Below are 45,107 nucleotides of genomic sequence, written 5' to 3' on the forward strand. Positions count from 1 at the left end.
TTCGCCCGCCGGCTCAAGACCCTGCGCGGCCTCACCCCCTACGAGTACATCTGCAAGATCTTTACAAGCGAGCCGCAACGCTTCAGGCTCGACCCGCTCCACCAAATGCCGGGACTAAACATCCCCCCTAGTACCGCATCTGGCCGGTGACTTCGCGAATGGCGTTCAATCCGGCTGCGGCTTCCTCGGAATATCCTGTCCGTTGAACGGCGCGGAAAACCTTCTCCGCATCGTCATAGCGACCGAGCTTGAGATAGGACCAGCCGCGGATGAGCAGCAGATCGTTCTGTTCCGGCACCAGCCGGGCCCGCTCGCTCAAGGCGAGGAGTGTTTCCACATAGCGCCCGTCGCGGTAGGCCGCCAGCGCCCGCTGAGTCAGGATCGAGGCCCCGAGCTCCACCCGGCGCTCGCGGGTCTGCGGCGCTTCGGCGGCAGCGATGGCTGCCTCGGAGGTCAGATTCTTGCGCAGATAGGCGAGGGACTTGCCGTAGGCCGCCTCCTCGCGGGTGCGGCTGCTGCCGGTGGCGATGGCCTGATCGAAGGCCGCCACGGCTTCCATGGGACGGTTGATCTCCATGAGGCACCAGCCGCGGGTGAGAGCGCCATCGCCTGATAGGCCGGCCGGGTTGCGCGTCATGGCGCAACGACGCCCGAGGGTGGACCGGGCTTGGGTCTGCCTGCGTCGGACGTTGTCCTCGGTCCGGACGAAGGTCTGCTCGGTTTCGACGCGTTCCACAATGGCCTGACGGGGAGCCGAGCGGGGTTGGACAGGCAATGGAGCGCTCTCGATGGGTTGCGCCGAGGGAGCCTGCGCAACAGCCGGCGGTGCGACAACCGATTGCCGTCTGGAGGCTCGATAGACCCCGTCCGCCAGGTCGGCGACGCGCTGCGAGCGGCTGCGCCATTGGGCAACGACGGCGCTGAAGCCGGCCCGGTCGTTCAGGCGCTGCGCCGACAGGGCGAGACCGTAAGCGGACGGCTCGTCATCGGCCTTCCAGCTCAGCGCCGTGCGGAACCAGTCGCGCGCCGTGCGGATCTGCTCCGTGTTGTAGGAGTACCAGCCGAGCGCCTGGGCCGCATCGGAGAAGCGTTGTGCGGTGACGACCGGGACGATCCGCGAAACCACCTGCGGCTCGAGGCGCGGCGGCGGGTCCTGGCTCAGGAGCGCGGTTGCCACGTCGAGATAGATCTTCATGTTCTCGGGCGCGCGCTCGCGCCATTCATAGGCGAAGGCCTCCGCATCCGAGAGCCGTTCGAGCGCCCGCAGCGACATGGCATAGCCTTCCGCCGCCTTCATGCCGGCGTTGCGGTCGAGGGCCGTCTTGAACAATTCGAGCGCCCGCGCGGGATTGCCGTGATGGAAATTGTACCATCCGAGGATCAACACGGGGCCAGTGTCGCTCGTGTTCTGGATCATTCGTTCGACGACGGCGAGATCCTCGGCGGTTGCGGTCAGCTTGCTGTCGAGGGAGGCCCGTTCGACCCGGCGGCGGGCCAGCTCGTCGCGGATGGCGCTGAAATCGTCCGGCGTCTCGCCGGTCTTGCGCTCGAACTGGAGCAGGGCTGTCACCTGCTGCTCGGGAAGCAGGGTCAGGGCTTTCTGCAAGGTCGCGAGGCGCTCGCCCGGGTTGGCGCAGTTCTGCAGGAGATAGGTGTAGACATCCCGTGTCCGGTTCGGCTGGTCCGTCCGGGCAAAGGCCTCGGCCACCCGCCACATCACGTCCACATTCATGCAGGTCAGAAGGCCCGGCGTTTCCGTCGCCACCTGCAGAACCGTTCGCCACTGGCCTGTATCCGACGCATTGGTCAGGCGACGGCGCGCCTCGACCATATCGAGAGCCGTGATCAGTTCCTCCGGCGGCTTCCAGTTCGGGTCGGACGTCTGACGCTCGGCAATGGCGGCGCGGACCTCGGCGATTCGATCCTCGCGATAGAGATTCCATAGGCGCTCGATAAGCGGGTCGGGCGCCGCAGCGCCGGCACCGCCGGAGAGCTGCGACAGATCGCTGGGCGGTGTCCAGTTGGGATAGAGCGCGCGCAACCGCGCAATTTCCGCGTTCACCCGGCGCGTATCGCCCTGGGACGCGAAATAGCGCAGGGCGGATTCATCGACCTGAGGCTGGGATCCGTTTGCAGGCGGTGACGGTGCAGGAGGCGATGCGGCAGGCGGCTGATTGCTGGCAGGGCCTGTTTGCTGCGCGATCGCCGCGAAGCCCAGGATTGCAACCGCAATCGTTATGGCACTGCCGACTAGACGCATTGCGGATATTTTTCACCGAGCAGGGATTTCGCCAAAAGATACAGGGTCGACGGATAGTAGAGGCTCGGCTCGAAGGTCTTCAGCGATTCGGGAACAGGCGTCCCGTCAAGCGCGCAGGCTAGAGCCGCGGGCAGAATGGCGTAGCCCTGGTCGGTCAATCGCTCCCGGATCTGTCCGGTCACTACGTTGACCACGGCAATCCCTTCGTTCTCCGCAGACCAGCGTTGCTTGAGAGCCCTCAGCCACTCCATGTCAGTCATCCCTGCTCGCAACAGGTAAAGCGGTATCCTTAACGAGTTGTAACCGAACTCTGGCGGAAAGCCATCCGCCGGTTGAGGCTGGAGCTCGTTGTGAAGCGAGATCCAGTCGGCAGGAAGCCTGATCCGGCCCGAAGTCGCCTGTAGCAGCAGCATCACGCCGTCCCGCCAGACGTGGTTCCATTCGTATTCGGGTGCCAAAACCGCCAGCACCGGAAACGCTTCGAAAACCCAGTAGGAGAGATTGATGACCGGCCCGTCGGGACGGTCACTGGCGCCGAAGCCCTGTGCGCCGGGCAGGAGAATCATGGATCGTCCGCTGCGGCCGAACGTGCTCTTGCCGATGGCCTTGGCGAGCTTCTGCGCGGCTGTCGTGTAGCGGGGTTCCTGCCAGGCCGTTCCGGCCTTGGCCAGGGCATAGGCGATGAGAAGATCGCCATCGGTCGCATTGTTGCGATCGGTGACCTTCGGCTTGCCGTTGGGATCCCACTTCCATACGGCAAGGCCGTCGTCCCGGATGAGGAGCTCGGTGAAGGTGAAGTTCCAGATCCGCTCGAAGGAGCGCCTGTCGGCGGCGGTCAGGGCAAGGAGCAGTCCATATCCCTGTCCCTCACTGTGGCTGATATTGCCGTTGGCCGTGTCGACCACCCGCCCGTTGTCTTCCACGAATCGCGAGCGATAGGCCTCCCAGTCTGCCGAGGAGATCGTGCCGACGAGGTTCAAGGGCTGGACGGAAAGGCTCTGAGAGGATGCCATCGAGGCCGTGAGAAGGAAGAAGGCGGCAGAGAGCCACGACATGAGCTGAATGGGCCGGCGCGTCCGGACCGTCATGAGCGGCGTCCCAGGCGGTTCAGGAGCAGGGAGGTTGCAATGCCCAGGAACGTGCAGCAGGCCAGCATGAGAAGCGCATAGGGAAGAATGTTGGCGGACATCCAGTTCGCCGCCACGAGGCGCAGATTCGCCAGGGACGGGGGCTGCGTCTGCACGAAACGATAATCCTTGATGGGCTCGACCTGGAGCTTCATCTCCCGCGGCTCGAGAGCAATCGCTCGGCCCGCGACCTGGGACCAGATCGTCGGGGTGGCCAGCCGGGCCATTTCATCCGCCAGGGCCTTGTCGGTTCGGGCCGTCACAAGGGTCCAGACTCCGGATGCTTCGGTGCGGTTTTGCGCGACGAGCAGGGTCGAGCGCTGCGGCGGTTCGTAGGGCGCATCGGCGCGCTCCTCCAGCGACAGTGAACTGAGGGAAAGGCTGAAGGTCTTCTCCAGCCAGTCCTGTACCGTGCCGATTGTCTGCTGAAGAACGCCGCGCCTCTGGAATGTCTCCGACCAGCGCTTGCGGACCTCGTCCGTCGAGGCACTGGACGTGCGATCCGGCGAGGCCTGGGCGACGGGAAGGCTGAAATCCGTGCTGGCCATCTGCTGCCCGGGCCTGTCGCCCGCCGTCGGCGTCGAAGGCCAGATCATGCGGAGATGCTCCGAGACCTTCACCCGGTTGAGCAGGCCTGCGGGAATCTGATCGACGGCGCCGATGAAGAGTACGGATTCGTCGTCCGCCGAGGCGGCGTTGGAGAATTGCGCGCGCACTGGCGTGCCGGCGCTGCGCGCCATGCGGGCGAGCAGGGTGCCAGCTGCGGAATAGTTCAGCGGATCGGGTCGGGCCAGAACCACGGTGGTCGGAAGATCCTCATCCGGGAAGCGGCCCGCGCTCAGAACGGCAAGATCCGGCAGACGTCCGATGCGCCCATAGGTCGGGAATTCGAGCGTAGTGGTGTCGAACAGGACGAAACGGTTCGTCTCGGAAAGGGTTTCGCCCGGCGCGCAGCGCTCATCGGCATCCGTCAGCAGGATGGCCTCGACGGTAACATGGTTGAGACCGGATTTGAAGTGCTTGAGCGGCACTCTGATGTTGTGCCGCCGGACGATGTCCCCCTGCGAGGTGATTGTCATCTGCGTGCTGATCATGCCGTTGACAAAGACGTTGACATGGCTGCCCGGTCGCACCGCCGACGTGTAGGCCGCATCGAGATGCAGGATGGTCTCGCCGTATTCCGTGGCGTAGAAATCCGGGGGCAGGTTGATGGAAAAGCCGGTCTTCAGCCGCCGTCCGGAAAATTCCTGCGTCGGTACGCCGAGATCGGCAAAGCGGAAGTTCTGGGCGCCGAAGGCGGTTGGAACCTCGGGCCATTGCCATGAGGCGGTGTCGATCATGCCTCGTTCGACCTGCGTGGCATTGATGCCCCGCGTTCCGACGATTCCGATGGCAGTGTCGAGGTCCTGCCAGGTCGGACCGGATACGACGAGGGTTGAGCCCAGGGAGCCCGGCTCCTGCATCATCATGGTCAGCGGTTGGATCGCAGCGGCATCAGGCACACCCGCAACCAGACCGCGCAACTCGCTTGCCAAGCCCATGGCCACCTTGAGCGTGCCGACGGGGGACGGGCCTGGATCGGATTCCACGACCTGGATCACCGGATGGGCGTAGCGTCCGCGCAGAGCGACAAGCTGCACGAGACGCAGCAGCCGATCGCGAATTTCCGGGCGGTATATCTTGGGCGCCACTACTCTGATCGTCGTCACACCCGCATTGTCGACGCCAATGGCGGGCAGATCGTCCAGGCTGCGCAATGTCTTGGTGGCGCCCTCGGCGAAGACGAGCTTCGTGGAGGCCGAGTCGACATCCGTCCAAAGCTCGTAGGTGGCTTCGATGGTGCAGTCCGTCCGGTGGCGCTGGAAGGCCTCCATGCGGATGATGTTCTGCCCCGCCCGCAGGAGACCGGGACGGATCGATGCTGTCACGCGCTTGATGTCGTTCGGCGAGGAGATCGGCGTGTCGACGACGGATTCGCCATTGATCGCAATCCTCAGGCGCGAGCCCTCGGGCATGACGACGACGGCATTCTTATAGCCGAGTGCGATGCTGGCACCGCTCGATGCTTCGTCCTGGGTGAGGTGGAAGGTCCACGACCTTGCATCCGTCTCGCCCTCAAGGCGGATTATCTCGAAGGGAAGAACGGGGCGCTCGATGCGCGCTGTACCACGAGCCGCCGAGGCTCCCTTTGCAGGCGGCGCAGCGCTTCTGGCAGGGGGCGCAGACAGAGCTGGAGATGCGGGCTGTGCTGCGGGAGGCGTCGAAGGAGCTGCACCCGGCTGGCGCATCTCGAAAGGCGCGGCAGAGGGGACCTGTTGCGCCGGTTCCTGCTGTGGTGCCGGCCGGGCTACGGGAGGCGTGCTCGGTGTGCCGGGCGACATGCTGAAGGGGGCCTGCGCGACAGCGTTCTGCGCACCCAGCGCCTGAATGGCCAGCAGAGAGAAGATCAGAACCCGACGCACGATATACCTCTACTTGACGGCCGGAGCGACGGACGGTGCCGGAGGGCTGGAACTGCCGATCCTTTGCAGGCCGAAGAAATAGGAGAGGCCTCGTCCCGTCTGATAGAACGCGACCATGAAGAACCAGAGAGTCCCGCGGAGAACGCCGATGTCATGATGTCGGTTCTTCTGGAATTCGCTCCATTGGTCCGCATTGGCGAAGACGAGGTCGGCAATCATCTTCCGATGTTCGGGCTTCTCGATCAGGAAGCGGCAGCCGAGCAGAAGGCCCTTGTCATCCATGCCGACCTTGCGGATCTCCATCGGCAGATGCTGGACGGGGAGGCTGGAGAAGGGCTGGAACTCAAGCGTGCCCGAGGTTCCCTTCTTCAGCTTCGGCTCGGCGGATGGTGGAACGTGAACCCTTGCGCCGCCCACCGAGACGTCCTTTAGGACCGCATCGATGATCTCGTCGCCCATGATGAAGTGGCAGGGCCGGTCGACGCGGACACGATGGCTCTGGCGCCGCGTGGCCCGTTCCGACACCACGCCCAGGGCGCAGCCCGCGATGATGAGGTTGAGCACGTTCCAGGCGCCGGTCACGAGGGTGAGGTCGGCCTTGTAGGGCTCCGCCCAGACCCGGACGCCGGTGGCGACGACGCCCAGGATCAGGATGCCGAAGATGATGAAATACGGTGTTCCCAGCTCCGAGACCCGGCTTTCCTCCATCGACTCGTTCTTCGCCGTGACCTTGAAGGTGGGCTTGCTCGGATTGGCGATCACCGACAGCACGGCAGGAAGCAGATAGATGGTCTGGATGTACTCGTAGAGATCCGAAATCCACGGCCAGCGGTAGCGGCCATAGAGATAGTTCTGCATCATGAAGTTCACCATCATGTAGGTGAACGTATAGGCGAAGAACTCGCCTCCCGATGCGGTGAAGATCTCAAGCGAGAAGAAGAGATAGCAGAGAGGGGAAACGAGGAAACAGAACCGCGAGAACGGGAACAGCCAGAACATGCTGCTCGACATGTAGCACAGGCGCTGCGAGATCTTCAGCCCACGCTTGAAGGGTGGAAACTTGTAGCGCAGGATCTGCATCATCCCTTGCGCCCAGCGTGAGCGCTGACCAATGAAGCTGGCAAAGCTGTCCGGCTGCAGGCCGGCGATCAGCGGCTTGTCCACATAGACACTCGTCCAGCCGCGGGAGTGGAGCTCGAGGGCGGTCTCGCAATCCTCGGTGATGCTGACGCCGCTGAAGCCGTTGGTTTCCTGGAGAGCTTCGCGCCGAAGCACGGCGGCCGAGCCGCAGAAGAAGGCCGCATCCCACTTGTCGAGGCCGCGCTGGATGACGCCGTAGAACATCTCGTTCTCCGACGGCATGGTCTGGAACGTGCCGAGATTGCGCTCCAGCGGATCGGGATTGATGAAGAAGTGCGGCGTCTGAACCAGAAACAGGTTCTTGTCCGTGGTGAAATAGCCGACCGTCTCGGTAAGAAAGCTGCGCGCGGGAGCGTGATCGGCATCGAAGACGGCGACCAGGTCGCCGGTCGAGTGCTCAAGACCGTTATTGAGGTTGCCGGCCTTGGCATGCAGGTTGCGCGCCCGGGTCAGGTATTTCACCTCCATGGCGGCACAGAGAGCCTGCAATTCCGCGCGGCGTTCGCGGGCCTGATGCGCGGCGTTGGCATTGCTCGAATTGCACTTCTCGTCGGTGCCGCCATCGTCCAGAAGCCAGACCGTGATCTTTTCCGCCGGATAGGTCATGGCCTTCGCGGCCGCCAAGGTCGTCGCCAGGAGATCCGCGCTTTCGTTGTAACTCGGGACGAAAACGTCGACCGTCGGAAGGTTCTGCGGGTCGATCTGAGGCGCTTTGCGCGACTTCAGGGGGCTCGACACCACGAACAGGCTGAGGAACAGCATCATGACGCTGTACATCTCGGCCAGATAGAGCAGGAAGCCCGGGATGAAGCTCGCGACCTCAGTGATCGGCGGAATCGTGCTGGTGGTGCGCCAGAAGACGTAACGCAGGACAATGGCGGTGCCGAGCGCGAGCGCGATCAGGCGCCAGATGCCCTGGGCGCGGAAGAACTTGATAATGATCATGCAGGCCACGACGGTGAGGCCTGCGACCAGATGCGCCTGAAGACTGATTGGAAGAGCAACGATCGAGATGATCAATACCGCCGCCACAGCCCAAAAGGCTACGATAAGACCTGCCCGCATCGTTTGGATTCTCGGCTCGAAGGTTTTGCGTGGGAGATCGCACGCTTAATTCAAGACTAAAGTTGGGTCCATTAATATATCGATAGTGTAACTTAGGCCTAATGTCACAGCAGTAAACAGATCGTTATTTCGTATTATAACGATATAACGTAAGAATTTCGCGATTACTGGCCCGGAGGTGGCGGTACGACTGGGTAGCCGGTCGGCGGTGCTGTTTCCACCGGAGCGACAGCAGGCGGTGCAATCGTATCCTTGTCGATGATGCGCCTCGGTGTTTCAACGGGAATGGTGCGCCGGGTTTCTTCGGACAGGTTCCGTCGGCGGATGACCGTAGCGCTTCCTCCGCTGTCGCCGAGGCCCAGTGGATACATGGGGGCATCTCTCTCCCCAAGCTGTTTCGGCGGCGAGGGCGGGTCTCCGTAGGGATTCCAGGATTCCTGGCGATAATAGGCCGCGATCGTGTAGCCGTAGAAGACACGCAGCAGTTGATCTACGCTGGCATCGGCATCGCACAGGCGCAGGCGGACCGAGATGGTTCCCCCCGGCACGAAGATCGCCGGCTCGCCGGGCTCGATCTGCTGCCAGGCATAGAGGCACAGATCGCCCGTGGACGAGCGTCCCGTGGCGAATCCGAAGGGGCCGAACTTGTTCTGCACGTAGACCAGTGAGGTCTCCATCTCGACGCCCGGCATTCGCTCTTCCATTTCGCTCTGGAGCCGGTCTGGGGTCATGGAGGGCAGTGACAGGGTGTTCGGAATCTCCATGTTGCCTGCCGTGTTGTTGAGCAGACTCACGTAAAAGGCGTTCTGGCCCGTAGTCAGGGAGGCCGTCGAAAGGGCGATCTCCTGCGAGAGGCCATCCTGGTATTGCTGCTGGAGGACCGCGACCACGGAAGGGCCGCCGGGCGGTGGAACGACGATCGCCCGCGTCGTCGGGACCTCGGACATGAGGCTGGCATAGCCAAGATCCGAGCGGCCGGCGCAGGCGGACGCGGCCATCAGAACCGCGGTGGCGACAAGAAGATTCGGGAGTTTGCGAAGACCGGCTGGATGTCGGAGCTGAGACTCAGTGCGCGCTCGAGGCTCTGGAATGCCGAAGCTCATCTGATTCTGGGGCATCGAACAGGTCATGAAATACTGTGAAAACTCTGGTGGTCAGCCCGGGCAGGCTGCATGAGAGACGAGACATTCTTGCGCGGATTGACCCATTCGACGGGATTCTTAATCAGCTATGACCATTCATGGTTAACGAAGAGTAAGTGTTGTTCCTAGTGCGGATTATAATCCGGCAAGGGGCGAAGACCAGCCTTGACCCATACGCCAAAGGGCATACAAGCAGTGGCACCCATCGGCGCGCCCGGCTCGACGGGCCCAAGGCCTTTCCACTGACATGCCCTGACCTGTGACGCACCGCGTTCAGGCCGTTTTCTCAATCCCGGCTCATTGGCCGGGGCTACGAAAGCCGTCCCCATGAAGTCCGCTTTCCTGCGTAACGCGCTCGTCCTCGGCATGCTGTCCGCCGTGGGACCCTTCGCCATCGATATGTACCTGCCATCCTTTCCGGCGATTGCCCGCGAGTTCCAGGTCGATGTCAGCGCCGTACAGATGAGCCTGATGAGTTTCTTCCTGGCGGTGGCGGTCTGCCAGGTCGCCTACGGGCCGCTCTCGGATCGTTTCGGCCGCAAGCCGCCGCTCTATTTCGGGCTCGGCCTTTTCGTTCTGGCAGGTATCGGCTGCAGCTTCGCGCCCAATGTGGAAACCCTCATCGCTTTCCGCTTCCTGCAGGGCGTCGGTTCCTGCGCGGCCATGGTCATTCCCCGCGCCATCATCCGCGACCTGCACACCGGGCACGAGGCGGCCCGGCTTATGGCGACGACGATGCTGGTGTTCAGCGTTTCGCCCATTCTGGCGCCGCTCGCAGGTAGCACGTTAACCGCATTTTTCACCTGGCGAGCGATCTTCTGGGCCATCGCCGCAATCGGTCTTGCGGGCCTCGCCGTGGTCCTCTTCCTCTTGCCGGAAACCCACAAGCCGAATGCGGACAGAAAAGGCATTGCGCATGCCTTTGCCACCTATAGAGGCCTTTTGAAGGATCGGCGCTTCCTGGGGCTCACATTCATCGGTGGTTTCAGCCAAGCGAGCTTCTTTGCTTATCTTGCCGGCTCATCCGTCATCTTCATCGAGCATTTCGGTCTGACGCCCACGGCCTATAGCGTGGTCTTCGCATCGAACGCCATCGCCTTTATCGGCAGCGCACAGTTCAACAGCTTCTTCATGCGTCGCTTCGGTGCCGAGCGGGTGGTGAGAACCGCGATCTCCTGCTTTGCCGCTTTGGTGGTCCTGCTCTTCGTGCTGACGATCCTCGGCGTCGATAACGCCTATGTGCTTTGGGGTCTGCTCTTCGTATCGTTCGGCTGTCTCGGCTATGTCATTCCCTCGACGGTCGTGCTCGCACTCGAGGAACATGGTCCTGTGGCCGGAACCGCTTCGGCACTCATGGGCACTTTGCAGCTCAGCACGGGTGCCCTGATCATCGTGCTGGTCAGCGCCTTCTACAACGGCACGCCGCTTTCGATGGTGAGTGCCATCTTGGTCTGCGGGCTCGTGGCATTCTCTTTAAGCTTCCGCATCATGAAGCCGAAGCGGATCTATCCCTGACGGATCTCGTCTAGAATCCAGTCGCGGAAGGAGCGCAACAGCGGTGCTTCCGCCTTGTGCTCGGGATAGACGAGATAATAGGCGCCGCCGCTGACGAGGCTCTTGGGAAATAGAATCTCCAGACGCCCCGAGGTCAGTTCGTCGGCGATCAGGAAGTGCGGAATGAGTGCGGCACCAAGGCCCGCTGCCGCTGCCTGGGCCACCATGGCGAACTGCTCGAAGCGCGGACCGCGCAAGGGATTACCGGCCTCGACCCCGACACTGGCGAACCATTCCGCCCAGGCTGTCGGGCGGGTGCTCTGCTGGAGCAGGGTAGCGCGCCTGAGATCTTGCGGCGAGCGCAGGTTCTCCCGTTCCCGATAGGTCGGGCTGCAGACCGGTACGACCTCTTCCGTTCGCAGCAATTCGCAGACCGCGCCCGGCCAATGCGGCTCGCCGAAATGGATGGCCGCGTCGAACGGGTCCGTGGCGAAATCGAAGGGCACGAGGCGCACACCGAAATTCACCGTCGCGCCCGGATGCCGCGCGAAGAAATCGGGAATGCGCGGAATGAGCCAGCGGGTGCCGAAGGTCGGCAGGGTTGCGAGGTTCAAAACGCCACTGGTGCCGGACAGCGCGATCGCCTGATGGGTAGCATCAGAGAGTTCGGACAGAGTGCCGCGGACCTGGGAGGCATACATGCGCCCCACATCGGTGAGTACTACCCTTTGCCGCGAACGGCTGAACAGGGAGACCCCAAGGGATTCCTCCAGCTGCTGGATCTGGCGCGAGACGGCGCTCTGGGTGAGGTTCAGTTCCTCGGCGGCTCTAGACACGCTGCCATGACGGGCTGTGGCCTCGAAGGCGAGGAGATTGCCCACGTTGGGCAGGAAGCCGCGACGAAACACACGTTCATTCCAATTGAGAATAACCTGCTGCGAAGATGTCGATTTACATTTCCCCTGTCCAGCGCGATTTTGCCGCTCAATTTCAATGGCTTTGGTTGGCCTGAGCGGCTGACCGCACACTCTCTCGGAAGGACGATCGTCATGGCAGGTGCTCAGGACTACGCGAAGTTCAAGTGGGATGATCCGCTTCTCCTCGACGAGCTTCTCACCGACGACGAGCGCATGATCCGCGACACGGCCCGCGCCTACGCCCAGGACAAGCTCCTGCCGCGCGTGATCGAGGCTTATCGCGAAGAGAAGACCGACCGCGCCATCTTCAACGAGATGGGCGAGCTCGGCCTGCTCGGCGTGACTCTGCCGGAGGAATACGGCTGCGCCGGCGCCTCCTACGTCGCCTACGGCCTTGTGGCGCGCGAGGTGGAGCGGGTCGATTCCGGCTACCGCTCCATGATGAGCGTGCAATCCTCCCTCGTCATGTACCCGATTTATGCCTATGGCTCCGAGGAGCAGCGCCGGAAGTACCTGCCCAAGCTTGCCTCCGGCGAGTTCGTGGGCTGCTTCGGCCTGACCGAGCCGGATGCCGGCTCCGATCCGGCCGGCATGAAAACCCGCGCCGTGAAGATTGACGGCGGCTATCGCCTCACCGGCTCCAAGATGTGGATCTCGAACTCTCCCATCGCGGATGTTTTCGTGGTCTGGGCCAAGTCCGAAGCCCACGACAACCAAATCCGCGGCTTTGTGCTGGACAAGGGGATGAAGGGCCTCTCGGCACCGAAGATCGGCGGTAAGCTCAGCTTACGCGCCTCGATCACCGGCGAGATCGTCATGGATGGCGTCGAGGTGGGCGAGGATGCGCTGCTGCCCAACGTGTCTGGCCTGAAAGGCCCCTTCGGCTGCCTCAACCGGGCCCGCTATGGCATCTCCTGGGGCTCGATGGGTGCCGCAGAGGATTGCTGGCACCGGGCACGCCAGTACACGCTCGACCGCAAGCAGTTCGACCGGCCGCTCGCCGCGACCCAGCTCGTGCAGAAGAAGCTCGCCGACATGATGACCGAGATCACGCTCGGCCTTCACGCCTCGCTTCGCGTCGGCCGCCTCTTCGACGAGGGCCGCGTGGCGCCGGAGATGATCTCCCTGGTCAAGCGCAATAATTGCGGCAAGGCGCTCGATATCGCTCGTCAGGCCCGCGACATGCACGGCGGAAATGGTATCCAAGAGGAATATCACGTCATGCGTCATGCGCAGAACCTGGAAACCGTGAACACCTATGAGGGCACGCATGACGTGCACGCTCTCATCCTAGGCCGCGCGCAGACGGGCCTGCAGGCGTTCTTCTGAGGGAAGGCTGGTAGCTCATGTCAATTCGGATCACCCTGGCGGGCGCGACCGGTTGGGTCGGCAAGGCCCTCGTGGCGGCGATCGCCGCCTCCGACGATCTCGTCCTCGCAGGCGCGGTCAGCCGCAGCGCTGCGGGTCAGGATGCGGGCGAGGCGGTCGGTCTTCCGCGCCTCGGTGTTCCGATCAGTGCCACCCTCGAGGAAGCGCTCACGGCGCCTTCCGACGTGGTGATCGACTATACCAAGCCAGGCGCGGTCAAAGCCCATACGCTGACGGCCTTGGCGCAGAGTCGGCATGTAGTCATCGGCACGTCGGGTCTGAGTGCCGAGGATTATGCCGAGATTGATCATGTTGCGCAGAAGGCCGGTCGCGGTGTTCTGGCCGCCGGCAACTTCTCGATCACGGCGACCCTGTTGCGCCGGTTCGCGTTGGAAGCAGCCCGTTATGTTCCGGACGTGGAAGTCATCGATTACGCATCGGCCAAGAAGCCGGACACGCCCTCCGGGACGGCTCGCGAACTGGCGGAACTTCTGAGCGAGGTGCGGCATGCTGCGACCTCCAAGCCCGTGAACGAACTCACGGGCGTCCGTGAGACTCGAGGCGGTGCGCTTGGTGCGAAGGAGCCGATTCAGGTTCATTCGCTGCGCATGCCGTCCTTCGTCCTGTCCTGCGAGGCCGTGTTCGGTGCCGACAACGAAAGGCTTGTGATCCGTCACGATGCCGGCTCGTCGGCCGCTCCCTATGTGGCGGGAACGCTGCTGGCCGCCCGCCGTGTCGGCTCGTTTACCGGCCTGCGGCGCGGTCTCGACAGCGTGATGGATTGATTTTCATGAAACCGCTCGAAGGCCTCAAAGTCCTCGAACTCGCACGCATTCTCGCCGGTCCCTGGGTCGGCCAGTTGCTGGCCGATCTCGGCGCCGATGTGGTGAAGGTGGAGCGGCCGGGCGCCGGCGACGACACTCGCGGCTGGGGCCCGCCCTTCATCGAGGGTGCGGAGGATGACCATCTCTCGGCGGCTTACTTTCATTCCTGCAACCGCGGCAAGCGCTCCATCGCGGTCGATTTCGAATCGCCCGAGGGGCGGGAACTTGTGCGCAAGCTTGCCTCCCACGCGCATGTGGTGATCGAGAACTTCAAAGTCGGCGGCCTGAAGAAATACGGGCTCGATTACGAGAGCCTCAAAAGCGTCAATCCGCGTCTCGTCTATTGCTCGATCACGGGCTTCGGGCAGAACGGCCCCTATGCCGCCCGTGCCGGCTACGATTTCATGATCCAGGGTCTTGGGGGCATCATGGATTTGACGGGCGATCTGCAAGGCGAGCCGCAGAAGATCGGCGTGGCCTATGTGGACATCTTCACCGGCGTCTATTCCGTCGTCGGCATCCTTGCCGCCCTTCGTAAGCGCGACGTCACAGGGAAGGGGGCCCATCTCGACATGGCACTCCTCGATGTGCAGACGAGCGTGCTGGCCAATCAGGCGATGAACTATCTGGCGTCTGGCAAGTCGCCCCGGCGCATGGGCAATGCCCATCCTAACATCGTGCCCTATCAGGTTTTTCCCGTTGCGGATGGCCATGTGATCGTGGCGGTGGGCAATGACGGGCAGTTCTCCCGCTTCGTCTCCGTGCTGGGCAAGCCCGAGCTCGCCAACGATGAACGCTTCAGGACCAATGCGGGCCGCGTCGGTCATCGTGCCGAGCTCGTGCCCCTGCTGACCGAACTGACCCTGAGATTCACCCGCGAGGATCTTCTCTCGGCCCTGGAAGGACAGGGCGTTCCCGCCGGTCCCATCAATACAGTGGCCGACGTCTTTGCCGATCCGCAGGTCATCGCCCGGGGCATGAAGATCGATCTGCCCTCGTCAGCAGCCAAAGGCGGTGCCATCCCGTCCGTCCGCTCGCCCATCGTCATGGATGGGGAGGCGATGGCGGCCAGCCGTCCTTCGCCGCGTCTCGGCGAGCATACGGATGAGGTTCTGAGCGATCCGTCCTGGATCGCCTGAGGCCGCGAGGGGGCTACTCGGCAATGCCCTTGCTGACGAGGCGCTCGATTGCCCTCACGATCCGCTCACGATCCTCGTCCGAGAATGGGCTGAGTTTGTGCATCTCGAGGCTGCTCAGCCCTTCCGTGGCAAGCCATCCCAGAAGGGCGGCATCCAAATCATCCGAGGTTGCCTTCAGCTGCTCCAGAGTGGTGTTGATCACCTGGCGGACAGGATCGAGAAGGCCAGGATTCTCGGCGGTGGCCACCATCATCCCAGTGGCCATGTCCTGCATTTTCCCGCCACAACAGAAATTGAGGAGGGTCTTGGTCACGACCCGAGCCTCAAGGTTGGGGCCTGGACCGGCCTTGTCCCGTAAGGCTTCCTTTTCGGAGGCAACTTGGTCGATCATGCGCTGGATCATGGCCTGAAGCAGCGCGTCCTTCGTCGGGAAATTATAGAGAAGTCCACCCTTGCTGAGCCCGGCCTTATCGGCCACGGCTTCTAGAGTCAGTCGTCCGGCGCCGATCTCGCCGACGAGTTCTGCCGCCGCATCAAGAATTTTTTCTCGGGAACTCTTGCGGCCTCTGGTACAGGGGAACAGCATTGACCTCTCTTGCAACTAAACCGTCCAGACGGTATATAAATTCTCTCTCATGGCCTTGGCGTCAAGGTAAAGTTACGCTATTGCCGCACCCACCATAGTCGTACAGCGCTCACGGAATGAGCGCTAACTCTCGGAAATAGCCTATGAAACGGCGCATCGTAGTCGCTCTTGTCTTCATTCTTGCAATCGGACTTTGCGCCGGATTGGTCTGGTTCAACTTTTTCCGCGACAAGATGATCACCCAGTTCTTCGCCAACATGCAGCCGCCGCCGCAGGTGATTTCGGCTGCCAAGGTTGAGGCGAAGACCTGGACGCCAAGCATCAGCGCTATCGGTACGGCCAAAGCCGCCAACGGCGTCGAGCTGGCCTTCGAGACGGCGGGCATCGTCAGCGAGATCAAGTTCAAGGCGAACCAGAACGTTCGCCAGGGTGAGGTTCTCGTCCAGCTCGACGATACCGTCGAGCGCTCGGACATTCAGGACGTTCAGGCGAATGTAAAGACGGCTGAGAGCAGCTTCGAGCGTGCCAAGGCGTTGTCCTCCCGTGGTTATGGCACAGAGGCCAACCTCGATCAGGCCAGCGCTCTGCTCGCCGCGGCGCGCTCCCGCCTCGCCCGTCTGCAAGCGACGATCGAGCAGAAGGCTCTGAAAGCGCCTTTCTCGGGCGTGATCGGTATTCCCCGGGTCGATGTCGGGCAGTACCTGCAGCCAGGAACCGTCATCGCGAGCTTCCAGGACCTCTCGTCCATGAAGGTCGATTTCACGGTTCCCGAGCAACGGGCGGCCGAGATCAAACTCGGCCAGGAGGTTAGGATCGGCACGACCGAGGGCAATCTTCCGTTCAAGGGCCGCGTCACTGGCAAGGACCCGCGCGTCGATCCCAAGACCCGACTCGTCGCAGTTCAAGCCCTCGTCGAGGACAACAAGGACAGCGCCATTCTCCCAGGCCAGTTCCTCCATGTGGAAGCGATCCTTCCGGAGCAGCCCAATGTCATGACGGTGCCGCAGACGGCGGTCATCGCCAGCCTCTACGGCGATTACGTCTATACGATCGACGAGGAGCAGCGGGACGGTAACACGGTCCAGATTGCCAAGCAGGTCTTCGTGAAGACCGGCCGTCGTCGCGGCGGGGCACTCGAGATCGTCTCCGGCATCAACCCGGGTCAGCAGGTGGTCGCCTCCGGACAGAACAAGCTGCAATCCGGCGCGACGGTCAAGATCGACAACAGCATTGATGTGACGAAGCTCGACGCGTCGAAGCTGGCGAGCGGGCAATAGGCATAAGCCATGAGTTTTACTGAACTTTTCATCCGCCGCCCCGTCCTGTCGATGGTGGTGAGCCTCCTGATCCTGCTGCTCGGTGCGCAGGGTCTGATGAACATGCAGGTGCGTCAGTATCCCGAGATCGAGGAAACCACGATCACGATCACGACGACCTACACGGGCGCCAGCGCCGACCTGATCCAGGGCTTCATCAGCACGCCCATCGCCAAGTCCGTCTCAAGCGCGGAAGGCGTGGACTACGTGACGACGCAGAGCCGCCTCGGCATCAGCACGGTGTCCGTGCGCATGCGTCTGAACACCGATCCGAACGCGGCGCTCACCGAAGTCACCGCGAAGGTGCAGCAGGTCCGCGCGCAGCTTCCCTCCGAGGCCGAAGATCCGGTGATCATGAAGGGCACGGGCCAGAGCTTCGCCCTCATGTACATCACCTTCGGCAGCACGGAGATGAATCCGGAGCAGGTCTCCGAATTCCTGACCCGCGTCGTGCAGCCGCGCTTCGCGACGCTCGAAGGCGTCGGCAATGCCGAAATCCTCGGCGGGCGCGACTTCTCCATGCGCGTGTGGCTCGACCCCGTGCGTCTTGCTGCTCGCGGCGTCACGGCGGGCGACGTTGTCCAGGCGATCAACGCCAACAACTTCCTTGCGGCGCCCGGCAAAACGCAGAGCGAATACGTGGCCTACAGGCTCGACATGCAGACCACGCTGCAGACGCCTGAAACGTTCAGCATGCTGCCGATCCGCTCGGAGGGCGATCAGGTGGTGCGCCTGCGCGACGTGGCGGATGTGGAGCTTGGCCCCGAGAGCACCGACACCATCGTCAGCTTCAACGGCAGCCAGGGCACCTTCATCGGCATCACGCCGACGCCGTCGGCCAACCCGCTGACAGTGGCGGCCGAAGTCACGAAGGCGATCGACTCGATCGGCCCGACCCTGCCAAAGGGCATGAACGTCGAGATCGTCTACGACGCGTCGAACTTCATCTCGGCCTCCATCGAGGAAGTGTTCAAGACCATCGGTGAAGCGGCGCTCATCGTCGTGGTGGTGATCCTGCTGTTCCTGGGATCGTTCCGCTCGGTGCTGATTCCCATCGTGACGATTCCGCTCTCGCTCATCGGCGTGTGCTTCTTCCTTTATGCGCTCGGCTATTCGATCAACCTTCTGACCCTGCTGGCGATGGTGCTCGCCATCGGTCTCGTGGTCGACGACGCCATCGTGGTGTTGGAGAACATTCATCGTCACATCGAGGAGGGCCTGAAGCCCGTCGATGCGGCCATCGTCGGCATGAAGGAGATCTTCGTCCCGATCGTGTCCATGACGATCACGCTGGCGGCCGTGTATGCGCCGATCGGCTTCACGCAAGGCTTGACGGGTTCGCTGTTCCGCGAATTCGCCTTCACGCTTGCAGGTGCGGTGATCATCTCGGGTATCGTCGCGGTGACGCTCTCGCCGATGATGTCCTCGAAGCTGCTCAAGGCACACGGCGCACAAGGGCGGTTCGCCGCCTTCGTGGACCGCACCTTCACGGGACTCGAGAACTGGTATGGAAGGCGCCTGAAAGGCTCGCTGGATTACCGTGGTGTGACGCTCGTGATCGTCGCGGTCCTGCTCGGCACCACGGCCTTCCTGTTCACCAAGACCTCCTCCGAGCTTGCGCCGGAAGAGGATCAGGGTGCCTATCTCGGCATCCTCAACGTGCCGAAATACGCGACTGCTGATTACACCCAGGCCTTCTCCAAGCAGTTCACGAATGCAGGCGAGAAGATCCCGGAGATCGACGACAGCTTCCTGATCGTCGGCATCGACGGCGGCGGCGGTGGCTTCTTCGGCTTCAAGCTGAAGGAGTGGAGCGAGCGTGAAAAGAAGGGTGAGCAGACCAAGCAGGAAATCCAAAATCTCCTGAACGAGAATGCCGGTGTACAGGCTTTCGCGTTTGCGCCTCCGTCTCTGCCCGGCGGCGGCGACGGCCTGCCGATCCAGTACGTGCTGCGTACCATCGGCGACTCGTCCCAGGCCTATGAAGTGGCCGAGCAGATCCGCCAGCGCGCGATGAAGTCCGGCAAGTTCATCGTGGTTCAGAACTCGATCTCTTACGAGACGCCCCGTGCCCGCATCACGGTGGATCGCGACCGGGCCGCCGCGCTCGGCGTGCCGGTCTCGGAGATCGGCACCACGCTCGGCGCTCTCGTCGGCGGTGCGCCGATCTCTAAGTTCGACCGTGACAGCCGGAGCTATGACGTGGTCAGCCAGGTCCGGCAGGAGGATCGTCTGAATCCAGAGCGTCTGGCCGAGTACTACGTGCGGGCATCCGATGGGTCCATGGTTCCGCTCTCCGCCCTTGTGAGCATCAAGACGGATGCGGCGCCTGCCGCCATCGAGCAGTTCAATCAGCTCAACTCGGCGACCGTCTCGGCGCTGCCGCTGCCCGGCGTGACCACTTCGGAGGGCTTGGCGACCCTGCGTTCCATTGCACAGGAGGTCATGCCGCAGGGCTTCTACGAGGATTATGCCGGTCAGTCGCGCCTGGAGATCCAGGAGGGAAGTTCGATCTTCCTCGCCTTCGGCCTTGCAGTCATCGTGATCTATCTGGTCCTGGCGGCGCAGTTCGAGAGCTTCCGCGATCCGTTCATCATCATGATGTCGGTGCCGCTCTCCATGTTCGGCGCCATGATCTTCCTGAATCTTGGGCTCGCGACGCTGAACATCTACACGCAGGTCGGCTTGATCACCCTCGTGGGACTGATCACCAAGCACGGCATCCTGATGGTGGAGTTCGCCAACGAGCAGAAGGAAAAGCATGGCGTCAGCAAGCGTGAAGCCATCGAGGAGGCGGCTCGCGTGCGCCTTCGTCCGATCCTTATGACCACGGCCGCCATGGTGCTCGGCGTCGCGCCGCTGCTCTATGCCAGCGGTGCAGGTGCGGCAGCGCGCTTCTCCATGGGCCTCGTGATCGCGGCGGGCATGTCGATCGGCACGATCTTCACCCTCTTCGTGGTTCCGATGTTCTACACCTTCATCTCGAAGGAGACGGTACGGGCCGGCCGGATGGAAGAAAAACATCCCCATCGCCAGGCCCTGGCGGCGGAATAAAGCATCGGACGTGAAAAGTGGCTCCCACTTCTGGGATCCATCCGATGCGCCAAGAAAAAGAAAAGGCCGGGCAATGCCCGGCCTTTTAAGTTTCAGGTCTCGAAAAGGCAGAGTCGGTTTCGGATCCTGCCTTTTGCTCTTGGAAATTACTGGGCAATCTCGCCTTCGACTTCCATGAAGGGAGAGACGGACTTGAAGCCGGCCTGTTCGGCGGCCTTCTTCACAGCCTCTGCAACCTCGGTCGAATGAACCTCGATGGTCTCGCCCGTCTTGGAATCGACGAACATGATCTTCATCGCGTTCACGTCCGGCTGGCCGTGGGAGATGACGTAGGAGTTCTGGGTTGCCAGACGATGGACGAGACCGGCGTCGCGCAGGAAGTCGAGAGCGCGATAGATCGTGACCGGGGCAAGGCGCTTCTTTTCGCTGCTGAGACGGTCGACCAGATCGTAAGCCCCAACCGGGCCGCCGCTCTGGACCAGCTCGCGATAAACGCGCTCGCGAATCGGCGTGAGCCTGAGATTGTTCTGGCGGCACAGATCGTCTGCACGACGAAGGAGGTTGTCCTCTTCTTCTTTCCTGAGGGCCTTGGTGCTCATGAGCCACACTCCTGTTATTACGGAACCTATATATTCATATAGGTAAAATGCGAAGCTGACAATGTGCTATCGTTGCGAAAAGCGCTTGCAGCCGTGCATATTCCGCAAAGGAAGTTGGCGTTCAGACACAGAAAAGACGGCGTTTGCGACGCATTGGTATGTAGTAACGTATAAAATAAGCCGATGTTCCTACGCTTAAGCTTATTTTGCGCAAGATTCGCACAAGCCCCGAATCTCGACCGTTACCTTCTTGGTGCAGAAGGCATGGTCGTCGCCCCAATGGGCGAGGCGATCGCTGATATGCGGGTCCGTGAACTCCTTGACCAGTCCGCAGCTCTCGCAGATGGCGAAGGCCGCCATGTCGTGCTCGTGATGGGGATGCTTGCAGGCCACATAGGCATTGAGGCTCTCGAGCCGATGAGCGAGGCCCTTCTCGATCAGCTTGTCCAGGGATCGGTAGACAGTGGGCGGCGTGACGGCGCCCTTGGCCCGCATCTTGTCGAGAACCTCATAGGCCGAGAGCGGGTTCTGGGCGGAGCACAGAATCCGGTGCACTCGCTTCTGGGTGTCGTTCAGGTCCTCGAGGCCGTGGTGGTGATGCGTGGCAGCCATCTTGAAATCGTTTAGTCCGCTTAGGGCGTGATCACCCTATACGTCATGATTGCGGAGGCGATTTCAAGGGAGTTGCACTCGGGACCGGCTGGGCCGGCCCCGAGTGCCAAACGGATTAGAGATCGACCCAGGCCGCCTTGCGCTGCGAAGACCGCACGGCGGCCTCGATGAAGCGCACGCCGCGCACGCCGTGCTCGACGGTCGGCACCTGGAGCGAGAGAGGATTGGGCTTGCGGTTCTCGATCCGCGCCGTGATCTGCTCGGCGACATCGGTATAGAGCTGGGCGAAGCCTTCGAGATAGCCTTCCGGATGGCCGCCTGGGATGCGTGAGGCGGCGCGGGAGACCTCATCGGCACCATAGCCGTTGCGGCGGATGGTGCGGGGCGGCTCACCCAACGCTGAGAAGGTGAGATAGTTCGGGTTCTCCTGATGCCATTCGAGGCCCGCCTTCTCGCCATAGACACGGATGCGAAGTCCGTTCTCGAGGCCGGCCGCCACTTGGCTGCACCAGAGCATGCCTTTGGCGCCTGACGCAAAGCGCAGCATCATGTGGGCGTTGTCGTCGAGCCTGCGACCCTCCACGAAGGTGTGCAGTTCCGCCGATAGGGACGCGACCTCGTCGCCCGCGATGAACTCGGCGAGGTTGAAGGCATGGGTGCCGATATCGCCGACGGCGCCGGCAGGGCCCGAGCGGGCCGGATCCGTGCGCCATTCGGCCTGCTTGCTGCCGGTCTCCTCCATGCGGGTGGCGAGCCAGTCCTGCGCGTATTCCACCTGCACGACACGGATGGCCCCGAGCTCACCCGCCTGCACCATGGCGCGGGCTTGCCGCACGAGCGGATATCCTGTGTAGTTGTGTGTGACGGCGAAGATCAGACCGGATTCACGGGCGAGCTTTGCAAGCTGATCCGCCTCGCGGCAGGTGGTCGTCAGCGGCTTGTCGCAGATCACGTGGATACCGGCCTTCAGGAAAGCGCGCGCCGCTGCGGCATGAGCGTGGTTCGGCGTGACGATGGCGACCGCATCGATGCCGTCCTTCAGCCGCCGTTCGCGACGGGCCATTTCGTTGAAATCGCCATAGATGCGATCCGGCTTGAGGAGCAGATCCTCGCCGGAGGCCTTGGCCCGCTCCGGATCGGACGAGAGGGCGCCCGCCACCAGTTCCCAACGGTCGTCGAGACGGGCGGCGATGCGGTGCACGGCGCCGATGAAGGCGCCGCGTCCGCCGCCGACCATGCCGAGACGTAGGCGGCGGTTCAGCTTCTGATCCGGTGATCCTGCAATCGTCATATGTTGCCCCCTCAAGGCTTATGCGGCGTCGATGCCGAGCATCCGGCGGTTCGCTGCTTCGTCCGTTCCACCAGATGCGAAATCGTCGAAGGCCTTTTCCGTGACGCGGATGATATGCGCATTGATGAACTCGGCGCCTTCCCGCGCCCCGTCTTCCGGGTGCTTCAGGGCGCATTCCCATTCCAGCACCGCCCAGGAATCGTAGTCGTATTGCGCGAGCTTGGAGAAGATGGCGTTGAAATCCACCTGCCCGTCGCCGAGCGAGCGGAAGCGTCCGGCGCGATTGATCCAGTTCTCGTAGCCGCCATAGACGCCGATGCGGCCAGACGGATTGAACTCCGCATCCTTGGCGTGGAAGGCCTTGATGCGCTCGTGATAGAGATCGATGAAGGCGACGTAGTCGAGCTGTTGCAGCAGGAAATGGCTCGGATCGTAGTTGATGCAGGCGCGTCGATGTCCACCGACCGCATCGACGAAGCGCTCGAAAGTGGCGCCGTCGTGGATGTCCTCGCCGGGATGGATCTCGTAACAGACATCGCAGCCTGCTTCCTCGTACGCGTCGAGGATCGGCTTCCACCGGCGACCCAATTCCTCGAAGGCGGTCTCGATGAGGCCGGCGGGACGCTGCGGCCAGGGATACATGAAGGGCCAGGCGAGCGCGCCGGAGAAGGTGACGCTGGCGTTTAGCCCCAGACGCTTCGAGGCTTTGGCCGCCATCAGCATCTGGTTCACCGCCCATTGCTGCCGGGCCTTCGGATTATTGCGCACCTCAGGGGCCGCAAACCCGTCGAAGGCCTCGTCATAGGCCGGATGCACGGCGACGAGCTGGCCCTGAAGATGCGTCGAGAGCTCGGTGATCTCCATGCCGTGCGAGCGCACGATGCCGGCGATCTCGTCGCAATACGTGTCCGACTCCGCAGCCTTCTTCAGATCGATCAGACGCGCATCCCAGGTCGGGATCTGAACACCCTTATAGCCGAGGGAGGCCGCCCAGCGGCAGATCGCGTCGAGCGAGTTGAACGGAGCCTCGTCGCCTGCGAACTGCGCAAGGAAAAGGCCGGGACCCTTCATGGTCTTCATGGGTGAACTCCCGAGATGGCGTGAGTGAACGTGAGTATCGGCAAGGGGAAGCCGCAAGGATGTCGAGCGGCTTGCCGTTGCCTCGCCTCTCCCATGAGGAAGAGGCGAGAGCCACGTCGCCCAATTAGAACGGCGAGTTCGGGAAGTAATGCTCCTTGGCGTTGTCCTTCGTGATCAGCTGAGCGTTGAGCACGTAGGTGCCGCGCATGGGAGCGCTGGTGTAGAAATGCGCCGCGGTGACGCCCATGGCGGTTCCGATCATCGATGGCGGATAGGACACGTCGGCCGGGATCATCTTGTCGCCGTCCATGACCTTCTTGACCATGTCTTTCATGCCGGCGCCGCCGAGGACGAACTTGATGTCCTCGCGCTTAGCCTGACGGATCGCTTCCATGACACCGAGCGCCATGTCGTCATCCGAGGCCCAGACGGCATCGATCTTCGGGTGCTTGGCGAGATAGTCCTGCATCACCTTGAAGGCATCGTCCCGGTTCCAGTTGGCATATTGCTTGTCGATCACCTTCACACCCGACCCTTCGAGAGCCTTCTCGAAGTTCGTCACGCGCTCCTCGTCGATCACGGTTGGGATGCCGCGGAAGACGACGACGTTGCCCTGCTTCAGGTTGTCGACGAAGTACTTGCCGGCGACGCGGCCGAATTCCGGATTGTTGCCGGCAACATAGATGTCCTGGATCGACGAATCCTTGAGGCCGCGGTCGACGACGGTGATGAAGGTACCGCGCTTCTTGATCTCGCGGACCGGATTCGTCAGCTCGTCGGAGTTGAAGGGCAGGACCACCAACGCATCCACCTTCTGCGAGGTGAGATCGTCCAGCGCATTCGCCTGCGAAGCGCCGTCCGGTGAGGTCTTCACCACGACCTTGAGGCCCGGATAGGCCTTCTCGAGCAGCTTTGCGGTCTCCTGCGCGTGATAGACCACGCCGCCGGTCCAGCCATGGGTCGCGGCCGGGATCGAGACGCCGATCGTCACGTTCTTCTGCTGAGCAGTCGCACCGGTGGCGACACCGGCCATCAGGCCTGCTGCCACCGCGATCTTCAGTACCGTTGCTTTCATCTCATTCCTCCCTGGAGGGTTTGGTTTGGGGCCTTTGTCCCTTGTCCGGTAGGCCCCCACCGGTTTCATCGCCCGCGGTGAACGGACCGCTGCACGAGCATGGCGATAATGATGATGGCACCCTGCACCGCGCCCACGAGAAACTCGGAGACGAAGTTCGATAGCACCATGATGTTGGCGACGAGTTCGAGGATCACGGCACCGACCACCGTGCCCCAGATCCGGCCGATACCGCCTTTCAGGGCGGTGCCGCCGATGACCACGGCGGTGATGGCCTGCAATTCCCATAAGAGGCCTGTGGTCGGTGTGGCCGAGCCCAGGCGCGGCACATAAATGAGCACGGCGATGCCGACGCAGATGCCCTGGATGACATAGGTAAGCGTGCGCACACGCCAGATCGGCACGCCCGAATAGCGGGCTACATCCTCGTTGGAGCCGAGTGCGACCACATGGCGGCCGAAAGAGGTGCGGTAGAGGATCAGCGCGCCGATGGCGGCCACCACCAGGAAGGCGATGATCGGAATCGGGATGCCGAGGATGCTGTCGAAATAGACCGGGCGGTAGAGCTCACGCAGCTCGAAATTGCGCATGGTGATGGTGCCGCCCGCGGCCAGCCAGATCACGAGTGAGCGATAGATGCCCATGGTGCCGAGCGTCACGATGAAGGGCTCGATGCGCCCGAAAGTGACGATGAGACCATTCGCCAGGCCGCAGGCCGCACTCAAGGCAATAGCGGCGAGCATGCCGAGCGCCAGGGTACTCACGTCTCCGCCGCCGAGATTGTTCAGGGTCAGGATCATGACACCGGCCGTCAGTGCCGCCATGGAACCGACGGAGAGATCGAGCCCGCCGCCGGCGATGACGAAGGTGGCACCGACCGCGATGATGGCGATGAAGGCCGAGCGTGTCACCACGTTGAGCAGGTTCGACGCGGTCAGGAAGTCCGGGTTGATCAGCGCGCCCGCAATGATGAGTACGATGAGCGCGATGAAGGGCGAGAGAGCCCGCATGTCGATGGTGAACCGGCGTTTTTCAGCGCTGGAGCGAAGCACGGTTTCGGTCATGCGTGGCCTGCGGCGATTTCCGCCGCCCTCTCTTCGTGAACGCCAGTGGCGAGGTAAACGATGGAATCTTCCGACAGGTCGGCTTGAGCGACTTCACCTGCGACCCGTCCGTTGCGCATCACGACGACCCGGTGGCAGAGGCCGATCAGCTCCTGCATCTCGGAGGAGATGACCACGACCGCGCGGCCTTCGGCGGCGAGCGACGCAATGAAGCGATAGATCTGCTCCTTGGTGCCGATATCGACGCCACGCGTCGGCTCATCGATGATGACGATGCGCGGCTCCACCAGCATCATCTTGGCGAGCAGCAGCTTCTGCTGGTTGCCGCCGGAGAGCTGCCCGGCGAGAAGATCGCGGCGCCGGGTGCGGATGTCGAAATCCTTGATCGCCTTGTCGAGCGCCTTCTCCTCGCCGCCCCCATCGATGAAGGAGCCGCGGCTGAACTTCTCGAGGGCCGCCAGGGTCAGGTTGACCCGAAGGTTCTGCTGCAGCAGCAGGCCTTTCCCCTTCCGGTCCTCGGAGAGATAGACGATGCCCGCCGCCATGGCTTCGCGGGCGTCGCGGAAATGAACCCGTTTACCGTCGAGAGTCATCGTGCCATGTCCCGCACGAAGGCCCACCAACGCCTCGAATAGCTCAGTGCGGCCCGCGCCGATCAGCCCACCGAAGCCGAGGATTTCGCCTCTATGCAGAGTGAAGGATGCGTTCTCCACATAGCCTGGAACGGCCATGTCGCGCGCGCTCAGAAGGGGCTGGTCGGAGGCTGTCGCGGGCTTTTCCGGATAGAGTTTGGACATGTCGCGGCCCACCATGAGGCGCGCCATCTCCAGTGGCTCCAGTCCTTCGATGTCGCGGGTGGCGATGTGGCGTCCATCGCGCAGCACTGTGACGCGATCGGCAATGGCCTTCACCTCGTTCAGGCGGTGCGAGATATAGAGCACCGCCACGCCCTGGGAGCGTAGCTTGCGGATGATCTCAAACAGGCTCTCGGCCTCGATGGGCGTGAGCACGGCTGTCGGCTCGTCGAAGGCAACCACTTTGTGTGGCACGAGAAGCGCGCGGGCGATCTGCACGAGCTGCCGGTCGGCGATGGACAGGCGGCTGACCTCACGGTCGGGATCGATGCCCGTGCCGAGTTCACGCAGGATGGCCCGCGTCCGCTCGCGCATGGCCGCGTCGTCGACGAAGCCGAAGCGCCGGATCTCGCGCCCGAGGAAGAGATTTTGCGCGACCGTCAGGTCGGGTGCGAGCAGGATCTCCTGATGGACTAGAACGATGCCCTGGCTTTCCGCATCCACAGGTCCCGAGAAGGTAATTGGTTGGCCGTGCAGGTGCAGGCTGCCTTTCGTGGCTGCAAGATGGCCCGACAGGATGCGCATCAGGGTCGACTTGCCAGCCCCGTTCTCGCCGATCACGGCATGAACTTCGCCGGGCTTCAGATCCAGCGAAATGCCGCTCAGGACCTCGATGGGTCCGAAGGATTTCGAGATGCTCTCTGCGCGAAGAACGGATTCCATAAACGGCTCCGGATGAGCTACATCGCCCGCTTCCGTCGAGACGGAGGCGGTCGTCGAGGAACTGTGCGGTAAGGATCAGCTGGACGGGGCGTGCGCTGGCATTCGGTTCCTCCTGGCTGTCAGTCTGTCCTCTGGCGGGACATTCGACGATCTAGGGCTATCGAAAGGCTCGACAACTGCCCTATGTAATCGATTACATGCAACTTTACCGAAACGATGGCTTCTGTCAAACAGAACCATGGTAGGGGGAGGTCCATGGACGATTTCGGGCAAAAGGACGGGCCGGAGCAGGACGGCATTTCCAGCCGCGCAGCGCGGATCCAGGATGTCGCCAAGCTCGCCGATGTCTCGACCGCGACGGTCAGCCGGGCCCTTGCGACGCCGGAGCGTGTCTCACCCGAGGCTCGGGCGCGGGTGCTGGAGGCCATCGCCAAGACTGGGTACGTTCCGAACCCTGCGGCGCGCACCCTCCGTTCGCAGAAGACCTATATGGTACTGGTCGTTCTGCCGGACCTTGCAAACACTTTCTTCTCCAAGATCCTGCGCGGCATCGAGGAAACGCTTTTCGAAGCCGGCTACGGCATGATCATCAGCGACCTCGACGGTTCGCCCGAGAAGGAAGCGCATTTCGCCGCCTTCACGGCAGCAGGCAGGGTGGACGGCGCCATTCTTCTCAACGGTCACCTGTTCGGGCAGAGCCGTGAAGGGGAGGGAAAACCGGCCCGGATCACGATCCCGCTCGTGGCAGCCTGCGAAGCGATTCCGGGAGTGGACATTCCGCAGATCGAGATCGACAACCGCGCTGCGGCCTCACGCATGACGCAGCATCTGGCCTCCCATGGTCATCGTAGCATCGCTTATGTGAGCGGCCCCGCCGGCAACATCCTGGAGCGCGAGCGCTTCCAGGGGTTCAAGGACGGATTGGAGGCAGCCGGCCTGCCGTTTGATCCCGCCCTCGTCATCCCGGGCGACTATACGATCGAGTCAGGGGTGATGGCGGGGCGGAACCTGGTGGCCCGATCCAGCCGTCCGACAGCCGTATTCTGCACCAGCGACGAGATGGCCATCGGCCTGATGCGCACCCTCTTCTCCGCTGGACTTAGAGTGCCCGAGGACATCTCTGTAGCTGGATTCGACGATATCGAGTTTGCCGCCGTGGCCGAGCCGTCGCTGACCACGATCCATCAGCCGCGACGGGAATTGGGACAGGCTGCGGCATCGGCCCTGATCGATCTGCTGCAGGGGCGGCCATCGCCCAAGCGGATCCGACTGGAGACGGAGCTGGTGATCCGGGACAGCGTCGGGCGGTTTTAGTCGCAATCAGAAGATCGAAGAAGCGCCGACGAACACGACGAGCACTAGGCCGATAAAGCCGACGAAAGCGTAAAGGGCCTTGCGGGAATCCTGATGCGCATAGCTGTCCTTCTCGGCGCCGTCCTGCCAGCGCGCGGCGCTTTCCTGGTGCCGCGCAAGATCGATCTGTTCCGGGTTCGGCGAAAAGCCTCCAGCCTCGTCATCGGTGCCGAGCGGGGAGAGAGCAGGATCGAACACGGCATTCTTGTCGCCAGTGCGGCCGCTGTCGATATCGCCCTTCAACTGCGCGGTGGTCGAGCCTCTGGCCAAAGGCGGCGCATCCATCGGCTTGATCGTGTGCGTAGGCGGAATGTCAGTGTAGGTGGGTTTTTCCGAATGGCTGGACATGGACCTCTCCCGGGCTCCCATGGGGAAAACAGCCGGGATTACGGGAGGTTCCTGAGCCGCCCCGATCGCATCGTCCTGTGGGCTTCGGGCAAGAAAAAAGGCCGTTGTTGCCAACGGCCCGAAGTTTAGGGAGGAAACGCCCAAGAAGGGCAGCAACGCTGCGACGCCAATCGCCGTGTTGCAATGCAATAGATAAGGGGGCGGCAGACCCGTTTCAAGACCAAAAGGTCAGCATCATTGCCCAATTTTTCGCCGCCCGGAAAGGCCGGGATTTCAAGGGTAACTGGACATGGAAAAGGTACCGGAGGACAAAATGCAGGCAATCAGGATCACGAGGTAGCCATGCCCAAGCTGAACGCCGTTCTCGAGACCGCGCTCTATGTCGACGACCTAGCGCGCGCACAAGCCTTCTATGAGGGCGATCTCGGCCTGAGACTGCTTTTCAGCAACCAGCGCATGCGCGCCTTCGACGTGGGCGGGAAAAGCGTGCTGCTGCTCTTCCTGCGCGGTGGGTCGAGCGAGGATATGCCCACACCCGGCGGGACGATCCCCGGCCATGACGGGCAGGGGCCGCTGCATATCGGCTTTGCCGTTTCAGGGGATGAACTGGCCGCATGGGAGGGACGGCTTCAGGAGCGCGGCATCCCCATCGAGAGCAGGACGACCTGGTCCCGAGGCGGGACCAGTCTCTATTTCCGGGATCCCGACGGTCACCTTCTGGAGCTGGCGACGCCAGGACTCTGGGAAACCTATTAAACGTGCGTCAGGTCACGACGCTCGGCTTGTCGCGTCCCGTGCGGGCCGCGATTTCGGCGATCTCGTTTGCGGCCTGGGCAAGAGGAGCCAGAACTTCGGCGGTCGGCAGGTTGTGCCGGTCGGCATTCGGCTCGAATCGTTCGAGATAGACGCGCAGCGTCGCGCCCGACGTCCCGGTGCCCGACAGGCGGAACACGGCGCGGGCATCCTCGGCGAAAAGGATGCGGATACCCTGCTTCGGCGTCACCGATTGGTCGACCGGGTCCGTATAGGTGAAGTCGTCGCAGGATTGGACCGTAAGCCCGCCGAAGCGCTGGCCGGAGAGGGTGGGGAGCTTGGCCCGCAGAGCGTCCATCAGCTCGCTGGCCGGTGCGGTCTCGAGTTCCTCGTAATCGTGGCGGGTGTAGTAGTCGCGCCCGAACGTGGCCCAATGCTCGCGCACGATCTGATCGGCAGACTTTCTGGTGACGGCCAGAATGTTGAGCCAGAGCAGCACGGCCCAGAGGCCGTCCTTCTCGCGAATGTGGTTCGATCCGGTGCCCGCGCTCTCCTCGCCGCAGAGGGTGATGAGGCCGGCATCGAGAAGATTGGCGAAGAACTTCCAGCCGGTTGGCGTCTCGAAGCAGTTGATGCCGAGTTTTGCCGCAACCCGGTCGGCGGCGCGGCTCGTCGGCATGGAGCGGGCCACACCAGAAAGGCCCTTGGCATAGCCGGGAGCGAGATGCGCATGGCTCGTGAGGATGGCGAGGCTGTCGCTCGGCGTCACGAAGAGGCCCTTCGCCACGATCATGTTGCGGTCGCCGTCACCGTCGGAGGCCGCGCCGAAATCGGGGGCGTCGGGGCCGAGCATCAGCTCCATGAGATCATGGGCGTGGACCGGATTCGGATCGGGATGGTGGCCGCCGAAATCGGGTTTCGGCTCGCCATTGACGACCGTGCCCGCAGGCGCGCCGAGGCGGCCTTCGAGAATGGCTTTCGCATAGGGACCCGTGATGGCGCTGAGCGCATCGAAGCGCATGCGGAAGCCGGAGCGGAACAAGTCGGCGATCTTCTCGAAGTCGATCAGCTGCTCCATCAGCTCCGCGTAATCGGCGACAGGATCGATCACCTCGACCGCCATGGCGCCGACCTTGGTCGATCCGATGCGGCTGAGGTCGACATCCGCATCATCGGCGATCTTGTATTCGGTGATCGCGCTGGCGCGCTTGAAAACCGCTTCCGTGAAGGATTCCGGCGCCGGTCCACCATGGGACATGTTGAACTTGATGCCGAAATCGCCATCGGGTCCGCCCGGATTGTGGCTGGCGGATAGCACGAGGCCACCGAGGGCCTTATGCTTGCGGATCACGCAGGAGGCAGCCGGCGTGGAGAGCAGGCCCTTCTGCCCGACGAGAACGCGTCCGAAGCCGTTCGCCGCCGCCATCTTGATCGCGGTCTGGACCACGGATTCGTTGTAGAAGCGCCCGTCGCCGCCGATGACCAGGGTCGAGCTATCCTTGTTCTCGACGGTATCGAAGATCGACTGGATGAAGTTCTCCACATATCGGGACTGTTGGAAGACGGTTACCTTCTTGCGCAGGCCGGATGTACCGGGACGCTGGTCGGAAAACGGTGTCGTCGGAATGCTGGTGGTCACCATCGGTGCAGATCACTTCCTTGAGGCGGTCCCTCTCGGGCCAATTCTCGAATCCATAGCTGATCCCGAAAGGGATCAGAGATCATTTTAGAGTCACCCAAGGCAGATGCCACTGCCAAGATGAAGGCAGGATGAAGGTCCTCGAATTCGGCAGGGGATTCCACGACGATCTCTGGCACGCCGTGCCACCAGGGACGTGTCAGAGATCGGCGATGGGGTTGGCACGCCACAGAGTCAAGGATCGGTGCCGCCGGAGGAGCGCTTGGACGCGTCTCCGGCCTGGGCGGAATCGGTATCCTGCGGGGCGTCCACCGCCGGCTTCACCTCCTCAGGGTTGGAGACGGCCTTGGTAACCGGCTCCCGCGCCGGCTCATCCTGCGGAGGCGGCCCTGCGACGGCCGAGCCGCCCGTATAGGACGGAGGGTCGCTGGCCGGGAAGGACAATTCCGAGCCGGCATCGATCAGATCTTCCTGTTCCTTTTTCTCTTCCTTTTTCACGCCCATTCATCGTCTCCTGTTCATGAACTGCCCACGGGGAATGCCGGGGCGGCCCGCATGTTCAGGCGTAGCGGCAAAAAAGATGAACGCCCTTTCGTCCTGTTGAGCCCTGGCCGGAGGAGGCTTCCCCGCTATGTGCTGCCGGACGCCTGAACCAGAACGGGACCGATGTCCGGGAGAACGCCATGAGTCAGACCCGCCGCAGCCTTCTCAAGACCATGGCGGCCACTTCCGCCGCCTCGACCCTGTCGCCGTGGTCTGCTTTCGCGCAATCCGCGTACCCGACCCGGCCTGTCCGCGTGATCGTTCCCTATGCGGCCGGTGGCGGAACGGATTTCTTCGCCCGTCTTGTCTTTGCCGCCATGGGCGAGCAGCTCGGGCAGCAATTCGTCATCGAGAACAAACCTGGCGCCGGCACCAATATCGGCGCCGAGACGGTGGCGCGGGCGGAGCCCGACGGCTACACGCTCCTGTTGGGCGACACGGCGACTTTTGCGACGAACCGCACGCTTTATCGCAAGCTTTCCTTCGATCCCTACAAGGACTTCACCCCCATTTCGCTCACCGGGCGCTTCGCGCTCGTGCTCCTCGTCAACACGAACAAGCTGCCGGTGAAATCCGTCCCGGAACTCGTGGCCGAGGCGAAGAAGAATCCCGGCCGCATCAATTATGCGACGCCGGGCTTAGGGAGCCCGTTCCACCTTGCGACGGAACTGCTCTCGCAAGGAACCGGCATCAAACTCACTCATGTGCCTTATCGCGGTGCTGCTCCGGCCGTGCAGGATCTAGTCGCGGGACAGGTGGACATGATGTTCATCGACTTCGCCACCGCGCGCTCGCAGCTCTCCGGTCCGATTCAAGCGATTGCCGTCGCATCGCCGCAGGAATTCTCGGGCCTTCCGGGCGTGCCGCCGGTGGCGGCCCATCATCCGGGATTCGAGGCCTGGGCCTGGCAGGGATTCGTCGCCCCGGCAAACACGCCGACCGAGATCATCACCAAGCTCAACGACACCTATCGCCGCGTGATCGCCAATGCGGAGATCCGCGACAAGCTGATCGGCGCCGGCATCGATGTGCTTCAAAGCTCGCCGTCGGAAATGGCCGCCTATATGCAGGATGAAGGCGCCAAGTGGGAGAAGGTGATTAGAACGGCGAACATCACGCTGGAATGAGCCTCGTTCGAAGTCATATCAATTCCGATCCCAGCGGTCCCAGCGATACATGCCGCGGTCGCCCTCCATGCAGTTGACGGGTGTTGTCGCCTGAATCGTCTGAAACAGCGGCTGTGCGGGAAGTGCTGCGATCTCGCGGATGATCTTCGTGCGGATGGCTTCGGAAAAGTGCTGGCGCTCGCGCACAGGAACGAGAAATGCGCCTTCGCCGCCGATGACGCAGCCTTTGTAATAGAGATCGAGATTCTCCATATCGCCCATGCCGCTCGGCCGCTTGAGCATGATGGGAAGCCCATTGATGGTGATGCCTTTCGCAACCGCCTCGTCGCGTGCCGCAACGACGCCGCGCCCGCTGCTGTTGGGTCCATCGCCCGAGATGTCGATCACGCGGCGGATGGGCTCGACGCCGGTTTGCTCCAGAAGCTTCGCGCCGAAATCGATGGCACCCGAGATCGATGTGCGCCGCACGCGGCCGATCGGATTGTCGTGCAGGCCGTCCGCGAATTTCATCGCAGCCTCCGGCCCGTCGATGATGGTCCAGGGAACGATGACCTGCTGATAATCGACGCCCGACCATTCGAAATAGGTGACAATGATCCGGCCCAGCATGCCGTTGCGGATGGCGTCATGCACCTGGGGTGATCGGAAGGCTTCGATGAAGCCCTCGCGCTGCAGCTCCTGTTCGTCCGGATCCATGGAACGGGAAACATCCACGGCAAGGACGAGCGCCACGTCCACTTCCGTGTCCGCTCGCGCATCCGGGGCAGGCAGCCAGAGCAATGCGGCCATGAGAGCCGCGATCATCCGAGCCGCAACCATGCCAAGACGCCTTGGACCCATCCCGACCTCCATGATGCTGAGGGACAAGCTGGCACGAATCTCCCGCCGGGCAAGGTTAGATCGTCTCGGGCACGAGACCGGAGGCCTCAATTTAGCGTGAGTGTGTGTAATAAAGTAACCAATGAGATCGATTCAGGGCCGAGGGGAGGAACATCGGACACGGGAGCGATGTTCGTCTGTCATAGCCAGCAGTCAGGGACCTGCGCCCGCCTCGAGGCCGCAGATCACAGGCAGGAGGCCCTAGTCCGATGTCCGCTACACTCGATCGTTGGTCACCCTATGCCCTGGCCGTTCTGAGGATCGTCACGGCGCTGATCTTCATGGAACATGGAACGCAGAAGCTGTTCGGCTTCCCGGCCCCTCCTGAAAGCGGAATGCCGCCGCTCCTCTCGCTTTTCGGGATCGGCGCCATCCTCGAACTCATCGGAGGCTTTCTGATCCTGATCGGGTGGTTCACCCGCCCCGTCGCCTTCCTTCTCGCCGGCGAGATGGCCGTGGCCTATTGGATGTTTCATGCTCCCCAGAGCCCATACCCGGCGCTCAACGGCGGCGATGCAGCCATCCTGTATTGCTTCGTGTTCCTTCTGTTCGTCTTTGCCGGTCCGGGCGCCTGGAGCGTCGATGGTGCAAGACAGCCGGCAGGGCTCCGTCATTCCTGGGAGCGATGATTACGACCTCGCCATCAACGGTATGTGCGATGCCGGAAAATGAGATCCGGCGCTGTTCAGAGCTGTTGAGAACGATTGGATTGAAGGCGCTCAGATTCGCTAACCCGAAAGAGGCGGGTCACATTCCTGCCCGCAGCGATTATTCTCTGGAACGGTTTTCATGAACCGTTTGTTTTTTATCCAGGCCCCATGACCTCGGCGTTGGAAGAGGATAAAGCAGGGCTCAATTGTTGCGTAGGAGTGGACATGGCCGAGATCATCGCGTTCAAGGATCTCAAGAAAATTGCCGACCGATGTGAGGTTCTGACGCTGTTTGAGCCCAAGCGTCCTGCGAAAACGCAATCCCATTCCGAGCCCAAATCCTTCGAGTTTCCAAGCTCCCGCCCCTTCATCTCCGGAAATCTGACCGATCTGTTCGAGCAGGCGAACGCCGTGGCCATGCGTCATCACCATGGTGATCCGAAGGTGTCGGCCGTCGTCGCGGAGAAATGCATGGAGCTCATTCAGGCCTTGGAAGACCACGCGGAACCAGAATGACCTTTCAGATACTCTGAAGAAGCTTGGGTCCACATCGGGTCACGTGTGGAGCGAGAGGGCGCTCCGACATTTTCAATGTGAAGATTGCCCGATCCTAGTTATTCCCGGTCGACATCCTTCCCGTTTCTGAAGCGATTGTAAGTGAAAAAGTTCGTTAACTCTAAAATGCGAAGCATCGGGCCGGAATGACCGGTGCGTTGACTTTACGGTGCGGCCGATGGAATTTGCTGTTCTCAGCATGATACCTGTGGCGGGTTGAGTTGCCAGACGCACATTGCGCAACTCAAAGGCACGACGCCCTCCTGCCAAGTCGGTGAAAATCCGGCGGTTCCAAATTCTCAAAAAATCTTTCAATGCGATCCCGTCGCTGGCCCTTTTTTAGCCTCATCGGCGCCGGGATTCGCTCCGGTGCCGACGTGTTGAAGTCTTTTGTTTCTTTTGATCGCAAGGCGCTGCCTTTCATTCGCAGCGTTGTTCTGCCTGTTCTTTTCGTTGCTCTGACGACGCTGTCTCTCGGGGCGGTTTCGATCCTCTGGGCGGTCGACAAGAGCAACGACGTCTCCGCCGAGCGCCAGCTTCGTATGACGGAGCGCAGCATCAGGGCCGTCGTCAAGGAACTCGCTCAACAGCAGGAAATGGTCGCCGTCTGGGATGATGCGGTGCTGGAACTCACCAAGAGCCCGCTGGATCTCGTATGGATCGACGCCAATATCGGGGTTTGGCTCAGCCGCACCTTCGGTCAGGAGGAAGTCTACATCCTGAACGACCGGGATGAGCCGATCAATGCGGTGATGGATGCAACGCGCGTCTCGAACCATGAATTCGAGCGCGTTCGAGAGAGTATCGGCAGCCTCATTGCAAGAGTACGCGGAGCGCCGGATTCCCTGCACAAGGACCATGCCGCGGAAAGCGCCGAGGCAACGCACCTGACAACGGGAAGAGCCGTCCATGATGCTCACCTGCTGGAACTGTTCGGGCGGCCCGCGGCGGTGAGCGTCATGAAGATCGTTCCTGAATCGGAGGCGGTGTCTTACCCGCAGGACAGAGAATTTCTCCTGGTCGGCATCCGGTATCTCGACGGCAACTTCATCAAGCAGATCTCGGAACGGAATCTGATCGAGGGACTGCGCTTCTCCGTTGTCGACAATCCGAAATCAGGTGAGATATCGGTGCCGATCCGGTCCGATGTGGGCGATCTCATCGGCTATTTCATCTGGAAGCCGGAAGTGCCAGGAGATCGTCTTCTCGGTGCCATCGGGCCCGCGACTGTCCTCGCCGCTATCCTCATTCTCATTCTGCTCGGCGTGCTGGTGCAGCGTCTGAAGCACTCCATGTCAGCACTGGAAAGAACCGTTCTCGAACTGAAGGCCAGCGAAGCCCACGCCCATCATCTGGCCTTCCATGACGTTTTGACCGGGCTGCCGAACCGGGCCTTGTTCGAGGACCGGCTCAACCACGCCATCGCACGCAGGCAGGATGGCGAGCGGATCGCCGTGATGATGCTGGATCTCGACCGCTTCAAGCACGTCAACGACACCCTCGGACATTCTGTCGGCGACAGCCTCATCCGCGATTTCTCGGTTCGACTGTCCAGGCTCGTCGGAGGAGACGACACCATCACTCGACTGGGAGGCGATGAATTCGCCATCGTGCAGGTTTGTCGGAGTGGGGCGGAAGATCCTGAGGCTCTTTGCGAGCGGATTCTCGCCATGGCTCATGAGCCATACGACGTCATGGGCAATCACATCTTCGTGGGCACCAGCATCGGCATCGTGCTCGCTCCCGAGGCCGGAACGGATCGCAGTGAGCTCATGAGAAAGGCCGATATCGCGCTCTATCGCGCCAAAGCCGAAGGGCGAAACCGTTATCGGATCTTCACGCCGGAGATGGATGAGACCGTCAATCTGCGCAGGATCATCGAAGAGGAGCTTCGCATCGCGCTCGCATCCGGCGAGGGTCTCGAAGTCGCCTATCAGCCGCAGATTGCGGTCGGCGGAGACGCCATCATCGGTGTCGAAGCGCTTGCCCGCTGGCGGCATCCGACGCGCGGATATATTCCACCAAGTCAGTTCATTCCGGTCGCCGAGCAGACCGGCTTGATCGTCCAGCTCGGCGAGTGGATTCTGCGCCAGGCCTGCCTGGCCTCCCGACGCTGGCCGGATGTGTTCGTTTCCGTCAATCTCTCTCCGGTTCAGTTCAGATCCGGCGATTTTGCCAATCACGTGATCGCCATCGTGCGCGAATGCGGGGCGGATCCTTGCAGGATCGAGCTCGAGGTGACCGAAAGCGTTCTTCTGGATGAAGAAGGCGGGACGACCGATACGCTCCGAGCCTTGCGAAATGCCGGTTTCCGCATTGCCTTGGACGATTTCGGCACGGGCTATTCGAGCCTGGGCTATCTTCATCGGTTCGAGGTCGACAAGATCAAGATCGACCGATCCTTCACTCAGAGCCTTGGACAGGGAACCAAAGCCGCCGCGGTGATCAAGGCCATCGTATCGCTGGGCCATGCCATGTCTCTCACTGTCACGGCCGAAGGCGTCGAGACGGAGATCCAGAGGAATTTCCTTCACACGGCAGGCTGTAACGAGATGCAGGGCTATCTGTTTTCGAAGGCGCTTTCGCAGGAGCAGATCACGCGCTTGTTGTCGCGATCCTCTTCGGAGGAGGTCCAATGCTACGCCGGGGACTCGACTGCTTTCAGATCCGGGTGATCACCGCATCGTAGCGAGAATGCGCTCTGCTTATTCGTTGTGCAGAGCAGATTGCCACTGCATCTCAAAACGCCCAAGTCGTGGAGAGTTACCCCTTTCGGGGCCATAGCGTCGAGGAACTAATGCCTGTACCGATTGTTGTCGCCACGCTTGATCCAATTGTGGATCGGCTTCCTGGATCCGACACCTTTCGACGAAGGCCACCCGCCTCACGTCCGATGCGGATGGGTCACGATCCTGCACGGTTCATCGCTGAACGTTACTTGGGGGCACAGCACACATGAGACACGATGTTGTCTATAAGCAGATTCTTCCCGTCGCTCAGGATCCGTTCCAGAACGTCACCACGGTCCTGATCTGCCAGAATCTCCTGCTTCGCACCGGCATCAGCCATATCCTCTCCGGAACGCGCTTCATCCTCACGAAAGAGCCTTATGAGGATCTGTCGCGTCTGCCCGCATTCACCGATGACGAGCCTGTGCTCTTCGTCCTCTGCGAGAATAGATCGGCGGAGGAATATACGACCGCCGTGGCAGAGCTGAAAGCGCAGTATCGATCGGCTCGCGTGGTCGTTCTGACCGACGCAATGGATCCCGAAACCGTCATGCAGCTCAGCCATGCCGGCATGGACGGGTTCTGTCCGACGAGCATGGATCGGCATGCCCTGGTCAAAGCGCTCGAGATCGTGATCCTGGGCGAGAGCTATATTCCGGCTTCGATCGGGCTCACGCTTCTCGATCAGGTTCGGCAAGGCCGGGCCCATTTCGGCAACGGCGTTGCCTTCCGGCCGGCCAACGATCCTGCATCGCTTCCCAGCAAGCTGTCGGAGCGGGAAGCCCAGATCCTCCGGTGCCTCACCCAAGGGTCCTCGAACAAGGTGATCGCGCGGGAGCTCGGCGTGGCGGAGGCCACGGTGAAGGTCCACATCAAAGCCATCCTGCGGAAGGTGAAGGCCTCCAACAGAACGCAAGCCGCCATGTGGGCGGCCGGACATCTCAATTTTTCACAGGATAATGCCGAAGCCCTGATGGCGGGGGAGTGAGAAGAATTGCCAGCCGCTTGATCCTTTTTGGCTAAATTCCGCCACTTATCCTATAGATAGAGATCGTTGCTGTGCGGCCTACTCCTTCGGGGGTAGTCCGTGTGGCGAGTTGCGGATCAGTCGAAACGGGCTGTAAGCCTGACCTTGTCCTGCGGCGGATCAGTTGATTCATAATGTAAAATGCGTATTTGCGCCGCGGACTCAGAGCAATAACAAATCACCGGAACGGTGCAGCGGGGCATACATGGATTATCAAGTAGAGCTGGTCGCTCGCGCATTTTACGATGCCGAGTATGAAGATTGCCTGTGGGATGGCGAGATTGAAGCCGTCAAGCAGGAATTTCGCGAATACGCTCGCAATGCCATCAATCTTCTTGAAGAAGACATCGGCGTTCTGCTGCTGGCTTTGGAGAGAGCGACGGCTGAAGAGCGCCCGGAGCGGTCGCGAGCCGCAGCTTAATTACATCCTCGATCGGAGTAGGAACTTGAGGATCCAGCGTCGGGAGCGCGATCCTCAAGTTCTCTTGAAAGCGATGCCGGATCTCAATGAGCATCCGGCGGCAGATCCACGATCCGCTTGATCTCGAAAACCACCAGCATCAGGAACACCGACACGATCACGAGGGTGAGCGCATGCGTGAACACGCTCGGGCTGACACCGGAGGCTGATGAGACGAGAGCCAAAAGGATCAGGAAGGGGAGGCCGAGGGCAATGGCCAAGACAGCAAGGAAGGATCGTGACATAGGGGTGAAGCCCTGAAGCGTTTCCGGGAATGTCTTAGGTAGCCCAAGAATCGTGGAGAAAATGAGGTTGCGACCTCGTCGCGTCCGCGCCGGATCAAAAATCCCAGCGCTGCGCCTTGGAGACGAGGAAGTCGCGGAAGACCTGGACGCGCGCCACGGAGCGCATCTCCTCCGGATAGACGAGGTAGCTGTCGAGAGTCGGCATCTGCTCGTCGCGCAGAACCTGCTTCACGCGCGGATTGTTGCTCATCGCGTAATCGGGAGCCATGCCGATCCCGGCTCCGTTCTCGATGGCCTGCCGGAGCGCCAGGCTGTCGTTGACCACGAAGCGGCTCGGACGGGGATCCTTGGGATTGCGCCCCAGATTCGCCAAGTGATGCAGGTCGAGGATGAAGGCAGGCTGATCGCCTCCCAGACTGACGATGGAATGCCGGTCGAGGTCCTCGATGGTCTCCGGCTCTCCGAAGCGCTCGATATAGGTATGGGCCGCGTAAGCGTGATACTGGATGGTGAAGAGACGGCGCTGGATCAGATCGGGCTGAGCCGGCAGGCGCAGGCGAATGGCGATGTCCGCTTCCCGCATCGCAAGATCCAGTTCATCGTTCGTGAGAATGAGCTGGATGCGCACCTCGGGATAGAGATCGAGAAACTCCGTGATGCGCCGGGCAAGCCAGATGCCGCCGATGCCGACGGTCGCCGTGACCCTGAGATCGCCGGCGGGCCGCTCGCTGGTCTCGGTCAGGCGCTGACGGGTTTCCTCCAGGCGAAGGCGAATATCCTGGGCCGCCCGGAAGAGCAGGTCGCCATGTTCCGTCAGGACAAGGCCACGCGGATGCCGGTGGAAGAGCGGGATCTTCAAATCATGCTCGAGGGCGCTGATCTGCCGGCTGATGGATGACTGGTTGACTCCGAGCTTTTCGCCGGCACGGGTGAAATTCCCAGCGTTGACGACTTCGTAGAACAGTCTGATCTTGTCCCAGTCCAATGCAGATCCTCAGGCTGGAGGCAGTAAGCGCGGCAGCTTTCGACGGCCAAATGGAGAACACAGCGACCCGTCAGGTCAAGCCTTATCTTCAGGAGGGAGGGCCAGGCTCGCTTGCCTGATCATCCTGACCGTGGCGGTCCGACGGTTGCGGCACGCCCATGAGAGCGGTGTGCTGGTTGAGCGGAAATTCGATCACGCACCGGACGCCGCCCGGTGTGAATTCCAGTGCCGTCGTCGCATCGATCTCATAGGGAAGGGTGCGTTCGATCAGCTCGGTGCCGAAGCCGCGCCTGCGCGGAGCCGAGGCTGCGATGCGGACGCCCGTTTCCCGCCATTCCAGTGTGAGCTTCCGGTCACCATCGACACCCTCGATGCGCCAGGTCACATCGACATGGCCGTCGTTCTCCGAGAGTGCACCGTATTTGACGGCGTTGGTGGCGAGCTCGTGGATCGCCATGCCCAGCTTTTCCGCAACGGCGGCCCGCAGCCGGACGGGCGGCCCCTCGACATGAGCCTTCTCGTCATCCCTCACCGCGTGAGCGAGCAACTCATCCCTGACCAGCTCTTCGAGATTGATGACGGCCTCGGCCGAGCGCGTTGCCATGGTCTGGGTGCGGGCGAAGGCTTCGATGCGCCCTTCGAGATGCATGGCGTAGTCGTCGACCGTTTCGCTGTTCGCGGCGGTTCGCCTCGTGATTGAACGGACGATGGCGAGGGTGTTGCGAACGCGGTGCTGCAGCTCCGCCATCAGGAGCTTTGCATGCCTCTCGCTTTCCCGCAAAGCCTCTTCGGCACGGATCCGCTCCGTCAGATCGATCGCAACGGCGAGCCCGCCCACCACCTTGCCGGCCGCATCGCGCCGGGCGCTGACGCTGCTTCTCACCCAGATCATCGAACGGTCGGGATGAAGGTGGCGCTTTTCGATCACGAAGGGCTGGCCGCCGGCGAGCGCCTGTTCCAGCAACGGCTTGCTGTGGCCATTGTCGTCGGGATATGTCAGCTTGTCGACCGTGCGGCCGAGGATCAGATTGCGGGGCTGTCCGATCATCGCGCAATAACGGTCGTTGATGTAGATCACGCGGCTATCGCGATCGACCATGGCAATGCCGACCTCCGCCTGTTCGGCCATGGCGCGGAATCGTTCCTCGCTTTCGCGCAGAGCCTGCTGCGCGCGGGTCAACGGAGTGACATCCGTAAAGGTCACCACGGCGCCGCCGATATAATTGTCGATGCTGCGGTAAGGCAGAACGCGGATCATGTAGCGAGTGCCGGTTGCAGCATCCTCGATCTCGCGGTCGACGCTGCCAAGGGTCCGCACGACGCGGCGGGCGTCGTCCTGAAGGTCGTCATAGGCGATGCGCGATTTGATATGCGCAATCGGCCGCCCGACGTCGGTTTCGACAAGGTGGAAAAGTTCGGTCACGGCCGGCGTGTAGTTCATCACCCGCAGCTCGTTGTCGAGGAAGATCGTGGCGATCTGCGTGCTCTCCAAAAGGTTCTTCAGATCGCTGTTCGAACGGCCGAGTTCCTGGACCCGATGCGCGAGTTCGCCGTTGACGGTGGTCAGCTCCTCGTTGACGGATTGCAGCTCCTCCTTGGAGGTTTCCAGTTCCTCATTGGCGGATTGGAGCTCTTCGTTCAGAGACTGATACTCTTCGTTCGAGGATTTCAGCTCCTCGTTCGTGCTCTCCAACTCCTCGATGGTGGCCTGGAGCCGCTCACGGGTGACACGCAGCTCGGTTTCGAGCCGCTGCACATGCTCGTCCCGCAGGAAGGAGCCTTTCTCGGCCGTATTATCTTCCTCGGGGAGAGCCGCGCCGTCCTTGAAGAGCACGACGAAACCTGGCGCGGCGTTCGGTTGATCCCGGATAGGCTCCACGACGATATCGACGACCAGACGCTTGCCGTTCGTTCCCATCCGAAGCCCGTCCAGCTGGACGATCCGATCCTCTTCCGCAGCCTTGGTTAGAGCAGCGCGCAGATCGAGGCGCAGGTCGCCATGGACGAGATTCAGCAGATTGAGAGTCGCCGCTCCGCCGGCCGGCTCGATGTAGCGCCCCGTGCGGCCTGAGAAATGCATGACGTCGAAGTTCTCGTCGGTCACCACATAGGCCGGCGCATAGCGTTCGGCGATGGTCTCTGCCTGACGCGCCAGACTGCCCTCGATCCGGCGCGGTCGCAGGGGTGAGGGGCTCTCCGTCGGCCGGCGGTCGACGGCCGTGAAGGGAAAGTCGGGCAGAACTCTCGCGGTCGTCTCAAGGCGCTGGAAGATGCGAAAGCCCCGGTCGACCGGAGCAAAGAGCCTGGTGTGGCGCGAGATATTTTCGGAATTTCCGAGGAACAGATAGCCGCCCGGCCTGAGGGCAAAGTGGAAGAGCGGGATCACCCGGTCCTGAAGATCCGCGTTGAGATAGATCAGCAGGTTGCGGCAGGAGATCATGTCGAGGCGCGAGAAGGGCGCGTCCTTGATGACGCTGTGCTGCGAGAAGATGCACATCTCCCGCAGCTCCTTGACGACGCAATAGGTATTGCCTTCCTTCACGAACCAGCGTGCCAGCCGCTCCGGCGTGACATCTTTCGTGACCGCCTCGGTGTAGCGGCCCACCCGGGCAGCCGCGAGGGCACGGCCATCGATATCGCTGGCGAAGATCTGGACATGCGGCACGGTGTCGAGCCCTGCCATATGCTCGCGCAGGAGGATGCCGATGGAATAGGCTTCCTCGCCGGTGGAACAGCCGAGCACCCAGATCCGGATCTGGTCGTTACGGGTCTTGCCCTCGAAGAGCTTGGGGATCACCTGGGTTTCCAGAAGCTCGAATTCACGGCGATCCCGAAAGAACTGCGTGACCCCGATCAGGAGGTCGTTGAAGAGATTCTGCGCCTCATCCGCCTGTGTCCGCAGAAACTCCACATAGGCTTCGATGGTCTCGGTCTGCACGACCTGCATCCGGCGCTGAACGCGCCGAAGGAAGGTATTCGGCTTGTAGCCATGAAAGTCGTGACCGGTCTGATTGCGCAGGATCGTGGCGATGCCGGCCAGAGCCCCGGTGATCTCGGCCGCCTCCGCATTGACATGGGCCGCCTCGCTGTACCGCGCAAAGTGGCTCACATAGAGCTGCACGCGTTTCGCCAGCTCCTCGGGAGGCAGCACGAAGTCGACGAGAGCGACGGGGCTGTGATTGGGGATGATCCCCTCGCCGGAATGCTCATGGCTTTCCTCGGCCAGCGTCAGGCCGCCGGCCTCCTTCAGGGCCGTGACGCCAAGCGTGCCATCACCGCTGGTACCCGAGAAGATGACACCGATGGCGCGCGCTTCCTGGTCCTGAGCGACCGAGATGAGAAAGCTGTCGATGGTTCCGCGTTCGCCCGGAGGCTCCTGAGCCATCCGGGTCTGGAAGCGGCCATTTTCCAGGGTCAGGATCATATTGGGCTTCGACCAATAGATCTTGCCGGGCTCGGCCGGTGCTCCGTCGGTGACCAGGGTCAGTTGACGGCCGTGTTCTGCCAGCGTGGACTTGAAGCGATCTTCGTCCAGCGCCTCCCGTTGCTGGAAGACGACGGCAACAGCTATTCGGGGTTCGATCGTCAGTTCCGCGAGAAAACGCTCCAGGGAATCGCTATGCGCTCCCGAGGCTCCGACGGCGACGACAAGGACGCCGCCTCCCTGCGCAGCCTCAGGGTTCTGGACAGTCTCGGAGGAGGTTTTTTTGTTGTTCTTCTTGGCGGCCACGATGAAATTTCCCAGCTCGGGAGAGGATTTGCCATACTACGAAGAATTGTACCACCTCCCAAAATATGATGCCGGGTCTATGGACTATTCCTCGCTGTCCTGTGCCCCTTCGTCCATCCGAAGTCCGAGCGGCGTCATGGATTGCAGAACTGCCTGGCGCAGGGTGTCGGCATATCGCCGATATTCGATGGCTCTCTCCTCGTACATTTCAGCAACGGCTTTGCGACCGCTGCGTCGCCCATCCTCGGCCATCCGGCTGACCAGCTCGGCCCGCTCCTCGATGATGCGCAAGGCGATCCGGAGCGCCTCATCCACGGCGCTCTCCTGCTCCTTCGCCACCACGGCGGCCGTCAAGGCATGTCCAACCTGGCAGCGGAACCTGAGCGGTTTTCCTCCCCGCACCTTGGAGAGAACGCCGCTGCAATTGGGACAGGTGAGAGCGACGGGCTCCGCGAACTGACCGATGATCTTGCTGTCGACCCGTTCACCTGCCGCGATATCGACCTCCAGCCGGATTTCCGGTGGAACCGGAACGCTTGGGCCAGCGGGCTCGCGCACGAGATCGGCCAGAACGTCGCCGATCCGTTTGCCGGATGCCATCAGGTCAACCGTCGTCGCCTCCAGGGCACTCCTGGGCATCTCCTCGGCGATCGCATCGGCCGGGTCCTGAACAAGGGTGACGCCGCCGCAGCGCTTCACGGCTTCGAGCCCTGAGGCTCCGTCGTTGAGGAGGCCGCTCAGGATGACCCCGATGACACGAGATCCATAGGCAGCAGCGGCCGAGCGGAAGAGGGGGTCGATGGCCGGCCGTGCCATGTTCTCCCGAGGGTGGCCTGCCCCCTGAGAAGTGGTCCTCCCTGATGTATGGCTTTCAAGCCGAATGGAGGACAAGCGAATGAGCAAGAAGAGACACACGGCCGAGGACATCGTCGCGAAACTGCGGCAGGTGGAT

General features: G+C 62.0%; 35 protein-coding genes and 1 pseudogene. 14 read left to right on the top strand and 22 right to left on the bottom strand.

Annotation, left to right across the window (positions count from 1 at the left end):
- Positions 1 to 127 precede the first annotated feature (127 nt).
- The 5 genes from ACS5Q1_RS26790 to bcsN form a co-directional block, all read right to left on the bottom strand.
- Positions 128 to 2,260, bottom strand: coding sequence for a tetratricopeptide repeat protein (locus ACS5Q1_RS26790; RefSeq protein WP_473101034.1), 2,133 nt, complete (start codon positions 2,258 to 2,260; stop codon positions 128 to 130).
- Complete coding sequence (locus tag ACS5Q1_RS26795) at positions 2,251 to 3,348, bottom strand: family 8 glycosyl hydrolase (protein WP_473101035.1); 1,098 nt, start codon at positions 3,346 to 3,348, stop codon at positions 2,251 to 2,253. Before ACS5Q1_RS26795 ends, ACS5Q1_RS26790 begins: the two co-directional genes overlap by 10 nt.
- Positions 3,345 to 5,849: a cellulose biosynthesis cyclic di-GMP-binding regulatory protein BcsB gene (locus ACS5Q1_RS26800; protein WP_473101036.1), complete on the bottom strand. Its 2,505-nt coding sequence runs from the start codon at positions 5,847 to 5,849 to the stop codon at positions 3,345 to 3,347. The genes ACS5Q1_RS26795 and ACS5Q1_RS26800 overlap by 4 nt, the downstream gene beginning before the upstream one ends.
- A gap of 9 nt (positions 5,850 to 5,858) precedes the next feature.
- Positions 5,859 to 8,054 (bottom strand): UDP-forming cellulose synthase catalytic subunit, encoded by a 2,196-nt coding sequence (bcsA, locus tag ACS5Q1_RS26805; protein ID WP_473101037.1) that lies wholly within the window; start codon positions 8,052 to 8,054, stop codon positions 5,859 to 5,861.
- A gap of 164 nt (positions 8,055 to 8,218) precedes the next feature.
- The gene (gene bcsN, locus ACS5Q1_RS26810) at positions 8,219 to 9,172 is read right to left on the bottom strand and encodes a cellulose biosynthesis protein BcsN (protein ID WP_473101038.1); all 954 of its coding nucleotides are present in this window, start codon (positions 9,170 to 9,172) and stop codon (positions 8,219 to 8,221) included.
- A gap of 351 nt (positions 9,173 to 9,523) precedes the next feature.
- Here bcsN and ACS5Q1_RS26815 point away from each other — a divergent pair, with 351 nt between their 5' ends.
- Positions 9,524 to 10,711: a multidrug effflux MFS transporter gene (locus tag ACS5Q1_RS26815; RefSeq protein WP_473101039.1), complete on the top strand. Its 1,188-nt coding sequence runs from the start codon at positions 9,524 to 9,526 to the stop codon at positions 10,709 to 10,711.
- Here the strand turns inward: ACS5Q1_RS26815 and ACS5Q1_RS26820 are convergent.
- Positions 10,702 to 11,598 carry a LysR family transcriptional regulator gene (locus tag ACS5Q1_RS26820; RefSeq protein ID WP_473101040.1) on the bottom strand — a complete coding sequence of 299 codons (897 nt, stop codon included), beginning with the start codon at positions 11,596 to 11,598 and terminating at the stop codon, positions 10,702 to 10,704. The genes ACS5Q1_RS26815 and ACS5Q1_RS26820 overlap by 10 nt on opposite strands.
- Before the next feature lie 141 nt (positions 11,599 to 11,739).
- Between ACS5Q1_RS26820 and ACS5Q1_RS26825 the strand changes: the two genes are divergently transcribed.
- Genes ACS5Q1_RS26825 through ACS5Q1_RS26835 form a run of 3 tightly spaced genes read left to right on the top strand, consistent with a single transcriptional unit; the run spans position 11,740 to position 14,938 of the window.
- Entirely contained in the window at positions 11,740 to 12,936 is a 1,197-nt protein-coding gene (locus ACS5Q1_RS26825) for an acyl-CoA dehydrogenase (protein WP_473101041.1), read from the top strand.
- Positions 12,937 to 12,953: 17 nt separating this feature from the next.
- Positions 12,954 to 13,760 (top strand): 4-hydroxy-tetrahydrodipicolinate reductase, encoded by an 807-nt coding sequence (gene dapB / locus ACS5Q1_RS26830; protein WP_473101042.1) that lies wholly within the window; start codon positions 12,954 to 12,956, stop codon positions 13,758 to 13,760.
- Between the two features lie 5 nt (positions 13,761 to 13,765).
- The gene (locus ACS5Q1_RS26835) at positions 13,766 to 14,938 is read left to right on the top strand and encodes a CaiB/BaiF CoA transferase family protein (RefSeq protein WP_473101043.1); all 1,173 of its coding nucleotides are present in this window, start codon (positions 13,766 to 13,768) and stop codon (positions 14,936 to 14,938) included.
- A 13-nt stretch (positions 14,939 to 14,951) separates the two neighbouring features.
- On the opposite strand, the gene ACS5Q1_RS26840 is transcribed toward ACS5Q1_RS26835, so the two are convergent.
- Complete coding sequence (locus ACS5Q1_RS26840; RefSeq protein ID WP_473101044.1) at positions 14,952 to 15,524, bottom strand: TetR/AcrR family transcriptional regulator; 573 nt, start codon at positions 15,522 to 15,524, stop codon at positions 14,952 to 14,954.
- A gap of 143 nt (positions 15,525 to 15,667) precedes the next feature.
- On the opposite strand from ACS5Q1_RS26840, the gene ACS5Q1_RS26845 reads away from it, so the two are divergent.
- Both ACS5Q1_RS26845 and ACS5Q1_RS26850 read left to right on the top strand, forming a co-directional pair.
- Positions 15,668 to 16,801 (top strand): efflux RND transporter periplasmic adaptor subunit, encoded by a 1,134-nt coding sequence (locus ACS5Q1_RS26845; protein WP_473101045.1) that lies wholly within the window; start codon positions 15,668 to 15,670, stop codon positions 16,799 to 16,801.
- Between the two features lie 9 nt (positions 16,802 to 16,810).
- The gene (locus ACS5Q1_RS26850; RefSeq protein ID WP_473101046.1) at positions 16,811 to 19,894 is read left to right on the top strand and encodes an efflux RND transporter permease subunit; all 3,084 of its coding nucleotides are present in this window, start codon (positions 16,811 to 16,813) and stop codon (positions 19,892 to 19,894) included.
- Positions 19,895 to 20,040: 146 nt separating this feature from the next.
- Here the strand turns inward: ACS5Q1_RS26850 and ACS5Q1_RS26855 are convergent, their stop codons facing one another.
- From ACS5Q1_RS26855 to ACS5Q1_RS26885, 7 genes are all read right to left on the bottom strand, one after another.
- On the bottom strand, positions 20,041 to 20,493 hold the full coding sequence (locus tag ACS5Q1_RS26855) for a Fur family transcriptional regulator (protein WP_152714305.1): 453 nt from the start codon (positions 20,491 to 20,493) through the stop codon (positions 20,041 to 20,043).
- A gap of 201 nt (positions 20,494 to 20,694) precedes the next feature.
- The gene (locus tag ACS5Q1_RS26860; RefSeq protein ID WP_473101047.1) at positions 20,695 to 21,105 is read right to left on the bottom strand and encodes a Fur family transcriptional regulator; all 411 of its coding nucleotides are present in this window, start codon (positions 21,103 to 21,105) and stop codon (positions 20,695 to 20,697) included.
- A 115-nt stretch (positions 21,106 to 21,220) separates the two neighbouring features.
- Entirely contained in the window at positions 21,221 to 22,396 is a 1,176-nt protein-coding gene (locus tag ACS5Q1_RS26865; protein WP_473101048.1) for a Gfo/Idh/MocA family protein, read from the bottom strand.
- Positions 22,397 to 22,414: 18 nt separating this feature from the next.
- A complete protein-coding gene (locus ACS5Q1_RS26870; protein WP_473101049.1) occupies positions 22,415 to 23,476 on the bottom strand; it encodes a sugar phosphate isomerase/epimerase family protein in 1,062 nt (353 codons plus the stop codon).
- 124 nt (positions 23,477 to 23,600) lie between these two features.
- On the bottom strand, positions 23,601 to 24,551 hold the full coding sequence (locus tag ACS5Q1_RS26875; RefSeq protein ID WP_203441507.1) for a substrate-binding domain-containing protein: 951 nt from the start codon (positions 24,549 to 24,551) through the stop codon (positions 23,601 to 23,603).
- A gap of 65 nt (positions 24,552 to 24,616) precedes the next feature.
- Positions 24,617 to 25,615, bottom strand: a complete 999-nt coding sequence (locus ACS5Q1_RS26880; protein ID WP_473101050.1) for an ABC transporter permease — start codon at positions 25,613 to 25,615, stop codon at positions 24,617 to 24,619.
- Positions 25,612 to 27,132 (bottom strand): sugar ABC transporter ATP-binding protein, encoded by a 1,521-nt coding sequence (locus ACS5Q1_RS26885; RefSeq protein ID WP_473101051.1) that lies wholly within the window; start codon positions 27,130 to 27,132, stop codon positions 25,612 to 25,614. The genes ACS5Q1_RS26880 and ACS5Q1_RS26885 overlap by 4 nt, the downstream gene beginning before the upstream one ends.
- Positions 27,133 to 27,387: 255 nt before the next feature.
- Here ACS5Q1_RS26885 and ACS5Q1_RS26890 point away from each other — a divergent pair, with 255 nt between their 5' ends.
- Positions 27,388 to 28,446: a LacI family DNA-binding transcriptional regulator gene (locus tag ACS5Q1_RS26890; RefSeq protein ID WP_473101052.1), complete on the top strand. Its 1,059-nt coding sequence runs from the start codon at positions 27,388 to 27,390 to the stop codon at positions 28,444 to 28,446.
- A gap of 6 nt (positions 28,447 to 28,452) precedes the next feature.
- On the opposite strand, the gene ACS5Q1_RS26895 is transcribed toward ACS5Q1_RS26890, so the two are convergent.
- On the bottom strand, positions 28,453 to 28,833 hold the full coding sequence (locus tag ACS5Q1_RS26895) for a hypothetical protein (RefSeq protein ID WP_203441503.1): 381 nt from the start codon (positions 28,831 to 28,833) through the stop codon (positions 28,453 to 28,455).
- A gap of 342 nt (positions 28,834 to 29,175) precedes the next feature.
- Here ACS5Q1_RS26895 and ACS5Q1_RS26900 point away from each other — a divergent pair, with 342 nt between their 5' ends.
- Positions 29,176 to 29,589 (top strand): VOC family protein, encoded by a 414-nt coding sequence (locus ACS5Q1_RS26900; RefSeq protein ID WP_473101053.1) that lies wholly within the window; start codon positions 29,176 to 29,178, stop codon positions 29,587 to 29,589.
- 7 nt (positions 29,590 to 29,596) lie between these two features.
- Here the strand turns inward: ACS5Q1_RS26900 and ACS5Q1_RS26905 are convergent, their stop codons facing one another.
- A complete protein-coding gene (locus tag ACS5Q1_RS26905; RefSeq protein ID WP_473101054.1) occupies positions 29,597 to 31,228 on the bottom strand; it encodes an alpha-D-glucose phosphate-specific phosphoglucomutase in 1,632 nt (543 codons plus the stop codon).
- Positions 31,229 to 31,459: 231 nt separating this feature from the next.
- Positions 31,460 to 31,729 carry a hypothetical protein gene (locus tag ACS5Q1_RS26910; protein ID WP_473101055.1) on the bottom strand — a complete coding sequence of 90 codons (270 nt, stop codon included), beginning with the start codon at positions 31,727 to 31,729 and terminating at the stop codon, positions 31,460 to 31,462.
- 179 nt (positions 31,730 to 31,908) lie between these two features.
- Here ACS5Q1_RS26910 and ACS5Q1_RS26915 point away from each other — a divergent pair, with 179 nt between their 5' ends.
- Positions 31,909 to 32,895, top strand: coding sequence for a Bug family tripartite tricarboxylate transporter substrate binding protein (locus tag ACS5Q1_RS26915; protein WP_473101056.1), 987 nt, complete (start codon positions 31,909 to 31,911; stop codon positions 32,893 to 32,895).
- An 18-nt stretch (positions 32,896 to 32,913) separates the two neighbouring features.
- Here ACS5Q1_RS26915 and ACS5Q1_RS26920 read toward each other — a convergent pair whose 3' ends face one another.
- On the bottom strand, positions 32,914 to 33,735 hold the full coding sequence (locus ACS5Q1_RS26920) for a DUF1194 domain-containing protein (protein WP_473101057.1): 822 nt from the start codon (positions 33,733 to 33,735) through the stop codon (positions 32,914 to 32,916).
- A gap of 248 nt (positions 33,736 to 33,983) precedes the next feature.
- Between ACS5Q1_RS26920 and ACS5Q1_RS26925 the strand changes: the two genes are divergently transcribed.
- The 5 genes from ACS5Q1_RS26925 (at position 33,984) to ACS5Q1_RS26945 (ending at position 39,156) form a co-directional block, all read left to right on the top strand.
- Positions 33,984 to 34,403, top strand: coding sequence for a DoxX family protein (locus ACS5Q1_RS26925; protein ID WP_473101058.1), 420 nt, complete (start codon positions 33,984 to 33,986; stop codon positions 34,401 to 34,403).
- Between the two features lie 246 nt (positions 34,404 to 34,649).
- Entirely contained in the window at positions 34,650 to 34,940 is a 291-nt protein-coding gene (locus tag ACS5Q1_RS26930) for a hypothetical protein (protein ID WP_473101059.1), read from the top strand.
- 416 nt (positions 34,941 to 35,356) lie between these two features.
- Positions 35,357 to 37,654, top strand: coding sequence for a putative bifunctional diguanylate cyclase/phosphodiesterase (locus ACS5Q1_RS26935; RefSeq protein WP_473101060.1), 2,298 nt, complete (start codon positions 35,357 to 35,359; stop codon positions 37,652 to 37,654).
- Positions 37,655 to 37,934: 280 nt separating this feature from the next.
- The gene (locus ACS5Q1_RS26940) at positions 37,935 to 38,696 is read left to right on the top strand and encodes a LuxR C-terminal-related transcriptional regulator (protein WP_473101061.1); all 762 of its coding nucleotides are present in this window, start codon (positions 37,935 to 37,937) and stop codon (positions 38,694 to 38,696) included.
- 244 nt (positions 38,697 to 38,940) lie between these two features.
- On the top strand, positions 38,941 to 39,156 hold the full coding sequence (locus ACS5Q1_RS26945; RefSeq protein ID WP_203441492.1) for a hypothetical protein: 216 nt from the start codon (positions 38,941 to 38,943) through the stop codon (positions 39,154 to 39,156).
- A gap of 83 nt (positions 39,157 to 39,239) precedes the next feature.
- On the opposite strand, the gene ACS5Q1_RS26950 is transcribed toward ACS5Q1_RS26945, so the two are convergent.
- The 4 genes and pseudogenes from ACS5Q1_RS26950 to ACS5Q1_RS26965 form a co-directional block, all read right to left on the bottom strand.
- Entirely contained in the window at positions 39,240 to 39,440 is a 201-nt protein-coding gene (locus tag ACS5Q1_RS26950) for a hypothetical protein (protein WP_203441491.1), read from the bottom strand.
- Positions 39,441 to 39,534: 94 nt separating this feature from the next.
- Positions 39,535 to 40,425 carry a LysR family transcriptional regulator gene (locus tag ACS5Q1_RS26955; protein WP_473101062.1) on the bottom strand — a complete coding sequence of 297 codons (891 nt, stop codon included), beginning with the start codon at positions 40,423 to 40,425 and terminating at the stop codon, positions 39,535 to 39,537.
- Positions 40,426 to 40,513: 88 nt separating this feature from the next.
- On the bottom strand, positions 40,514 to 44,155 hold the full coding sequence (locus tag ACS5Q1_RS26960; RefSeq protein WP_473101063.1) for a CheR family methyltransferase: 3,642 nt from the start codon (positions 44,153 to 44,155) through the stop codon (positions 40,514 to 40,516).
- An 84-nt stretch (positions 44,156 to 44,239) separates the two neighbouring features.
- Positions 44,240 to 44,983: pseudogene (locus ACS5Q1_RS26965) on the bottom strand (chemotaxis protein CheB); the annotation flags it as partial.
- Positions 44,984 to 45,107: the final 124 nt, after the last annotated feature.

It is taken from the genome of Microvirga sp. GN3, from assembly GCF_055792825.1.

What these genes read in the sequence shown, in the direction of transcription:
- ACS5Q1_RS26850 (WP_473101046.1), top strand. Translation starts at nt 16,811, where the DNA reads ATGAGTTTTACTGAACTTTTCATCCGCCGCCCCGTCCTGTCGATGGTG.
- dapB (WP_473101042.1), top strand. Translation starts at nt 12,954, where the DNA reads ATGTCAATTCGGATCACCCTGGCGGGCGCGACCGGTTGGGTCGGCAAG.
- ACS5Q1_RS26890 (WP_473101052.1), top strand. Translation starts at nt 27,388, where the DNA reads ATGGACGATTTCGGGCAAAAGGACGGGCCGGAGCAGGACGGCATTTCC.
- ACS5Q1_RS26895 (WP_203441503.1), bottom strand. Translation starts at nt 28,833, where the DNA reads ATGTCCAGCCATTCGGAAAAACCCACCTACACTGACATTCCGCCTACG.
- bcsN (WP_473101038.1), bottom strand. Translation starts at nt 9,172, where the DNA reads ATGCCCCAGAATCAGATGAGCTTCGGCATTCCAGAGCCTCGAGCGCGC.
- ACS5Q1_RS26915 (WP_473101056.1), top strand. Translation starts at nt 31,909, where the DNA reads ATGAGTCAGACCCGCCGCAGCCTTCTCAAGACCATGGCGGCCACTTCC.
- bcsA (WP_473101037.1), bottom strand. Translation starts at nt 8,054, where the DNA reads ATGCGGGCAGGTCTTATCGTAGCCTTTTGGGCTGTGGCGGCGGTATTG.
- ACS5Q1_RS26910 (WP_473101055.1), bottom strand. Translation starts at nt 31,729, where the DNA reads ATGGGCGTGAAAAAGGAAGAGAAAAAGGAACAGGAAGATCTGATCGAT.
- ACS5Q1_RS26860 (WP_473101047.1), bottom strand. Translation starts at nt 21,105, where the DNA reads ATGGCTGCCACGCATCACCACCACGGCCTCGAGGACCTGAACGACACC.
- ACS5Q1_RS26835 (WP_473101043.1), top strand. Translation starts at nt 13,766, where the DNA reads ATGAAACCGCTCGAAGGCCTCAAAGTCCTCGAACTCGCACGCATTCTC.
- ACS5Q1_RS26815 (WP_473101039.1), top strand. Translation starts at nt 9,524, where the DNA reads ATGAAGTCCGCTTTCCTGCGTAACGCGCTCGTCCTCGGCATGCTGTCC.
- ACS5Q1_RS26900 (WP_473101053.1), top strand. Translation starts at nt 29,176, where the DNA reads ATGCCCAAGCTGAACGCCGTTCTCGAGACCGCGCTCTATGTCGACGAC.
- ACS5Q1_RS26795 (WP_473101035.1), bottom strand. Translation starts at nt 3,348, where the DNA reads ATGACGGTCCGGACGCGCCGGCCCATTCAGCTCATGTCGTGGCTCTCT.
- ACS5Q1_RS26945 (WP_203441492.1), top strand. Translation starts at nt 38,941, where the DNA reads ATGGATTATCAAGTAGAGCTGGTCGCTCGCGCATTTTACGATGCCGAG.
- ACS5Q1_RS26840 (WP_473101044.1), bottom strand. Translation starts at nt 15,524, where the DNA reads ATGCTGTTCCCCTGTACCAGAGGCCGCAAGAGTTCCCGAGAAAAAATT.
- ACS5Q1_RS26845 (WP_473101045.1), top strand. Translation starts at nt 15,668, where the DNA reads ATGAAACGGCGCATCGTAGTCGCTCTTGTCTTCATTCTTGCAATCGGA.
- ACS5Q1_RS26865 (WP_473101048.1), bottom strand. Translation starts at nt 22,396, where the DNA reads ATGACGATTGCAGGATCACCGGATCAGAAGCTGAACCGCCGCCTACGT.
- ACS5Q1_RS26855 (WP_152714305.1), bottom strand. Translation starts at nt 20,493, where the DNA reads ATGAGCACCAAGGCCCTCAGGAAAGAAGAAGAGGACAACCTCCTTCGT.
- ACS5Q1_RS26950 (WP_203441491.1), bottom strand. Translation starts at nt 39,440, where the DNA reads ATGTCACGATCCTTCCTTGCTGTCTTGGCCATTGCCCTCGGCCTCCCC.
- ACS5Q1_RS26875 (WP_203441507.1), bottom strand. Translation starts at nt 24,551, where the DNA reads ATGAAAGCAACGGTACTGAAGATCGCGGTGGCAGCAGGCCTGATGGCC.
- ACS5Q1_RS26920 (WP_473101057.1), bottom strand. Translation starts at nt 33,735, where the DNA reads ATGGGTCCAAGGCGTCTTGGCATGGTTGCGGCTCGGATGATCGCGGCT.
- ACS5Q1_RS26905 (WP_473101054.1), bottom strand. Translation starts at nt 31,228, where the DNA reads ATGGTGACCACCAGCATTCCGACGACACCGTTTTCCGACCAGCGTCCC.
- ACS5Q1_RS26790 (WP_473101034.1), bottom strand. Translation starts at nt 2,260, where the DNA reads ATGCGTCTAGTCGGCAGTGCCATAACGATTGCGGTTGCAATCCTGGGC.
- ACS5Q1_RS26825 (WP_473101041.1), top strand. Translation starts at nt 11,740, where the DNA reads ATGGCAGGTGCTCAGGACTACGCGAAGTTCAAGTGGGATGATCCGCTT.
- ACS5Q1_RS26870 (WP_473101049.1), bottom strand. Translation starts at nt 23,476, where the DNA reads ATGAAGACCATGAAGGGTCCCGGCCTTTTCCTTGCGCAGTTCGCAGGC.
- ACS5Q1_RS26940 (WP_473101061.1), top strand. Translation starts at nt 37,935, where the DNA reads ATGAGACACGATGTTGTCTATAAGCAGATTCTTCCCGTCGCTCAGGAT.
- ACS5Q1_RS26930 (WP_473101059.1), top strand. Translation starts at nt 34,650, where the DNA reads ATGGCCGAGATCATCGCGTTCAAGGATCTCAAGAAAATTGCCGACCGA.
- ACS5Q1_RS26880 (WP_473101050.1), bottom strand. Translation starts at nt 25,615, where the DNA reads ATGACCGAAACCGTGCTTCGCTCCAGCGCTGAAAAACGCCGGTTCACC.
- ACS5Q1_RS26925 (WP_473101058.1), top strand. Translation starts at nt 33,984, where the DNA reads ATGTCCGCTACACTCGATCGTTGGTCACCCTATGCCCTGGCCGTTCTG.
- ACS5Q1_RS26885 (WP_473101051.1), bottom strand. Translation starts at nt 27,132, where the DNA reads ATGGAATCCGTTCTTCGCGCAGAGAGCATCTCGAAATCCTTCGGACCC.